Genomic DNA, 54,438 nt, shown 5'->3' on the forward strand with positions numbered 1-54,438 from the left:
GAACTGTCCGGCGGCATGAAGCGGCGCGTGATGATCGCCAAGGCGCTGTCTCATGAACCGCGGGTGCTGTTCCTGGACGAGCCGACCGCAGGCGTCGATGTCGAATTGCGCCGGGACATGTGGAAGCTGATCGGCGAACTGCGCCAGACCGGCGTCACCATCATCCTGACGACGCATTATATCGAGGAGGCCGAGGAAATGGCCGACCGGGTGGGCGTCATCAACAAGGGCGAACTGATGCTGGTCGAGGACAAGACCGCGCTGATGAAGAAGCTGGGCAAGAAGACGCTGACGGTCGTGCTGGCCGAACCGATCGACGTGGTGCCCGCGGACCTTGCCGAATGGGGCGTCACGCTGGGCGGGGAAGGCCATGAACTGGACTATATCTTCGACACCCAGGCGGAGCGGACCGGGGTGTCGTCGCTGCTGCGCAAGCTGGGCGACCTGGGCATCGGGTACAAGGATCTGAATACAAGGCAGAGCAGCCTGGAAGACATATTCGTCAGCCTCGTCCATCAGGAGAAGGCCGCATGAGCCTCCAGAATCTGCGCGCCATCGCGTCCATTTATGCGTTCGAGCTGCACCGTTTCCGTCGCACGCTGCTGACCGGTCTGCTGGTCCCGGTCATCACCACCTCGCTCTATTTCGTCGTGTTCGGCGGGGCGATCGGGTCGCGCATGACGGAGGTGGACGGCATCCCCTATGCCGCCTTCATCGTGCCCGGCCTCATCATGATGGCGATGTTCACCGAAAGCATCTTCAATGCCAGTTTCGGCATCTATATGCCAAAATTTACTGGCACCATCTACGAACTTCTGTCCGCGCCGGTGTCCGCGACGGAGACGGTCATCGCCTATGTCGGCGCGGCGGCGACCAAGTCGCTGATCGTGGGGAGCATCATCTTCCTGACCGCACATATGTTCGTGGACGTGCCGGTCGCGCATCCTTTCGCCATGGTCGGCTTCATGCTGCTGATCGCGGTCAGCTTCTGCCTGTTCGGTTTCATCCTGGGGGTCTGGGCGCAGAGTTTCGAACAGTTGCAGGTGATCCCGCTACTGCTCGTCATGCCGATGACCTTCCTGGGCGGCGCCTTCTATTCGGTCCATATGCTGGCCGAACCGTGGCGCACGATCACCCTGTTCAACCCGATCGTCTATCTAATCTCCGGCTTCCGCTGGACCTTCTTCGGCAAGGGCGACGTCGCGATCGGGCTGAGCCTGTTGTTCGTCGCGGGGATGCTGGTGGTCTGCATCAGCGTCATCGGATGGATGTTCCGTACCGGATATCGACTGAAGAAATGACGGCGGACGACGGCTTTGTGGCACCGATCTTCGGCTCGGCATTCGCCACGGAACTGGAGACGCTGCTGCATTGGCGCCGCGACGTACGCCATTTCGAGCGGCGAGCGGTGCGGGAAACCGACATGCGCGACCTGCTGCGCTGCGCCTGCCTGGCGCCGTCGGTCGGCAATGCGCAGCCCTGGCGGTTCATGCGCCTGCGTTCGGCCGCGATTCGCGCCACGTTGGCCGATCATATCGACGACGCCAGCGCCAGCGCTTCCGCCCGCTATGCCGATCCGGCGCAGCGCGACCGGTATCAATCCCTGAAGCTGCACGGGGTACGCGAAGCGCCCGAACTGATGGCGGTGTTCTGCGATGAAGCGCCGTCGGCCGGCCATGGCCTTGGCACCGCCACCATGCCCGAAATGTTGCGCTATTCGACGGTGCTGGCGATCCACAATCTGTGGTTGGCGGCGCGGGTGCGCGGGATCGGCGTGGGTTGGGTGTCGATATTGGAACCGCAGGCTGTCGCCGCCATGCTGGACGTCCCCGTCCACTGGTCGCTGATCGCCCTGCTTTGCATCGGCTATCCGGCCGAACAATGCTCGATACCAGAATTGGAGCGCCGCGGCTGGCAGGCGCGCGAGCCATGGCCGGACCGGCTGTTCGAACGCTAAAACCGACAGTCGCAGCGGCCGGATGCGAGGATCAGGCGGCGGCGCTTTCGGGCGCGACGGCGAACAGGGTCACACCCTTATATTTGTCGTCGCCGTCATTATAAAGGCCATACATCGCCTCGAACGGCTCATCGAGCACCTGTAGATCGGACAGACCGACCAGCTTGAATGTGCCGAGCTTCAACTCGCGCGGCGGGCGGCCGTCGCGGTCTGTCGTCACCGCGTCGATGAACAATTCGTCATGACGGGTGTAAAGGATGTGCGGGGCGAGGGTGACGACCATTTTATTATAGGTCACCTTCAGGCACTTCTGGAGCGCGATGGCTTCAAAAATCTCGGTCGGAGCTTGCATGATGTCGCTTCCCTGACCGATTTTGCCGATTCTTTCAATTGCTTTGTGCGCCGCACCATATCCTTTCCGTGCAATCAATACGATGGATCGTGTCAGGCCGGCGCCAATCTTAGCCGTTCGCGCAGCGTCCAGCGGCTGATGAGCAGTACGGCCACCACGCCCAGGCCGCTGGCGAGGCCCAGCCAGATGCCCAGCCCCTTCATGCCGAACGGGAAGGCGAGCAGAATGCCGACCCCGATGCCTACCACCCAATAGCCGATCAGCGCGAAGATCATCGGCACAGTCGTATCCTGCACCCCGCGCAGCACCCCTGCGCCCACCGCCTGCGCCGCATCGACCAGCTGGAACAGGGCGGCCACGGCCAGGAAACTGATGGCCAATGTCACGGTGCGCGCATTGGCGGGGTTGGACAGGTCGAGGAAAGCCGAAACCAGCGTGCGCGGCATGAAGATCAGCAGCGCGGCGGCGCAGACGGCAAAGCCGGTGCCGATCATCAGCGCCAGCCAGCCCGCCCGGCCGATGCCGGCGCGGTCCTGCCGACCATAGGCGATGCCGACCCGGATCGTCGCCGCCTGGCCGATGCCCATCGGCACCATGAAGACCAGCGCGGCAATCTGGATCGCGACGGCGTGGGCCGCGAGCGAATCGCGGTCGATCAGGCCCATCAGGAAAGCCGAGGCGTTGAACACGCTGGTTTCGAATCCCAGGGTGATCGCGATAGGCAGGCCCAGCGCCCAGACCTGCCGCTGCCGTTCGCGATCGCGGGTCCAGAAACGGCCCATCAGCCGATAGCGGCGGAATCGCCGGTCGATCAGGATGACGGCAAGCAGGCCGAAGAAGAGGAAGCAGGAAGACAGGGTGCTGGCCAGGCCCGCACCGAACAGGCCGAGCGACGGAAAGCCCAAATGGCCGAAAATCAGCGCCCAGCCCATCAAGACGTTGAAGGGAATGGCCCCCAGCATGACGATCAGGCCCCAAATCGGCCGTTCGAGCGCAGCGATGAAATTGCGCAATGTGGTGAAGCCCAAAAAGGGCAGCAGCGCCCATTGCAGGCCATGCATCAAATGCCCGGCCTCACGCGCCAGATCGGCGTCCTGCCCCATCGCCAGCAATATCGTTTCGCATTGCCACAGCAGCAGCCAGGCGGGAGCGACGAAGAAGAGCGCGGCACGCAGGGTCTGATGGACCGTGCGGCGCACGTCGCGCACGCTATGGCGGCGGCGGCCCCGTTCGCTCGCGATCAGGGGCGATGCGGCGGTGACCAGCCCCATGCCGAACAGCAGCAGCGCATGAAACAGGTTGATGGCCAGCGCCCCCGCGGCGACCGCTTCCGCTCCGATCCGGCCGAGCAACAGCAGATCGGTGGCCGCAATCGCCGACCAGGCGATATTGCCAGCGATCATCGGCAGCGCGAGCGCAATCAATGCGCCGGCCTCGATACGCCAGGGGGAGGGGTGGGTCACGTTTGCGGTGGGCTCAATGCTTCTTTGACGGCAACAGATGCAGCGCGCCAACAATGATCCCGCCGATCACCAGCCCGACGATCGCGCCGCCGATGGCGTTGACCAGCCAGTCGAGGAAGCCGCCGATCGCGGGCATGGCATGGGCCGCGCCCTCCGCGACATGATGGATCGCGCCGGGGATGAGGTCGAGGTGAAATTCATGCAGGCCATGGACGATCAATCCGCCGCCGACCCACAGCATCGCCGCGGTGCCGACCACAGACAGGATCGCCATCAGCACTGGCATCGCTTTCACCAGTGCGCGGCCCAGCGCCTGCGTGCCCGCGCCCTTTTTGGTGGCGAGATGCAGCCCGATATCGTCCATCTTCACGATAAGGCCGACGACGCCATAGACGCCTGCGGTGATGAGGATGGCGACGACCACCAGGATCAGCGCCTGTTCCCATACCGGCTCGGTCGCGACGGTGCCCAGCGAAATCGCCATGATTTCGCCGGACAGGATGAAGTCGGTGCGGATCGCGCTCGATACCTTCTGGTTTTCCAATTCGGCGGAACTGTGCGTCTCCACCACTTCCTGCGCAACATCATGGCCGCCCTGGACAGCCTCCAGCAGCTTTTCCACGGCCTCGAAACACAGGAACGCGCCGCCCAGCATCAGCAGCGGGGGCAGCAGCCAGGGCGCGACGGCGCTGATCAACAGTGCGGCAGGTAGCAGGAAGAGCAATTTGTTGCGCAGCGATCCCTTGGCGATCTTCCAAATGATCGGCAATTCGCGGTCGGGAGTCAGGCCCATTACATATTTGGGGGTGACGGCGGCATCGTCGATCACCACCCCCGCAGCCTTCGTTCCGGCGCGACCGGCCGCCGCCGCCACGTCGTCCAGCGACGTCGCCGTCAATTTGGCGATGCCCGCCACGTCATCGAGCAGCGCGATCAGACCCGAAGGCATAGATAATATATCCCCTGTTGCAGGCGGCGATGTCGCCCTTATGCCGCCTCATAAGGGGCGCGCGTCGGGGGAGCAATGGACTGCGTTCATGCTATAGGAGGGGGCCTCAGTAATTGCCGGGCGGGTCGCTGGCCGGGAAGGATCCGTCGGATTGTTCGTCCACCTTGTCCCATTCCCTGGACGATACGCCCTGTTGCGGCCCCGCATCGCGCACCACGCCCGATGAACCTACCGGGCCGCGATCGTCGGGCGCGGCGCCATCACCCATCCAGTCGCGCCATCCCTTGATTGCAAAGGCGCCAAGACCCGTGACGATGGCCAGTTTCAACAGCCCTTTCATATATCTTTCTCCTGCCCATGATGCAGATGAACCCAATCCGCGCGATCATGTCCCACCGCATCGGAAGTCAGCCTGATTTCGCCCTCTTCGTCCGATCCGCCGAATTCGTTCGGTTCGGCGGCAGGTTGCGCAATCGCCCAGCGCTCGCGTAGCGCGGCATCGATCATCGCGCCCCACATGCCCACATCGCCCGCTTCGCGCATCGCGGCATCCGGCTCCTTGAGGATCGCGAGGATGCTGGCGGCGTCCTCTATCCGGGCCTGCCATTCGCCGGGAGCCGCTGCGGCGAGGTGACGCGCCAGACGTTCGATGAGCGTGTGGTTTTCCATATCGATCGAACGCGCATCGGCGGTCGCCGTTCCGCTTGTTCGTGACGGTATCGCATCGATGTGAACCTGCATAGCGATGGCGTGTTGGAAGGGTGCGGGGACGACCAAGGAGATGGGTCATGCCTCAAGGGGACAAGAGCAGCTATACCGACAAGCAAAAGCGCAAGGCGCAACATATCGAGGAAGGTTATGAGGATCGCGGCGTGTCCAAGGACGAGGCCGAGCGCCGGGCCTGGGCCACAGTGAACAAGGAATCGGGCGGCGGCAACAAGTCCGGCTCCGGCCGGGGCAAGCCCGATACTCATGTCGCGTCGCGCAAGGGCGGCCGCAAGGGTGGAGCCGCATCGGCCGGACGACCTGCCACGGATCGTTCCGCTGCCGCAAAGAAAGGCTGGGAAACCCGGCGACGACGCGGCCATGGCTGATCTTTTGTGAGGCAAATGCGACGCTGTCGCAAAAAAGACGCGCAGATTGCTCAATCTGGCTCCAGATAATATTGCGAAACATTATTAATAACATTATTGCAACCCGTCACGGATGCCGTCGCGGCTTTGGAGTCTATCCATCGCTGAGGGCCGGCACCGCAAGATCGGGGGCTTTAGATGATTCGCAGATATTCTCTCTTCCTGACCGCGTCGCTGGCCGGCGTCGCCGTCATGCCGGCCACGGCGCAGGCGCAAGTGGCGGCCGACGCTGCGCCGCCGGAGGAGCAGATCATCGTCACCGGCGCATACACGCTGCCCGACAAGATCGACACCGCCACAGGGCTTGGCCTGACTGTTCGGGAAACGCCGCAGTCTGTAACCATCCTGACCGCTCAACGCATTATCGACCAAAATCTGGTCACCGCCGCCGATGTGTTGCGCAATGGCGTCGGCATATCGGTCAACAATCTCGACGATCTGCGCAACCAGTTTTATGCGCGCGGTTTTGAAATTCGCAATTTCCAATATGACGGCATTCCGCTGGCCTGGACCCTGGCGGGCGGCGCGGGCGAAACCAGCACGGACGTCTCCGTCTATGAACGGGTGGAGATCGTGCGCGGCGCAACCGGCCTGCTGACCGGCGCGGGCGACCCGTCGGCGTCGATCAACTTCGTGCGCAAACACGCCGACGCCACCGACCTGACCGGCTATGTCAACGCCAGCTATGGCAGTTGGGACCGCTGGCGCGTATCGGGCGATGTCAGCACGCCAATCACAGCCGACGGCCGGATCCGCGCGCGCGTGGTCGGCCGCTACGAGCAGGGCGACAGCTATATCGACCGATTCAGCGACAAGCGGATCATTCTCTATGGCGTCGTCGACGCTGATCTGACCGACAATACGCTGGTCCGCGCCGGGATCAGCCATCAGGACACCAATCGCGATTCGCCGTCCTGGGGCAACCTGCCGACCTTCTACGCCGATGGCACGCTCACCGACTGGTCACGTTCGAAGAGCACGACCGGGGACTGGACCTATTGGAACACGATCAACCAGAATATCTTCGCGACGATCCGCCAGGAGATCGGCGAACACTGGACGGTCACCGCCAATTATAATCGCCTGAAAAATGCCGAAAAGGCGCAACTCCTCTATTTGTCGGGGGCCGTCGATAAGGCGACCGGTACCATCCAATACGCCTTCCCCTACAAGGATCATGGCGAAAGCATCCAGAATGCCTATGATGTTCAGGTCAAGGGCAGCGTCAACCTGTTCGGCCGCGACCATGAAGTCGTACTGGGCGGGATGAAGAGCATCCAGAAACGCTTTACCGACAGCTTCAGCGCGCTGGCATTCCCCGCCGGGCCGAATTTCGTCGCGGAAACGGGGTCGGCCTATGAGAATCCGGGTTTTTCGACCACGGCGTTTCGCGCGGTCGAGGAAAAGATCACGCAGAGCGGCGTCTATGGCGCGGTCCGCCTGAACCTGGCCGACCAGTTCAAGCTGATCGGCGGCGGCCGCCTGGCGACGTGGAGGCAGAAAGGGCTGAGTTATGGCGTCACCAGCGATTATGGCGACAAGAATGTGTTCATTCCCTATGTCGGCGCGCTCTTCGACGTCACCCCCAGCCATCGCCTCTATGCCAGCTATACGAGGATATTCCAGCCGCAGAGCGCGCTCGACGCCAATCTGCGGCAACTCGATCCGCTGGAGGGCAACGCCTATGAAATCGGCTTGAAAAGCGCCTTTTTCGACGAGAAGCTGCAAACCTCGATCGCCCTGTTCCGTATCGAGCAGGACAATCTGGCCCAGGTCGATCTGACCGCGCCGCCGATCACGCCGCCCGGCGGCCTGCCGCAGCAACCCTCGATCGCGATCGACGGCACGCGGAGCGAGGGTTTCGAATTCGAACTCAATGGCAGCCCGCTGGAGAACTGGAACCTCAATTTCGGCTATAGTCAGTTCAAGGCGAAGGATTCCGATGGCGATGCCGTATCGGTCAATCAGCCGCGCAAATTGCTCAAGCTGTTCACCACTTACACCTTCCCGGACATCCTGTCGGGCTTCACTTTCGGCGGCGGCGTGAATTATCGCAGCAAGGCCTATTCGGCGGGCCTCAATACGGTCACCGGCGCTCCGTTCAACTTCCAGCAGGATGGCTATGCCCTGGTCAGCCTGATGGCGCGACTGGCCGTGAACGAACAGCTTTCGGTCCAGGCGAATCTGGAGAATCTGACCGACAAGACCTATTTCGCGCAGATCGGTTTCTACGATCAATATCGCTACGGTCCGCCGCGCAATGTCACGATCAGCGCAAATTATCGGTTCTGATCGACCGCGAATGACAGACATGGACGGCCGGGGGAGCGATCCTCCGGCTTTTTTGGTCATCGACCAAAGGTCGGGCGCGCATCCAATGCCGCGCTTGTCGACGGCTAACCCCTGCTAGAAGTTCTCGCCGCCACATCGCACGCGGCCGGTGCCGCGATTATCGACGGTGCAGGCGGCCTTGCCTGTGATGGTGACGTCGCCCGATCCTGACGTCGTCACCTTCGCGGTAACGTCGGCTGTCAGGGTGCTGCTGCCCGGTCCTTCATTGCTGACGCTGGCCTGGCGCGCGATCAGCGGCTCGGCCGCCAGCGCGCCGGGACCGTTGACGCGGATATTGGCGACGCCGGTGCGCCCGGTCATCGTCACCCGGCCGCCGCCCGACAGCGTTAGGTCGACCCGGTCCAATTCGACTTTCGCGACATTGATATCGCCATTGCCGCCGAGCACGATCTGCCCCAGCAATCCTTTCATGCGATCGATCGATATCGAGCCGCCGCCGGTCAACACGATCCGTTCGACCATGCCGGTGGACAGGCGCAGCGTGGCCGCGCCGCCGCTCTTTTCGCCCGGCCGCGCCCGGTCCATGCCAATGGTGAGCAGCCGGCCCGACACGTCGACCTTCAGCCGGTCGAGCGCGCTCTGGTCGCCCTCCGCCCGCGCCGATGCGCCTGCGCCGGTGGTCAGGATGACGGTGACGGGCGCATCCACGCGGATCGCGTCAAAGCTGGTGATGGTGTAGCCGCGTGTCGCGGCACTAGCGGGCGCGGCGAGGAACAGCGCGGTCGCCGTCAGGGTGCGCAACGCGCTTCGCCCGGTCCTACGCCGCTTGTCGTACATTGCGCCTTGCCCTTCACCTTCACGTCGCCCGGACCCATGATGCTGATAGCAACCTTGCCGTCGGAGGCAATGTCGATGTCGCCCGCGCCCAGGATCGACAGGTCCGCCGTGCCGACCTTCAGCGCTTCGGCGTTGATGTCACCCGCGCCGGTGATCGACATTTTCGCCGTGTCGGCGGCGCCCGCAATCTTCACCGATCCCGCGCCGGTGATGTCGGCGCTCAGCGTCTTGACCGCCACCGTGCCGATGCGGAAATCGCCCGCGCCGGTCAGGGACAGGTCCAGCCGGTCGCCCTGCGCCTTGTCCAGGTCGAAATCGCCTGCGCCTGTTAACGCGGCGGCGGCGATGGCGGGCATCGTCACATGAACCGTGGCCCCCTTGTCCCCATCCTTGCGGCCCCAGCTCCAGTCGCCCTTGGACTTCCGGCCGATCACCAGCTTGCCATCCTTGACCCGGATATCGAGGTCGGCGACCGCCCTGGCATCGCCGTCCGCCTTCACCGCAAAGCCGCTGCCGATGGTGACGGCGACATTGTCCGGGCCGGTCGCGTCGATTTCCGTGAAATCCCTGAGCGTCGCCCAATCTTGCGTGCTGCGGGCCACTTCGTCGGCAGCGGGCGATTCGTCGGTGCGCGAACAGGCGGTGGTGGACAGCGCAATGGCGGTCAAGGCCATGCCGGTCAGGGCCAGCGTCAACAGGGGCAAGGGGCGGGGCATCACAATCTCCTCATCGTGTGTTGCTTGAGCAATACACGTTGTCCGTGGCGGTTCCAAGCCCCTTGTTCGTCGAACGGGTTCAGGCATGATAGATGACTGAAATTACGGAGTGTCCCGTCCATGCGCCTTTCCCTTCTCGCTCTTCCCCTGCTCGCGATGATCGCCGCAACCCCCGTCAGCGCGGCGCCGGAGGGGGACGCCGGCGCGCGCTGGTGGGCGCATGTCCAGGCGCTGGCCAATGACGGCATGGAAGGGCGCGGCACCGGCACGCCGGGCTATGATCGCGCGGCCGACTATGTGATCGCCCAGTTCAAGGCATTGGGCCTGAAACCCGCGGGGATCGACGGCTACAAGCAGCCGGTCGCCTTTATCGAGCAGGTGATCCTGGCGGACCAGAGCCGCGCGTCGCTGGTCGGGCCGCAGGGCGAAACGGCGCTGGCGGTGCCGGGCGACCTGATCTTTTCCGGGAGCGGCGGCCCGGTGCCCGAAAGCATCGACGCGCCGATGGTGTTCGCCGGCTATGGCCTGCACCTGCCCGAAGCGGGGCATGACGATTTCGCCGGGCTGGACCTCAAGGGCAAGATCGTCGTCGTGCTGTCGGGCGGCCCGTCCACCATTTCCGGCGCGCTCAAGTCCCATGCCCGTTCCGAACGCGCGCATTGGCTGGCCGAGCAGGGCGCGCTGGGCCTCATCACGCTGGTCACGCCCAAACAGGTGGAGATTCCGTGGGTCCGCCGGGTGGCGCTGGCGGGCGCGCCCGCGCTCTATTATGCCGACGCGACCCTGCGCGAAACGCAGACGCCTTTCCTTGGCGCGCAGGTCGATCCAGCCAAGTCGGCGCAATTCTTCGCCGGGACGGACAAGGATTTCGCTGCGATCGCCGCCGCGGCCGACGCCTCCGCCGCGGTCGCCAGCTTCCCGCTCGCGCTGCGTTTCAAGGCGCAGGTGGCGGCCAAGCGCCGCGACCTGTCGTCGCCCAACCTGATCGCCGTGCTGCCGGGCAGCGACCCGAAATTGCGGCCGGAACATGTCGTGCTGTCGGCGCATCTGGATGGCTATGGTGTCGGCAAGCCGATCAAGGGCGATGCCATCTATAATGGCGCGTTCGACAATGCATCGGGCGTCGCCAGCCTGCTGGAGATCGCGAAGGCGCTCAAGGCCAGCAAGGTGAAGCCCAAGCGGTCGATCCTGTTCGCGATCGTCACTGCGGAGGAGAAAGGGCTGCTGGGCGCGCGCTATTTCGCGCGGCGGCCGACCGTGCCGCAGTCCAGCATCGTCGCCGACCTGAATTTCGACATGGCGCTGCCGATCTTCCCGCTGACCAGCGTGACGCCGATCGGCTATGACCAAAGCTCGCTCGGCCAGGATGCGGCGGCGGTGAGCGCGCAGATGAACCTGCCGATCACGCCCGATCCCTTCCCCGATCGCAACGTCTTCATCCGGTCCGACCAATATGCCTTCATCCGCGAAGGCATTCCGGCGCTCTTCTTCAAATATGGGTTCAAGGCCGGCACGCCGGAGGCAAACGCCGAAAAGGCATGGCGGGCGAACCTCTATCATTCGCCGTTCGACGATCTGAACCAGCCAGTCATGCCTGCCGAAAGCGCGAAGCTGAACGCCTATGTGACCGCGGTCACGCTGCGCGTCGCCAATGCCGATGCGCGTCCGGCGTGGAATGACGACAGTTTCTTCAAGCGGTTCGCGAAATAAGCCACCTGCTCCCTCGAAGGCGGGAGCACGTCAGCTTTTTACCTGCTCATAAAGTTCGAGCGGCAGACCGTCGGGGTCGGCGAAGAAGGTGAAGCGCTGGCCGGTATATTCGTCGATGCGGATCGGTTCGCATCGGACCCCTGCCGCGTCGAGCCGCGCCACCTCCGCGTCGATGTCCGCGACCGTGAAAGCCAGGTGGCGCAGCCCGCAGGCTTCCGGGCGGCTGGGCCGGGCTGGGGGCGCGGGGAAGGAGAAAAGCTCGATCTGCGCATTGCCCGCGTCGAGATCGCATTTCCACGATCGCCGCTCGGCGCGCCACACTTCGCGGATGACGGGCAGGCCCAATATGTCGCGATAGAAGGCGCGCGAACGGTCATAGTCGGAACAGATGAGGGCGATGTGATGGATGGCGCGCATCCATCGCTCATAGGCGATGGCTGTGCGGCGCGCCAGTTTCGATCGGTTCAGGCGACGCGGCGCTGCTGCCCGACGTCGAACAGCCAGGCTTCCGCTTCCTCCACCGAGGCGAATATCTCGGCGTCGTCGCGCACGCTATGGGCAATGTGCCCCGCTTGATCCCTTGGCTCACGCCGCCTACACCCGCGCCATGACCTACGCACCCTATCCGGCGCTGCGCCTGCGCCGCACCCGCGCCTCGGCCTGGAGCCGGGCGATGCACGCTGAAAACCGCCTGTCGCCCAGCGATTTCCTCTGGCCGCTGTTCGTCACCGAAGGGGCCGGGGTGGAAGAGCCAATCGCTGCGCTGCCCGGCGTGTCGCGCTGGTCGGTGGATCGGATGGTGGAACGGGCGAAGGAAGCGCGCGCCGCGGGCATCCCCTGCCTCGCCCTGTTCCCCAACACGCAAGCGCAGCGACGCAGCGACGACGGGGCCGAAGCGCTCAATCCCGACAATCTGATGTGCCGGGCGATCCGCGCGATCAAGGACGCGGTGCCTGATATCGGCGTGCTGACCGATGTGGCGCTAGACCCCTATACCGCCCATGGGCAGGACGGGTTGCTGGACGACACGGGCTATGTCCTGAACGACGCGACGATCGACGTGCTGATCGGCCAGTCGCTCAACCAGGCGGCGGCGGGCGCGGACATCATCGCGCCCAGCGACATGATGGACGGCCGCGTCGGCGCGATCCGCGCGGCGCTGGAACAGGACGGCCACCCCAATGTCCAGATCATGGCCTATGCCGCCAAATATGCGAGCGCCTTTTACGGTCCGTTCCGCGACGCGGTGGGATCGCGCGGGTTGCTGAAGGGCGACAAGAAAAATTACCAGATGGACCCGGCCAATGGCGAGGAAGCGTTGCGCGAAGTTGCGCTCGACCTGGCGGAGGGGGCGGACAGCGTGATGGTGAAGCCAGGCCTGCCCTATCTGGATATCGTCGCGCGGGTGCGCGATCGCTTCGCCGTGCCGGTCTTCGCCTATCAGGTGTCGGGCGAATATGCGATGATCGAACATGCCGCCGCTGCGGGAGCGGGAGACCGCGACGCGCTGATTTTAGAGACATTGCTGGCGTTCAAGCGGGCAGGATGCAGCGGCGTGCTGACCTATCACGCGCTCCACGCGGCCAGGCTGCTGGGGGCCTGATGCGGATCGGAACCCGCCCGCGCTTCGTCGTCACGATCTGCGCGGGCTCGTTTCTGCTCTTCCTGGTCCAGCCGATGATCGCCCGCATGGCGTTGCCGCGCCTGGGCGGCGCGCCGTCGGTGTGGAATTCGGCCATGTTGGTTTATCAGGCGCTGCTGCTGGGCGGCTATGCCTATGCCCATATGCTGGGGCGTTTTCCGGCGCGGCGGCAGGCGCTGATCCATTTGAGCCTTTTCCTGATCGCCGCCATCTTCCTGCCGATCGGCTTGATGGGCTGGCAACCGCCGCAGGATATGGAGCCGGCTCTTTGGGTGCTGTGGCTGCTGGGCGCATCGATCGGTCCGCTGTTCTTCGTCGTCGCCGCGCAAGCCCCGCTGCTGCAACGCTGGTTTGCGCTGTCGGAGGCGCGCGATCCCTATCCGCTCTATGCCGCGTCCAACCTCGGCAGTTTCGCGGGGCTGATCGCCTATCCGCTGCTGGTCGAGCCGTTGCTGACTTTGAAGGCGCAAAGCCTCCTCTGGTCGCTCTGCTACGGCGCGCTGTTCTTCCTGGTCTATGCCAGCGCCCGCCGCCTGCCGCCTGGCGGCGCGGGCGAAGTCACGGCGCAGGCGAGCGATGCGCCGCGGCCCGACGGGCGCAGGATGCTGCACTGGATGGCGCTGGCGGCCGTGCCGTCTGGCCTGATGATGTCGACCAGCCTCTACCTCACCACCGACATCGTCGCGATGCCGCTGCTCTGGGTGCTGCCGCTCGGCCTTTATCTGCTCAGCTTCACGGTCGCCTTTGCGGCGCGGCGCGGCGCAGCCGACTTCAGCATCCTGATCGCGCCGCTTATACTGCCCATCGGCGCGTGCATCGCCTTTACCGGCGGCATCCATTTCCCGGTTTTCATCGCGCTGGGCATTCTGGCGGTCCTGTTCGTCGTCGCCATCGCGCTCCATGCGCGCCTCTACGACCTGCGGCCCGAACCGGCCCATCTCACCCGCTTCTACCTGCTGATGTCAGTCGGGGGCATGGTCGGCGGGTTGTTCTGCGCGCTGCTGGCCCCGCTGATCTTCGACTGGACCTATGAATATCCGATCCTGCTGATCGCCGCGGCGCTGTTGCTGCCGGCGCGCGAAGCGACGCTGCGCCTGCCTCGGCTGCTGTGGGAAGATGCGCGTCGCCGCGTCTGGCTCGCGCCGCTCATGCTATTGCTTGGCCTGGCGCTGTCGATGGTGGGCGGCGGGCTGGCCTTGGGCGACGCCACGCCGCCGCTGGTCAAATCGCTCAGCTTCTGCGCGATCATCGCGATGGCGATCCTGACGTTGGGCCAGCGGTTCATGACCGCGGCGATGCTGGTCTATCTGATGCTGTGCCTGAGCGGCTGGGAAAAACTGTCCCAGTCGGCCAGCGGGATGCTGACGCGCAGCTATTTCGGCGTCTATGGCGTCGCTAACAAGAGCGCGACCGAACGTATCCTGTTCCACGGCACGACATTGCACGGCGTCCAGAATCTGGAGCCAGGCCGTGAACGCGACCCGACCAGCTATTATGCGCCCAAGTCCGGTGTCGGGCTGGCGCTGGGCCATGCGCCGGACCTGTTCGGGGGCAAAGCCCGGATCGACGTTGTCGGACTGGGGGCGGGGACGCTTGCCTGCTATGCGCGCCCCGGCCAAACTTGGCGTTTCTACGAAATTGATCCGGCCATTGTCGCGATCGCGCGCGATCCAGCCGATTTCAGCTTCCTGGCGCGGTGCCAGCCGCGCGCCGACATCGTTATCGGCGACGCGCGCATGACGCTGGTGCGTCAGCCGGCGGGCGGTGCGGACATAGTGGTGATCGACGCCTTCTCGTCCGATTCGATTCCGATGCATCTGCTGACGCGCGAAGCGATGGCGATCTATGGCCGCCGCCTCGCGCCGGGCGGGCTGCTGCTGATCCACATTTCCAACCGCTATCTCGACCTGCGGCCGGTTGTGGCGGGCGATGCGATGGCTGGCGGCTGGCACGCGCGTCTGCGCCATTACAAGCCCGCCAAGCGCGACGCCGCGCGTCGCTACGCCGCATCGATTTGGGTCGCCCTGTCGCGCGATCCGTCGCAACTGGACCGGCTGGCGCGTGTGTCGGATGGCGAAACATGGCGATGGCTTAATCCAACGCCCGGTTTTTCCGCCTGGACCGACGATCATGCCAGTATCCTGCCGGTATTGAAGATCAGACCATGAGAGGAGAGCCATAATGGCCGCTACCGAGTATCCAGATGTCAGCATCATCCCCTTCAACGGCAAGGCGCCGGTCATCCACCCCAGCGCATTCGTCGCGCCGGGATGCCGCATCATCGGCGATGTCGAGATCGGCGAGGACGCCAGCATCTGGTATAATTGCGTCATCCGCGGCGACGTGAACCGGGTGCGGATCGGCGCGCGGAGCAACGTCCAGGACGGCACCGTGATCCATTGCGACAACCCCGGCGACCGCGCCGATGGCCGTCCTGCCGACGGTTGGCCCGCGATCATCGGTGACGATGTGCTGATCGGCCATATGGCGATGATCCACGGCTGCGTGTTGCAGGATCGCGCCTTTGTCGGCCTGGGGGCTGTCGTGATGAGCGGCTGCACAGTCGAAAGCGACGCGATGCTGGCGGCGGGCGCCTTGCTGTCGCCTGGCAAGACGGTGCTGCACCGTCAGCTTTGGGCCGGCCGTCCCGCCAAATATATGCGTGACCTGTCCGATGCCGCGCTGATCGACATGCGCGAGGGCGTGGATCATTATGTCCATAGCGCCAAAGCGCATAAGGGCGCGGTCAGGGCGATCGGGAACGCATAGCGGCGGCGGTTACTGGCCCCCAACCGACCGTTGCCGGATGACGGCGCGTCACGCCGCGGGCAGGCGCAGCCGCACCAGCAATCCGCCCAGATCCTCGCTTTCCTCCAGCGCGACGGCGCCGCCATAGATTTCCGCGACGTCGCGGACGATGGCGAGGCCGAGGCCTGTGCCGGGCTTGCCGGAATCAAGGCGCACGCCGCGGTCGAAGATGCGGACCCGTTCGGTTTCGGGGATGCCCATGCCGTCATCCTCGACCAATATTTCCACCATGCCGCCCGCACGCGCGACGACGGTGGCGAAGACGCTGCCGCCGCCATATTTAGCCGCGTTTTCGATGAGGTTGCCGAGCATTTCGTCAAGATCCTGGCGTTCGACGCGGACCGCAGCGTCCTTGTCGCCGTCCATGTCGACACGGGCGTCGGGATAGAGACGCTGGACGGCGCGTTCCACGGCCGTCAGGCTGGGCCACACGTCCGCCCGGCTCTGCGCCGCGCCGCGCCGGCCGACGGCGCGGGCGCGGGCGAGATGATGATCGACCTGCCGCCGCATCGTTGTCGCTTCGCGGATCACCGCGTCGCCCAGGTCCGGCGCTTTGGCCGTGGCCGCGTTCATGATGACGGTCAGCGGCGTCTTGAGCGCATGGGCGAGATTGCCGGCATGGGTGCGCGCTTCCTCCGCTTGCCGCTCATTGTGGGCCAGCAGGGCGTTCAATTCCTCGACCATGGGCAACACTTCGGCGGGCATGGGTTCGGTGACGCGGCTTTTGTGGCCGTCGCGCATACGGATGATCTCCAGCCGCACCTTGCGCAGCGGGCGCAAGCCATAAATGGTCTGGAGCGTCGCCAGCATGAACAGGCCGAGCGCCAGCAACGCGAAGCTGTTGAACAGGGTGGAGCGCAACGTCTTGATCTGCGCGTCGAGCCCTTCGCGCGCCTGGCCGACCATGAACAGCCAGCGCGTGTCGGAGCCGGGGAGAACGACGGTGCGCTCCATCACGCGCAGATCCTCGCCGGGGAATTGCTTGCTGTCATAGGTGTGGAGGTGGCGGTCATGATGTTCCGCCGGCACCTTGAGCGCGCGGTCCCACAGCGAGCGAGAGCGCCAATCCTCATGCCCCTTGGCGCTGATCTGGTAATAGAGGCCGCTATTGGGTTCCAGGAAGCGCTGGTCGGCGAGTTCGCGGTTGAACAGGACTTCGCCATCCGGGCCGATTTCCGACGCTGCGATCATCGCGGTCAGGACATAGTTCATGCCGTCGTCGAAATTGCGTGTGATCGCGTCGCTCAGCACCCGGTCCAGCGCCACGCCGCCGCCCAGCAGCAGCACGCTGATCCACAGCGCGGCAATGCCGATCATCCGCCGGCTGATGGAGCCGGTGGAGCGGACGGGGGGCGGGGATGCGGGATCGGTCATATTTTCAGACTGTTCCCATATCCGTTCGCCCTGAGCTTGTCGAAGGGCCGTCCTTCTTAAGAAAGTGCTGGGCTTCGACAGCCTCAGTCCGAACGGCGTAGGGCGGAAGGCTGATTACCGCCCCGGCTCGTCCAGACTGTAGCCAAGACCGCGAATGGTGGTGATGACGTCGGCGCCCAATTTCTTGCGGATACGCGTCACGAACACTTCGATCGTATTGGAATCACGGTCGAAATCCTGATCGTAAATATGTTCGATCAATTCGGTGCGGCTGACCACCTTGCCCTTGTGATGGAGCAGATAGCTGAGCAGCTTATATTCCTGCGCGGTGAGCTTCACCGGGTCGCCCTTAAGCGTCACCTTGCCCGATCGCGTGTCGAGGCGAACGTCGCCGGCGGTGAGTTCGCTAGACGCATTGCCCGATGCGCGGCGGATGAGCGCACGCAGGCGGGCGATCAGTTCCTCGCTCTGAAAAGGCTTGGCGAGATAATCGTCGGCGCCCGCGTCAAGCCCGGCGACCTTGTCCGACCAGCTGTCGCGCGCGGTTAACACCAGCACCGGGAAGGCGCGGCCTTCCTTGCGCCAGCGGTCCAGCACCGTCAAACCGTCGATGGTCGGCAGGCCAAGGTCGAGCACGACCGCGTCATAGCTTTCGGTCGCGCCGAGGAAATGGCCATCCTCGCCATCGGTGGCGAGGTCCACGGCATAGCCTGCGCCCTCCAGCGTGTTCCTGAGCTGCTGGCCCAGATTTGGTTCATCCTCGACGATCAGCAGACGCATGAAAGGCCCTTTTCTTTTTTAGAGCGATTTCTAATCAGATGGAATCATCTGATGACTCGGAAATCGCGTAAAACCAATAATCTAGAGCGGTTGATCCGATGCAATCGGATCGCAAACCGCTCTAGAATTGCGGCATGGGCGGATGTTAGCGCGCCATGCCGATGATATCGCCCGTCCGGCCATCCGCATCAACCCACATCACCTTGCCGTCCTTCACATATTTCAGGCGGTAGCGGTTGGAGGACGGGTTGAATTCGCTGCCGACATAGGTTGCGCCGCCCATGGTGGCGTCGACCCGGCGCTTGATCATGGCGAAGGGCATGACCTGACCGTCGAGCATCGCCCGGCGCGCGGCGTCCTGTTCATCGCGGCGATTGCCCGCATCGGCGGCCGGGATGGCGACAAGAGCAAGCGCGGCGGCGATCGCAACGGTCAGAGAGCGGGGCAGGCTGTTCCACTTCATATTCATGGGCATGGCATAGGCGAAGGGCATTGAACAGGTGGTGAATGGCGCGCAGATGAACAGAAATGGCGGCGATGCCCAGGCGCCGCCGCCTTTTATCCGCGCTATGGGCGCTTATTTGTCCAGCGCATACTGGACCGTCAGCGTGACCGAGGCGCTGACCTGGCCGGGTTCGATCGGGGTCGAAGGGGCCGAATCCGCCTTGAAGCGGGCGCTCTGCATCATCGGCATGGGCGGCTGGCCGCCGCTGTTGCTTTCGCTGATCGACACGAGGCGCGCGGTGCGGTAGCCAGCAGCTTGGGCATAGAAATCGGCCTGGGCCTTGGCGCTTTTGAGCGCGGCGCCGCGGGCCTGCTGGATCAGCGGCGAGGGGTCTTCGATCGAAAAGGTCGGGCCGTTGATGTTGGTGGCGCCGGCCGCGACCATGGCGTCGAGCGAAGCGCCCACTTTCTTGATGTCGCGCAGCTTCACGGTCAACTGGTTGGACGCTTCATAGCCGATGAAGCGCGGGCCTTCGGGCTGGCCGTCGCGGTTGCTATAATCATATTGGGCGGACAGGTTTATGCCGCTGGTCTGGATATCTTTCTTGGCGATCCCGGCCTTGGCCAGCGCGGCGATCAGCTTTTCGGTCTTGGCGGCATTGTCCTGCATCGCGGCCTGCGCGGTCAGCGCACGGGTCTGGACGCCGGTGCCGACGGTCGCGACATTGGGCGCGGCTTCGACGCTTTCGGTGACGTTCAATGTCACGACCGGCGCCGTCTCGGCGATGGTGACGCTGGTCTGGGCAAGCGCCGCCACGGGAAGGGCGGCAACGCCGAGCGCCATCAGGGCGAGAGCGGATTTCATCGAATATTCTCCTCTGCGATTATGCGCCCCTTTTTGGCCGGGGTGCGATGAATGGACGCTGTCGCACGTTGAAAGCCGTCCGACAGCTTTCCGGTTCCGCTCTTGCTACGAGGCATGACAGGCTTTAGCTGCACCGCCATGGCAGCACCTATTCTCTCGTTCGAAAATCTTGGCCTTTCGCAAGGCTCTCACTGGTTGTTCCGCGGCCTCAATATCGCCGTGGGGGCGAAGGACCGGCTGGCGCTGATCGGCCGCAACGGCGTAGGCAAGACGACCCTGCTCAAATTGCTGGGCGGGCAGATCGAGGCGGACGAGGGCGTACGGTCGGTGCAGCCAGGCGCGCGGGTCATCACGCTGGAGCAGGATCCGGACGTCACGCCCTTCGCCACGCTGCATGATTTCGCGCTGGCGGGCGAATTTGCGCCGGCCCCGCATGAGGTGGAGGCGATCGCCGACCAACTGGGCATCGACTTGTCGCGCGAAGCCAGGACGGCAAGCGGGGGCGAGCGCCGACGCGCCGCCATCGCCCGCGCGCTGGCGAGCGGGCCGGACCTGCTGCTGCTGGACGAGCCGACCAACCATCTGGACATCGCCGCAATCGACTGGATCGAAAACTGGATGGCGCGGTACAATGGCGCCTTCATCGTCATCAGCCATGACCGCGCCTTCCTGACGCGGCTGACCCGCCAGACCTTGTGGCTGGATCGTGGGCAGATGCGCCGTAACGAGATCGGCTTTGGCGGGTTCGAACAGTGGATGGAGGCCGTCTATGCCGAAGAGGCGCGGGCGGCCGAGAAGCTGGACGCGAAGCTGAAGATCGAGGCGCACTGGCTGGAGCGCGGCGTCACCGCGCGGCGCAAGCGGAACCAGGGGCGGCTGGCCAAGCTGTGGGAAATGCGCGAGACGCGCGCCGCGATGAACGGGCCGCAGGGGATAGCGAAGATCGCCGTCGCCAGCGACGACAGCAAGACCAAGAGCGTCATCAAGGCCGAGCATGTCACGAAGAGTTTCGGAGAGCGCACGATCATCGACGACCTGTCGATCCGGGTGCAGCGCGGCGACCGGATCGGCATCGTCGGCGGCAATGGCGCGGGCAAATCGACGCTGCTCAAGCTGCTGACTGGCGAACTGGCGCCCGACAGCGGCAGCGTGACGCTGGCCAAGACGCTGGACATGATCTTCATCGACCAGCAGCGCAGCCTGATGCAGGGCGACAAGACCGTGCGCGACGTGTTGGCCGAGGGGGGCGACTGGATCGACGTGCGCGGCGTGCGCAAGCATATCCACGGCTATCTGAAGGACTTTCTGTTCGACCCGTCGCTGGCGGAAGCAAAGGTCGCGACATTGTCGGGCGGCGAGCGGTCGCGCCTGCTGTTCGCGCGGGAATTTGCGCGCGAATCTAACCTGCTGGTGCTGGACGAGCCGACCAACGATCTGGACCTGGAAACGCTCGACCTGTTGCAGGAAGTGATTGCCGACTATGACGGCACGGTCCTGATCGTGAGCCATGATCGCGATTTTCTGGACCGCACCGTTACCGTGACGCTGGGGCTGGACGGGACCGGCGTGGTCGATGTGATCGTCGGCGGCTATGCCGACTGGATCGCCAAGCGTGATCCGCGCAAGGCGGCCAGGATCGAGAAGAAGGCGGTGAGCGCTGCCCCGCCGCCCAAGCCGGTATCGACCAAGCTGACCTATAAGGATCAACGTGATCTGGAATTGCTGCCCAAAACCATCGAGCAGTTGGAAGCGACGATCGCAGGGCATGAGGAGGCGCTGGCCGACCCGGCGCTCTACACGCGCGATCGGAAACGGTTCGACATGTTGACGGGCGCGATCGAGAGGGCGCGGACGGAAAAGGACGCTGCCGAGATGCGCTGGCTGGAATTGGCGGAAAAGGCGGAAGGAATGGCGGGGTAGCATTTCCCGCCTTCCTTTCGACAGGCTCACGGCGCATGGATGCCGGGATAGGGGCCAGGCGAAGGGGTTGATCGATGGACGCGCAGACCGACACCGCAATCGACCAGCCCCATCATGCCGTTCATTATGTGAACCGCGTCGGCTGGTTGCGCGCGACCGTGCTGGGGGCCAATGACGGGATCGTGTCCACCGCCAGCCTGATGACCGGCGTCGCCGCGTCGGGGGCTGACAGCCAGACTATATTGCTGACCGGCATTGCGGCGCTGGTGGCGGGCGCGATGTCGATGGCGGCGGGCGAATATGTGTCCGTCAGCGCGCAATCCGATACTGAACGCGCCGACCTTGCCAAGGAGCGCAAGGCGCTGGCGACCCAGCCCCATGCCGAATGGGTGGAGTTGCGCAATATCTATGTCGAACGCGGCCTGACGCCCGATCTGGCGGGGCAGGTGGCGCAGCAGTTGATGGCGGCCGATGCGCTGGGCGCTCATGCGCGCGACGAATTGGGCATATCCGATCTGGCGACGGCGCGGCCGGTGCAGGCGGCGTTGGCGTCGGCCGGCAGCTTCGCCGCGGGCGCCGCGCCGCCGGTGCTGGCCGCCGCGCTGGCCCCGGCGGGCCATGCGATTGTCGTGATCGTCATCGTCTGTCTGCTCTGTCTTGTCCTGCTGGGGCATGTCGGGGCGCGGCTGGGCGGGGCGAAGCCGTCGCGGTCGATCGCGCGCACGCTGTTCTGGGGCGCATTGGCGATGGCGGTGACGGCGGTTGCAGGGCATCTGTTCGGCGCGGCGATTTAATGGCAGGTTCGCGCTAATTTCATCTAAGGAGACGATATATGACCGATATTCAGCAGATTGCGCTCAAGACCATCAAGGGCGCCGACGCCAGCCTGGCCGATTATGCGGGCAAGGTGGTGCTGGCGGTCAATGTCGCGTCCAAATGCGGACTGACCCCGCAATATGAGGGGCTGGAAAAGCTTTATGCCGATTATAGGGATAAGGGCCTGGTCGTCGCAGGCTTCCCCGCCAATGATTTCGGCGCGCAGGAACCGGGCAGCAATGACGAGATCGCAACCTTTTGCACCACCAATTTCGGCGTCGATTTCCCAATGTTCGAAAAGATCGTCGTTAGCGGGCCGGACAAGCATCCGCTTTATGCCGCGCTGACCAGCGCGCAGCCGGACGCGCAGGGCGAGGGCGACGCCTTCCGCGAAAAGCTCAAGGGCTATGGCATGACCCCCAATCCGGTGCCCGAAGTGCTGTGGAATTTCGAGAAGTTCCTGATCGCCAAGGACGGCAGCGTCGCCGCGCGTTTCGACCCCACGACTGCGCCCAATGACCCGGCGCTGGTCGCGGCGATCGAGGCGGAACTGGCCAAGTGAATCGACAAAAACTGATTCGGGCTTTGGTGACGGGCGCGCTGCTGATGGGCAGCGCGCCTATGGCCCATGCCGCGCTCAGCCCGGCGGAGCAGAAGATGGGCGCGACGGTCGATGCCGGCTATGAACCGTCCGTCGCGTTGCTGGAAAAGCTGGTCAACCAGAATAGCGGGTCGATGAATTTCCCCGGCGTGAAAGCGGTGGCCGACATGCTGCGCTCCGAATATGAGGCGCTGGGCTTTACCGTCACCTGGAAGCCGATGGATGCGGCCAAGCGGGCGGGGCATCTGATCGCGGTGCACAAGGGGAAGGCGGGCGGCGCCAAGATGCTGCTGATCGGCCATCTCGATACGGTGTTCGAGCCGGATTCGCCGTTCCAGACCTTCAAGCGCGATGGCGATTGGGCCACTGGTCCCGGCGTCGCCGACGACAAGGGCGGGGTCGTTACGATGCTGCTGGCGCTCAAGGCGATGCAGGCGGCCGGCACGCTGAAAAACGCGAACATCGAAGTGGTGCTGACCGGGGATGAGGAGGATTCGGGCGATCCGGTTTCGATCGCCCGCGCCGATCTGGTGGCCGCTGGCAAGCGCGCCGATGTCGCATTGGATTTCGAAGGCTTGTCGCAGGAAAATGGCAAGGATATGGGGTCGATCGCGCGGCGATCCTCCAACAGTTGGACGCTGACCGCGACGGGCAAGTCTGGCCATAGTTCGGGCATTTTTTCGGCCAGCGCGGGCGACGGAGCGGTTTATGAACTGGCGCGGATCATAGTCGCGTTTCGCAGGGAACTGCCCGAACCCAATCTGACCTTCAACGTCGGCCTGATCGGCGGCGGGCAGAGCGCGGATGTCGACAAGGACGGCGTGCGCATCGCCGTGACCGGCAAGACCAACATCATCCCGCCGGTCGCGGTGGCTAAGGGCGATTTCCGCACGCTGAGCGAAGAGCAGACGAAGCGGGTTCAGGCGAAGATGCAGGCGATCGTCGAGGCAGGGCATTTGACGGGCACATCGGCCAGCATCGCGTTCGACCTGGGCTATCCATCGATGGCGCCAACGCAGGGGAACAAGGCGCTGCTGGGCAAGCTGAACGGCGTCAATGCGGATCTGGGCCTGCCGGAAATGGCGGCGCTCGATCCGTTGAAGCGCGGGGCGGGCGACATCAGCTTCGTTGCGGCCGACACGGACGGACTGGTGGGCCTTGGCCTGGCGTCCAGCGGCGATCACAGCCCGGCGGAGAAGGCCGACCTTTCGACCATGAAGCGCCAGGCCAAGCGCGCCGCGATATTGATGAGCCGGCTGGCGGTGGAGAAGGGGCGGAAATAGGGGAGACTGCGTAGGATGGGATGGCAGAGGAGCGTATTCCCGCCTGCGCGGGAACACGCATTCTGGGCTTCAATCATGCCAGGAAAGGGGGTAGATCGCGCCATGCTCCCACCCACGCCCCTGCTCGCCACATCGATCGGCCCAGTGCTTGAAACATTGAGTATCGTTGGCACTTTCGTATTTGCCGCGTCCGGCGCGCTGGCGGCGGCGCGGTTGCGGCAGACGCTGGTCACCTTCGCCTTCTTCGCGCTAGTGACCGGGGTCGGTGGCGGCACGGTGCGCGACCTGCTGATCGACGCGCCGGTCTTCTGGGTGGTTGATCCGGTGCCGGCCATCGCCTGCATGGGCGCGGCGTTGCTGGTGTGGTTCACCCCGCGCAAATTCTGGAGCGAACGGGCGCTCGACTGGCTGGACGCGATCGGGCTGGCCGCCTTCGCCGTGTTCGGCGCGGCCAAGGCGATGAGTTTCGGCGTGCCGCCTTTCGTCGCGGGGATGATGGGCGTCGTCACCGGCTGCGTCGGCGGCATCATGCGCGACCTGCTGGCGGGCGAGCCGTCGATCCTGTTGCGGCCCGAACTTTACGTCACGGCGGCGGCCTTCGCATCGGGCCTGTTCGTCGCGTTGCGCTGGATCGGGCTGGACGTGCCGGTCGCCGGCGTCATCGCCGCGCTGCTGGGCTTCCTGCTGCGGGCGATGGCGATCCGGCGCGGGTTGGGCCTGCCGGTCTACCGGGATGAAGAGCGTCAGATTTTGTGACGACGTTATGCCACCGGAGGTCGGACCGATGTCGACCGCCCATAATCAAGGCTGCGGCAGCCGCCCCTTCATAGCGTCGATGCGATCATTCTGCTGGTCCACCAGCGCCAGCGCGGCGCTACGGGCCGCGTCGATATCTTCCAGCCCGCCCGCCGCCTTGCCATCGGCCACGGCGTTGCTGCGCTGGACATAGAGGGTGTCGAGGCTGGCGAGCGCCGACACGCTGTCGTTGCGCGCGGATTCGAGAGCGCTGATCGCGACCTGCGCCGCAACCCAGACATCGCTCGACACGCCTGCACCCTTCGCCGCGCCCACCGCCCGGTCGGCGCGCGCATAGGCGGCGTCGAAGGCGGCGGCGCCCTTGTCCGCCTGGGCGACATGGCGCGTGATTTCCGCCGACAGCGCCGCATCGGCCGGCACCGACGGGGCGGGCGGCGCGACCTGCGCCATCGGCGCACTTTCGATCGGCCGCTTGGCGAGCGAGGGGTAGCTTTGCGGCGCCCCCGCACAACCGGACAGGAACAGGGCCAGGGCGGTGAAGAGGCGGCGCGGTGTCATGACCTGCATCTAGGGCGGCGCGCGATCCGGCGCAATGGCGCGCGCGCCGTCTTTACCGCGGCAGCGCAGCGGCTTCGCGAGCCAGCGCTTCGATCTTCGCCGCGTCCACCGGCCCCTTGGGCACGACCCAGCTGCCGCCGACGCATTTGATGAAGGGCTGGGCCAGCCATTCGGGTGCGTTTTGCGGTGTGATGCCGCCGGTCGGGCAAAAGCGCGCGGTGTGGAGGGGCGCTGCCAAAGCCTTCAAGGCCGGCAGCCCGCCGGACGTTTCGGCCGGGAAGAATTTGAAATGGGTCAGCCCCATGTCCATGCCGCGCATGATGTCGCCAGCTGTGGCGGTGCCGGGCAGAAAGGGGATTTTCGCAGCGATCGCGGCCTTGCCCAGCGGCTTGGTGAGGCCGGGGCTGACGATGAAGCGGGCGCCCGCCTCCATCGCCGCATCCAGCTGCGCCGGGTTCAGCACCGTGCCCGCGCCGACGACCGCGCCCTCGACCTTCGCCATTTCGCGGATCACGTCCAGCGCGGCGGGGGTGCGCAGCGTCACTTCCAGCGCGGGCAGGCCGCCCGCGACCAGCGCGCGCGCGATCGTCAGCGCGTCTTCGACCCTGTCCACCACCAGCACCGGGATCACCGGGGCCAGTTCCATCACCTGTTCGACGGTCAACTTGCTCATCATCACTTCTCCCGGAATGCGGCGGCGGCCCCGAACAGGCCGATTTCATCATGGATGGCCATGCGGATCGGTACGGTCGCCATCAGGCTTTCGAACCGGCCCTTGGCCTTGAAACGAGTGTGGAAGCCGCTGTACGGAAGGAAATCGCGCATCCGCTGGGTCAGGCCTCCGGCCAGCACGACGCCGTGTGGTCCATGGGCCAGCGCCAGGTCGCCCGCGATCGATCCGTAGCAGAGACAAAAGCGCTCCAGCGCCGCTCGCGCGAAGGGATCGCCATCCTCCAGCGCGGCCTGCCACAATTCAGGGTCTTCCATCAGCACGACCCGGTCATGGCCGATCGTGGCCAAGGCCTTGTAGATATAGTTGAGGCCAGGTCCCGACACGATGCGCTCGGTCGATACGCGCAGGAACTTGTCGCGCAGATAGGAGAGGATTTTCTCCTCGATAGGATCGAGCGGGGCGAAGTCGAGATGGCCGCCCTCCGTCGCGATGACATGGGGATGGCCCTGGTCGTAGGCGATCAACGCGACGCCCAGGCCGGTGCCGGGGCCAAGGATGGTGACTCCGCCATCGGTGGGGAAGGGACGATCCTCGCCGAACAGCAACGGCAGATTCTCGGCCGGCAGGCGCGACACGGCATGAGCCACAGCCTCGAAATCATTGACGAGGCGGACGGTATCGACGCCGATGTCGTCGGCCAGCGTATCGGCGCGGATCACCCAATTGCTGTTGGTCAGCTTGATGACGTCCCGCCCGATGGCGGTGGCGAATGCGATCGAGGCGGCGCGGGGCAGGTCGCCATCGCCTGCCTTCTGCTCGTCTTCGGCGAACGCCGCCCAGCAGCTTTGCAGGCTGGGATAGTCGGCGACCTTATATTTGCGCACGGTGCCAAGTGTCGGCACGCCTTTGGCGTCCAGCGACGCGCGAGCGAAACGGGCGTTGGTTCCGCCGATGTCGGCGGCGATGATGTCGGTCATGTCACTCTCCATCCGTTCGCCCTGAGCTTGTCGAAGGGCAACTCTTCTTTGGAGAAGAGAAGGGCTTCGACAGGCCCTCCCGAATAAGTCGAGGGGCCGAACGGGTCTAAATCAAATCTCGCTTTCCATCGCCGCCAGGATCGGCGACGCGCCCTGCTCGGCGAGGTCGCTGTGATGGCGGAACAGGGCGAACAATTCGCGGCCGGTGTCGTAGGGCGGGGGCGGGGCGGGAGGAATGTCCCGCGCTTCCCATGTCGCCGCATCGACCAGCGCATCGACCGCGCCGGTCTGCGCGCAGACCCGCACCAGATCGCCGTCGCGCAGCTTGCCGATCGGACCGCCGCCCAGGGCTTCGGGCGACATGTGGATGGCGGCGGGCACCTTGCCGGAGGCGCCGGACATACGCCCGTCAGTCAGCAAGGCGACCTTGAACCCGCGATCCTGCAATACGCCCAGCGCCGGGGTCAGCTTGTGCAGTTCGGGCATCCCGTTGGCCTTCGGCCCCTGAAAGCGGACGACGACCACGACGTCGCGCTCCAGTTCGCCGTCCTTGAACGCGCGCAGCACATCGTCCTGATCGTGGAAGATCGCGGCAGGTGCCTCTATCGTCCACAGCGCCGGATCGACCGCACTGACCTTCATCACGCAACGGCCCAGATTGCCCGCCAGCAGCTTCATGCCGCCATCCGCGCTGAACGGATTGGCGACCGGGCGCAGCATCGCCTCATCGCGCGATGCCGGCACGTCGCGCCATTGCAGCGCTTCGTCCTCCAGCACCGGCTCCTTGCCATAATCGGTCAGGTCTTCGCGCGCGACCGTCATGACGTCACGATGCAGCAGGCCATTATCCAGCAATTCCCGGATGATATAAGCCATGCCACCCGCGGCGTGGAAATGGTTCACGTCGCCCGACCCGTTAGGATAGACCCGCGCCAGCAGCGGCACCACGTCGGAAATCTCGGCGAAATCGGTCCAGTCGACATGGATGCCCGCCGCCCGCGCGATGGCGGGAACATGGATCGCATGGTTGGTGGAGCCGCCCGTCGCCATCAGGCCGATGATGGCGTTGACGATCGCCTTTTCATCGACGCAGTGGCCCAGCGGGCGATAATCGTCGCCATCCCAGCCGATCGATGCAATGCGATGCGTCGCCGCCCGCGTCAGTTCGCTGCGCAGCTTCGTGCCCGGATTGACGAAGGCGGAGCCGGGCATATGCAAGCCCATCATCTCCATCATCATCTGGTTGCTGTTGGCCGTGCCGTAGAAGGTGCAGGTGCCCGCGCCATGATAGGAGGCGCTTTCGGATTCGAGCAGTTCGTCCCTGCCGACCTTGCCTTCGGCATAAAGCTGGCGGATGCGCACCTTTTCCTTATTGGCCAGGCCCGACGGCATCGGCCCGGCCGGGATCAGGATCGTGGGCAGATGCCCGAAACGCAGCGCGCCGATCAGCAGTCCCGGCACGATCTTGTCGCATATGCCCAGAAGCAACGTCCCCTCGAACATCGCATGGCTCAGCGACACGGCGGTCGACAGCGCAATGGTGTCGCGGCTGAACAGCGACAGGTCCATGCCCGCCTGTCCCTGCGTCACGCCGTCGCACATGGCGGGTACGCCGCCCGCGACCTGCGCCGTGGCGCCGACTTCGCGCGCCGCGATCTTGATCTGCTCAGGATAGCGGCCATAGGGCTGATGCGCGGACAGCATGTTGTTATACGACGTCACGATGCCGATATTCATCGCCCGGCCGGTGCGGATCACCGCCTTGTCCTCGCCGCTCGCGGCAAAGCCATGGGCCAGGTTGCCGCAGGACAGTTGATCGCGATTGGTGCCCGCGTCGCGTCCGCGCTCGATCAGGTCGAGATATTTCAGGCGCGACGCGGCGCTGCGCTGGACGATGCGCTCCGTCACCTTGGCGATTACGGGATGTAGGTCAGTCATGCCAGCTGGCTCCGTCACGTTCGATAAGGGCAATGGCCGAAGACGGACCCCAGTTCCCCGAAGAATAGGCGGCGGGCTTCACATTGGCCTCTCTCCACCCATCGATGATGCTATCGATCCAGGCCCATTGCGCCTCCACCTCGTCACGGCGCACGAACAGGGTCTGATCGCCCGCCAGCAGGTCCAGGATCAGCCGTTCATAGGCGATGCGGCGGCGCTGCCCGGCGAAGGCGGCGGTCAGCGACACGTCCAGCGTCACCTCCTCCAACTGCACTTGCCGCTCCAGCCCCGGCCGCTTGGTCATGATCTGCAGGCGGATATATTCTTCCGGCTGCAACCGGATGACCAATGTGTTCGGCTCCAACCCCGTGCCGCCGGCGCCATGCTGTCCGTCGCGGCCGAAGATGCTGTGCCGCACCGGCTTGAACTGAATGACGATTTCGGACTGGCGCGCGGGCATCCGCTTGCCGGTCCGCAGGTAGAAGGGCACGCCCTGCCAGCGCCAGTTGTCGATATAGGCTTTCAGCGCCACGAAGGTTTCGGTGTCGGACGGCTGGCCCAGTTCGTCGGCATAGCCGGTGACGATCTGGCCACCGACGGCGCCCGGCGTATATTGGCCGCGCACGCTTAGATGCTTGACCGTCTCGGCCGTCATCGGGCGGAGCGACCGCAGCGCCTTCACCTTCTCGTCGCGCACCGCGGTCGGGTCCATCCGCGCGGGCGGCTCCATCGCGATGATCGACAATATCTGGAGCATGTGATTCTGCACCATGTCGCGCAGCGCGCCGACCCCGTCATAGTAAGAGACGCGGCCTTCCAGCCCCACCGTCTCGCCGACCGTGATCTGCACATGGTCGATCGCCGTGGTGTTCCACAAGGGTTCGAACATGACATTGCCAAAGCGCAGCGCGAGCAGGTTCTGGACCGTTTCCTTGCCCAGATAATGGTCGACGCGGAAAATCTGTTCTTCGACGAACAGCGCGCCGATCCCGTCATTGACGATTTTGGAGGAGGCCAGATCCTTGCCGATCGGCTTTTCCATCGCGATCCGGGTGTGCGGCGTGATCAGGCCGGCCTCGCTAAGCCCCTGCGCGGTCGGGGCGAACAGCGATGGCGGTGTGGACAGGTACACGGACAGGCCGCGCTCCAGCCGGCCATCGATCCGTTCGGCCAGTTTTGCGAATTGATCGGCATTGCCGGCATCGACCGGCTGATAACCGATCAGGGCCACGAAGCGCGCTGCGACATCCCCGTCATAGCGGTCGGCAGGCAGGAATTGGCGCAGCGCGGCATCGACTTCCTTGCGGAAGGCCTCGTCGTCCATATCCGACCGGCCCGACGCCACGATCAGGAAGTCGTCGGGCAGCAACCCGTCCGACAGAAGATTATAGAGCGACGGAAATATCATCCGGCGGGCCAGGTCACCCGTGGCGCCAAATAGCAGGAACGTAGCAGACGGCTCGGTCAAAGGATGGTCCTTCTCCGTTTGAAGATTGTCTATGTCTGCACGAAGGCGCCCTTATAACGGCCGCGGATCGTTACGCAAGAAGGCTATCGTGCAAGTCGCCCTGCCGCAACAAGATGGCGCGACAAGGCGGAAAGCGGCGGGAACTTCCAGTGCCGTCATGCGATTGGAACGTGGACATGCCGAACGGGTCGATCACCCGGAAGCATGATCGCTGTATGAAGGGCAGGCTCCACGGTCTGCCTGAAATCCTATCATAATCGACAAAAATCAGGAGAATGTCTGATGGCCCAGGTCGCAACCCGCGATGGCGCGTCGCTGCACGTCAAGGATATGGGCAACGGCCCGCCGGTCGTGCTGATTCACGGCTGGCCGCTAACTGGCGATATGTGGGAATATCAGACGTTGGCGCTCCTGGAGGCTGGCTATCGAGTCATCACCTATGACCGGCGCGGCTTTGGTCATAGCAGCCATCCCGCCACCGGCTATGACTATGACATATTCGCCGACGATCTGGCGGACATACTCGACCATCTCGACCTGCGACAGGCCTCACTGGTCGGCTTCTCGATGGGCGGGGGCGAAATCGCCCGCTACCTTTCGCGCCATGGCGCCGGGCGGATCGCGCGCGTCGCACTGGTCGCATCGGTCGTGCCGTACCTTCTACAGGATGACAGCAACCCCAACGGCGTGGATATCGGCGTGTTGCAGGACATGAAGGACCAGGTTCGCACGGACCGCTTCGCTTTCCTCCAGAGCTTCGCCAAGACCTTTTATGGCGTCGGCTGGGTTAGCCGCCCGGTCAGCCAGGGCCTGCTCGACTGGAGCTTCCAGTTGGGCGTGATGGCCAGTCCCAAGGCGACGATCGATTGTATCGACGCCTTTGGACAGACCGATTTTCGCGGCGACCTTGCCGCCTTCACCGTGCCCACGCTCATCATCCATGGCGCCTCCGACAAGACCGTGCCGATTGATACCAGCGGCCGCGCGGCTGCGGCGGGCATCCCGCACGCCCGCTTCATCGAATATGATGGCGAACCGCATGGCCTGTTCGCCACCGCGCCCGACCGGCTCAACGCCGATCTCCTCGATTTTCTGGGAATCTGAGCCATGGCGATCACGGTGCAACCGCTCAACTGCACGTTGAAGCGCGATACGGGCGAGCCGAGTTCGACCGAAGCGATGATCGCCGTGCTGACGAAGGAATTCGAAGCGCTGGGCGTAGAGGTAGCGGACACGATTCGTGTCGCCTCTCGCAATGTGCTGGCCGGGGTGACATCGGACGAGGGGGAGGGCGATGATTGGCCCGCCATCCGCGCTCAGATTCTCGCCGCCGACATCCTCATCCTGGGTACGCCGATCTGGATGGGGCAGGCGGGCAGCGTCGCCAAGCGCGCGCTGGAGCGGATGGACGCCTTCCTCTCCGAAACGGACGATCAGGGGCGGATGCCCAGCTATGGCAAGGTTGCGGTCGCGGCGATCGTGGGCAATGAGGATGGCGCCCATGCCGCTTCGGCGCAGATATTCCAGGCGCTTAACGATGTCGGCTGGACGATTCCCGCCGTCGCCGCCTGCTATTGGGTGGGAGAGGCGATGGGATCGGTCGATTTCAAAGAGTTGAAGGACACGCCCAAGATGGTCGCCAAGACCGCAAAGATGGTGGCGGGCAATGCGGCGCATCTGGCGGCTTTGCTCAAGGCGAATCCCTTTCCCGGCGAAAAGCGCTAAGCCGGGCGGTATAGGGGAACCGGGGCTTCCAGTATCCGTTTTCCCATCGAAATGAAAATCCTGGCCCTTTGCTGCTTAAGCCTGCTGGTCGCGTGCGACGCCTTGCCGCGCGATCCGGCGGGCAGCAGCGATGCCATCGGCCATAACGGCGTGATGCGCGTCGGGCTGGTGAGGGGCGACGGCGATTTCGGACGAGCAGCCGCCGCGCGCCTGCTCGATCGTCTGTCGCGCCAGACCGGGGCGCACCCCGCGATCCGGCCCGGCGCCACCGAGCCTCTGTTTCAGGCGCTGGAGCGCGGCGACCTCGACCTCGTCCTTACGCCGCTGGATCGCAAGAGCCCTTGGATGACGCGCGTGTCGCTCAGCCCGCCGATCGCGACGCAGAGCTATAAGGACAATCGTCTTGATTATTACGCCGTCATGCGCAACGGCGAAAATCGCTGGATCATGACAGTCGAAAGCGCCGCCCGCGCCGCCGCCGATCCGGGTGCGGGGCGATGACCAGCGCCGACGACCTGCCCGACGATATCGTCAAGACGCTGCGTCAGGCGGAGCGGCTGGAATATAGGAATATCTTCTGGACCATCAGCGTCGTCGCCGTGATGGGCCTGACCATGGGACAGAGCCAGACGATGAAGACCGCCTGGATCGAGGATACGCTCGGTCTCGTCCCGCCGATAGCCTTCCTCGTCGCTGCGCGGATGGAACGGCGCGGCCATCGGTCCGCGCGCTTCCCCTTTGGTTTTGAGCGGGTCAACGGCCTAGGCTTTTTCCTCGCCGCGGTGGCGCTGGCGGCGACCGGCGCGCTGCTGCTGTGGGATTCGGTGATGACGCTGGCGCGCGCCGAACACGCCACGGTGGCGTCGGTTCGCCTGTTCGGCCGTGACATATGGCTCGGCTGGCTGATGCTGGGTGCGCAACTCTATTCGCTGATCCCGCCGCTCATCATCGGGCGCAAGGAATTGCCGCTGGCGGAAAAACTGTCCGACAAGCTGCTCCATACCGATGCGCTGATGAACAAGGCGAACTGGCTGACCGGTGCGGCGGGCATTGCGGGGGTGATCGGGCTGGGTCTGGGTTGGTGGTGGGCCGATTCGCTCGCTGCGGCTATCATCTCGCTCGACATCATCAGCGACGGTGTGAAGGCGCTGCGCTCCTCCACCGCCGAACTGATCGACGGCGCGCCGCGCGCCTTGTCCAGTCCCGCCCTGTCCCCGGACGCGCAGGCCTTGGGTCAGCGACTGGAAGCGCGCTATCCCGGCGCGACCGTGCGGCTGCGCGAAACCGGCAGGCTGATTCGCGCCGAAGTCCATGGTCATGCCGTGCCGCAGGAACCACTAGATCATGCCGATCATTGGCCGGCCGAGGAGGAACGGCTGTGGCGGCTGGCGCAACTCAGCTTTGTACCGCCCCGTCGCTAAAGGATCAGGCGTGCAACGGACCGCGTCCGCGCCGCCAATTGAGAATATGCGCGCCTGCCAACAGCGTGCTGCCAGCCACCGTCCAAGCGGCCTCTGCGATCGCACCCTTCGCCGCCAGCGCCCCCATCGCCATGAGCCCAAGTCCGGCGACGCCGAACGGCAGCAGGCTGCGCGCGCGATGTCGGCGCCAGCCTCGCGCCAGCGCGAACAGGCTGGTCGGCGCCGCCAGCGCCAGCATGACGAGGTGGAAGGATTCGCCCGGATCGACGCGGCTGGCGACGGCGGGGAGCAATGCGAACAGCAATGGCAGGGCCAGACAGTGCAAGGTGCAAAACGACGAGGCGCAGACCGCCAACCCATCGAGCAACGCTATCCGCCGGGGCAGGGATTGACCGATTTTCTGCCGATCTTCGCAAGAAGTCATAGCAATTTCCTAATGATATAACATAACATATATTTGTCGCATGTGCTCATGTCGGTTGGTGCTGTCAACCGGGACTGGAAGACTTTTCCGCCTGTTGCCGATTTTCGGCTGGACGCCCGCGCCGGATTTTGTCATCTGGCCGGAACCAGCCGTGCGGGCGTGGTGAAACTGGTAGACGCGCCGGACTCAAAATCCGGTTCCGCAAGGAGTGTCGGTTCGATTCCGACCGCCCGCACCACTGGCTCTCCCTATCATGGCGACGCGACTATCGCGGGCTGTGCGCGACCATGCTATGGTCGCTGCATGAAGGCTCGCCGCATCCTGCTGCCCTTGCTGTTCGGCGTGGCTGTCCTAATCGTCATCAGCGTGGGCGACGCCCTGTTCTGGAGCGTGTCCCACGCGCTCGAAAAGCTGCCGCCACGTCTGCTGACGGTCGCGGTTTTGACAAGCCTGTGGCTGGTGCATGTGTACAAGCGGACGGCACGCTGATCCTGCGGCACCGGCTAGGGTTGGGGATGGCCGCTAACGATCGGTGGCGGACCTTATTCCCCTCCCGATTACCGGAGGGGACACCCAAATCCGCCATGATTGCGGCCAATAAAAAAGCCGCCCGTTGCGGGGCGGCTTTCTTGTTCTTTCTGTCGGAAGACATCAGGCCTCTTCGGCCGGCTCTTCTTCGTCGTCGCTGGTGACCGAGGCGATTTCGCCCGGTTCCGCGTTGGGATCATAATCTTCGGTGAAGCCGCTCTCGTCCTTTTCGAACAGGTCGGCCATCACATCGACGCCCTGCGACTGAAGCTCTGCTTCTTCAGGCGAACGGGCGACGTTGACGGTGATCGTCACGGCGACTTCGGGGTGCAGCGCGACCTTGACGTCGAACACGCCCAGCGTCTTGATCGGGCGTTCCAGCACGACCATCGCCTTGGTGACATTGGTCACGCCATCGGCGTGCAGCGCGTCGACGATGTCGCGCACCGCGACCGAACCGTACAGCGCGCCGGCGTTGGACGACTGGCGGATCAGGATGATCTGCTTGCCGTTGACGCCATCGGCGGCGGCTTCGGCGTCCGTGCGACGTGCGGCGTTGTCGGCCTCGATCTTCGCGCGGTTGGCCTCAAAGACCTTCTTGTTGGCGTTATTGGACCGCAGCGCCTTCTTGTTGGGCAGCAGGAAGTTACGGGCGTAACCGTCCTTGACGGTCACGACGTCGCCGATTGCGCCCAGCTTCTCGATGCGTTCGAGCAGGATGATTTCCATGGGTTTCTACTCCCTTACTTCACGATGTAGGGCAGGAGGCCCAAGTGACGGGCGCGCTTGATGGCCTGGGCCAGTTCGCGCTGCTTCTTGGCCGAAACGGCCGTGATGCGGCTGGGGACGATCTTGCCGCGCTCGGACACGAAGCCCTGGAGCAGACGGACGTCCTTATAATCGATCTTCGGCGCATCCTTGGCGGCGAAGGGGCAGCTCTTGCGGCGGCGGAAAAACGGGCGTGCCATGTCTCAGATCTCCTTATTCAGCAGCCGGGGCGTCTTCGCGGTCGCGGCGCGGGCCACGATCTTCGCGGTCGCCACGGGGGCCACGGTCACCACGATCGCCGCGGGGACCACGGTCACCACGTTCGGGGCGGTCCTGCTTGCGCATCATCACCGACGGGCCGGTTTCCAGCTCGTCGACCTTGACGGTCATGTAGCGGATGATGTCTTCGTTGATCTGGGTCTGGCGCTCCAGTTCCGCGATCACGCCGCCTGGGGCGTCGATGTTCAGCATCACATAGTGCGCTTTGCGGTTCTTGGCGATCTTGTACGCGAGGCTACGCAGGCCCCAGGTCTCGACCTTGGTCACCTTGCCTTCATTTTCCTCGACGATCTTCGTGGCGGTTTCCGCCAGAGCGTCCACCTGCGCTTGTGCCAGATCCTGGCGCGCAAGGAACACATGCTCGTAAAGAGCCATGGGTATTACCTCATCTGTTGGCCGATCGCTGACGCCCACCCCATGTGGAACGCCCCTCCGGCTGTCGTCTTGCATAAGCGCAGTCCCGCCGAGTCACCCCGCCGTTCGTGCGAAGGCGCGCCTATGACGGAAAGGGATATGAAAGGCAAGAGGGCATCGGCGCGCAGCATCCGGGCAAAAAGCCCGTCGGCCTGAGCTTGTCGAAGGCTCTTACTTCTTTCTATTGTCGCAAGAAGAGGTAAGGCGCTTCGACAGGCTCAGTGCGAACGGGTGAGAGGGTTAGCTTATGGCAGTCGCGATCGCAGCATTATCGCTCATCCTGCTGATGATCGCCGCCTATCGGGGCATGAGCGTCATCGTCATGGCGCCGCTGCTGGCGATGCTGGCCGTGTTCCTGACCGATCCCGCCGCCGTCCCGGCCGCCTTTTCCGGCCTGTTCATGGAACGGGTGGCGAGCTTTCTCAAACTCTATTTCCCGGTTTTTCTGCTGGGCGCGCTGTTCGGCAAGCTGGTCGAGATTTCCGGCTTTTCCCGCGCGATCGTGACGGCGGTGATCGGCGTCATCGGCGCGGGCCGCGCGATTCCCGCGATCATGGCGGTGACGGCGCTGCTGACCTATGGCGGGGTGTCGGTGTTCGTCGCGGTCTTCGCCGTCTATCCCTTCGCCGCGGAGATGTTCCGCCGCGCCGACATTCCCAAGCGGTTGGCGCCCGCCACCATCGGGCTGGGCGCGCTGACCTTCACCATGGATGCGCTGCCGGGCACGCCGCAGATCCAGAACATCATCCCCACCAGCTTTTTTGGCACGACGACATGGGCGGCGCCGGTGCTGGGCCTGATTGGATCAGTCTTCATAGCGGCGACCGGCCTTGCTTATCTGGGCTGGCGGCGCCGGGCGATGCTGGCGGCGGGAGAGGGCTATGGCGCGCCCGAAACGCTCGTCAACGAACCGGAAGCGGTCGAGGAGGAAGCGTCTGTCCATCCGCTAATCGCGCTCTTGCCGCTGGTGGTGGTGGGCGTGGGTAATCTGCTGTTGACGCTGGCCATCCCGCGTTGGGTGGCGGGGGAAGAGGTGTCGCTGTCGCTGTCCGGCATGGCGGAACCAGTAACGGTAAAGGTGGCGCAGGTTTCCGCACTTTGGGCGGTCGAGGGCGCGCTGCTGCTGGGGATCGGCACCATCCTGCTGTTCGCATTCCGCACCGTGGCGAAGCGCTTTGCCGACGGGTCAAGGGCGGCGGTCGGCGGCGCGTTGCTGGCGGGCATGAACACGGCGGTCGAATATGGGTTCGGCGCGGTGATCGCCGCGCTGCCGGGCTTCCTGGTGGTCAAGGACGCGCTGCGGGCCATTCCCAATCCGCTGGTCAACGAAGCCATCACCGTGACCTCGCTCGCCGGCATCACCGGGTCGGCGTCGGGCGGGCTGTCGATCGCGCTCGCCGCAATGGCGGAACAGTTCGTAGCGGCGGGCGATGCGGCCGGCATACCGCGCGAAGTGCTGCACCGCGTCGCCTCCATGGCGTCGGGCGGCATGGACAGCCTGCCGCATAATGGCGCGGTCATCACGTTGCTCGCGGTGACCGGCCTCACCCATCGCCAGGCCTATAAGGACATCTTCGCGCTGACGCTCATCAAGACGGTGACGGTCTTCATCGTAATCACGGTCTATTATGTGACAGGGCTGGTATGAGGCTCAGGCCGCAGGACGGTGCAGGTCAGCCGATCCAATGAAATGCGCGCGGGTGGAAGGCCCGGCTTGCACCAGCAAGGCGGCGACCTTGTCCTTCAGATCGGCCGAAGGGCGCGCAGGATCATCATAAGCCATCGCCCATTCGCCAAATTCCCGCGCGTCGATCGGTCCCTCGCGCAGCTTGACGACGGCGCGGTGGCGCGGATCGGCGTGGATGCGGGTGAAGATGCGATCGACGGCATCCTTAGGCCCTTCCAGCACCTGCAAAAATCGTCGCGAATTGAACAGCAGCAGGCCCGTGACATCGTTCCGCCGATTGTTGATCGCGGACATTTGGGCCATGGCCGCGCATTGCTGCGACGTGACCGTGCCGACGACGGTGCTGATATACATGATCTGATATAAGGACATGGACATTCCCGACAGGCCCCCCGGCTCAGCCCATATGCGGCGAAATCCCTTAATATCGGGTATTTAACTTCGATCATGAGCGATGACGTGAAAATGCCCCAGGGGGGAGAGAGAACCCCTGGGACATTGCGCGCCTTCCGGGCTGCGAAAGTTACCGGATCACGCTGCCGACGACCGCGCCGATGAGGCCACTGGTGATCGCGATCAGCACCGCGTCATTGCCCGAACGAACCCAGTGATAGCCGCGCGGCGGGGCCGACAGGCGATAGTCGCGATAATTGTTCACGACGCGATAGTTGGTCGCATAGCGGCGATCGAAACGCTGACCCTTGGCCCAGCGGCGATGATTGTCCTTGCGCACGACGGTCTGTTTCTTGACGACGGTGCGACCATTGGCTTTATGCTTCACGACCTTGCGCGTCACTTCCTGGCGATGTTGCGGCGCAGCCTGCGCTTGGGCGGAGACGATGGGGCTGGCGACCAGGGTGGTGGTGGCCAGAGCCATGAGGATTTTCCTGAACATGATGAACTCCTTTGCCTTGTTACGGGCGCCATTCCGTGGCGTCGAAGACAGAGATAGGGGCCGCCTGTCGCGACGATGTGTCATGGGCAGGGTTAGATTGTCGGAAATTGTAACAATCTCAAATTTAAGCTGAACCGTCGTTCATCTGTGGCTGATTTCGGATGATTTGCGGCTGCGGACCATGCCGGGCCACACCCGCGACCGCTATTCGTGCCGCAGCGCGTCGATCGGGTTGAGCGCCGCCGCCCGCCGCGCCGGGAAATAGCCGAACACCACCCCGATCGCCGCCGAAAAGACGAAAGCGATAAAATTGACCTTGATGTCGAACAGGAAGGGCACCTGCATCAGCGGCGCGATGGCGGCGGTCGCGATCAACGCCAGGAACAAGCCTATCAGGCCGCCCAGGCAGGACAGCACGATCGCCTCCACCAGGAATTGCAGCAGCACTTCGCGGGCGACCGCGCCGATGGCCAAGCGAATGCCGATCTCCCGCGTGCGCTCCGTCACCGACACCAGCATGATGTTCATGATGCCGATGCCGCCCACAAGCAGCGAAATCGCCGCCACCGCGCCGACGATCTGGGTCAGGATCGTGGTGGTGCCGGTCAGCGTGTCGCTGATCTGCTTGGTGTCGAAGACGTTGAAATTATCCTGGTCGCCCGCCTTGACCTTGCGCCGTTCGCGCATGAGTTCCTCCAGGCTCGACTGGACGGTGCTGGTGTCATAGGCGTCGTCCACCGCGACCATGATCTGGCTGATGTCGCGATCGCCGGTGAAGCGACGCTGCACGAACTTGATCGGCATGACGACGACATCGTCCTGGTCGCCGAAACCGCCCTGGCCGCGCGTCGCCAGCACGCCGACGACCTGGCAGGACACGCCCTTGATCCGCATCCGCTTGCCGACCGGCTCCGTCCCCTGGAACAGGTTGGTGCGCACTGTATTGCCGATGATGCAGACGGATTTGCCCGCTTCCTCCTCATCCGGCAGGAACAGGCGGCCGTCGGCCACTTTCCATTGCTGCACCTCCGAATAGGCCGACGTCGTGCCATAGACGGTGGTGGACCAGTTATTGCCTTCATAGATGGCGGTGCCGCTCGACTGCACGACCGGCGCGACCGCGCGCACGCCGGTCAGCTGGTTTTCGATCGCGGTGAGATCGCGCTCCTTGAAATCGGGCGGGCGCGGCCCGCCGCCGCCGCGGCCGAAGCCCTGGCCGGGACGCAACTGGAGCACATTGGCGCCCAGCGAACTGATCTGTTCGCGCACGGCGGCCGTCGCGCCATTGCCTAGCGTTACCATGGTCACGACTGCGGCGACGCCGATGATGATCCCCAACGTGGTCAGGAACGACCGCAGCTTGTGCCGATTGATCGCGCGAAAGGCGAGCGTGATGGTGGTGCCTAGCATGGCAGATAAAATCCAAAACCCGTTCGGGCTGAGCCTGTCGAAGCCCTAAACCGAGCATAGCAAGATGTCTTCGCTCCGCTCAGACGAACCCTTCGACTTCGCTCAGGACGAACGGAAGTCCCGTTCATGTTCATGCCGCCACCTTCTGTTCCACCCGTTCGACCAGCCCGTCCTTGAAATGGACTATGGTGCGGGCGAAGGCGGCCATGTCGGGCTCGTGCGTCACCATCAGCACGGTAATGCCGCTGTTGCGGTTGAGGTCGGTCAGCAATTCCATGATCTCCACCGACCGTTCCGAATCAAGGTTGCCGGTCGGTTCGTCCGCCAGCAGCACGTCGGGATGGGTCACGATGGCGCGGGCGATGGCCACGCGCTGCTGCTGGCCGCCGGACAGTTCGGCCGGCGTATGGTCCCACCAGTCCTTGAGGCCCACCTTGTCGAGCGCGGCCATGCCCATGTCGTAGCGGGTCTTCTTGTCCTCGCCGCGATAGAGCAGGGGCAGTTCGACATTTTCCAGCGCGGTGGTGCGCGACAGCAGGTTGAAGCCCTGGAACACGAAGCCGAGATAGCGGCGGCGCAGCAGCGCGCGCTGGTCGCGGTCCAGCGTTTCGACATGGCGGCCCTTGAACAGAAACTCCCCGCCTGAGGGCACGTCCAGGCAGCCCAATATGTTCATCGTCGTCGACTTGCCGGATCCCGACGGCCCCATGACCGCGACGAAATCGCCCTGCGCTATGTCGATGTCGATGCCCTTAAGCGCCTGGAATGCGGTCGGGCCTTGCCCATAGACCTTGGTCACGCCGCGCATGGAGATGATCGGATCAGCGATCGACATGGCGCGTCAGTTTCCGCTCTGCCGGCCGGCGCCGCGCTCTTGTCGGGATGCGGCCTGGCCGTTGGCGGGCGCGACTGGCGCGGTTTCGGGCGCGGCGTCGCCTGAATTGCCCAGCTTGCCGACGCTGGCAGGGGTGCCGTCGGCCGACGGATTGCTCTGGCGGCGGTCTGGCGCCTTGGTGTCGCCGCCCGTATCGGCCTTCTGGTCCTCCGCCGGCGCTTCCTGCCCGGCTGCCAGTTGGCCGGTGATGACGCGCATCCCTGCCTTCAATGCGCCGCCGGTGACGGCGGTGCGCGACCCGTCGCTGGCGCCCACGGTCACCTGTAGCGCCTTGGGATTGCCGTCCTCGCCGACGATATAGACGGTCTGGCTGCTACCCGCGCCGAAATTGACCTGGCGCTTGGCCCCGCCGCGGCGCATCCGGCCCGGACCCGGCAGGACGCTGGTGATGCCGCCGCCCTGCGCCGTGGCGCTGGGCTTGAAGCGCAGCGCGCTGTTGGGGACGAGCAGGACGTTCTGCAACTCCTGCGTCACGATATCTGCGGTCGCGGTCATGCCGGGGCGCAGCGTCTCGTCGTCATTATCGACCGACAGCACGGCGGTATAGGCGACCACCGTGCCCGTCGTCGACGTGGTGGTGGTCGTGGAGGAGGATGAACTGCTGGCGCTGTTCGACCCGACATTGACCCGCGTGACCTTCGCCGGGAAGGTGCGGCCGGGGAAGGCGTCCACCGCGAAGGTGGCGCTCTGGCCTTCCTTCACCTGGCCGACATCGGCCTCGTCCACAGACACCTCGACCTCCATTTGCGTCAGGTCTTCGGCTAGGGTGAACAGCACCGGCGCGTTCAACGACGCGGCGACGGTCTGCCCCGGTTCGATGTCGCGCGACAGGACGACGCCGTTCACCGGCGACACGATCTGCGCGATCGACAGGTTGGTCTGCGCTGTCGAAAGCTGCGCGCGCGACACGTCCACCTGCGCCTGCTGCGATCGCAGCGTGGCCAGCGCCGACTGATAATCCGCTCGCGCGGCGTCGATTTCGGTCTTGGCCGGCACCTTCCCGCCGGACAGAGTGAAGACGTTCAATTGGCGATCCAGCGTGGCCTTCGTCAAGGCGACCTGCGCCTGCGCCTGCGCGACGCTGGCCTGCGACGACACGAGCTGCGCGCGATTCTGGTTGATCGTATCGACGAGGCGGCGCGTGTCCAGTTCTGCCAGCTTCTGCCCTTTGGTCACGCGATCGTTGACGTCCACATAGACGGCGGTGATCTTGCCCGACTGCTCGGACCCGACATCGACCTGGTTGATGGGCTTGAGGTTGCCGGTGGCCGATACGCTGACGGTCAGGTCGCCGGTGCGCACTTCGCGCGTCGCATAATCGGGCCTGTCGTCGCCGGAGAAACAACGCGCGAGCAGCAGGATAGCGACCAGTAGAACCACACCGATGCCGCCGCGGATCAACCATTTGCGCCACGGCTTTTCCGGCTTCGCGCCCAGAAAATCGTCCAGATCCTGATCCTTGGTCACATCATTGCTCATTTGGGCGGTTGTCCATGCTCTGCCAGCCGCCGCCCAGCGCATTATACAATTGGGCGATGGCCAGAACCTCGTCGGATTGCGCGGAAGCCAGGCTGTTGCGCGCGTTCAATAGGGCGGATTCGCTGGTCAGCAGCGTCTGGAAGTCGGTCAGGCCCGCCTGATACTGGCTGCGCGCCAGGATTGCGGCGTTGTTCGATGCGTCATAGGCGACGGCGAACTCCGCCTTGCGCGCGCGGGCGCTGGTGAGCTGCGCCATGGCGTTCTCGACATCCTCCAGCGCGGTGAGAACGCTCTGTTTATAGGCGGCGAAGGCGGCGTCGGTCGCGGCCTTCTGCGCCCGCACCTGCGATTGCAGCCGCCCGCCGTCGAAGATCGTCTGCGCCACATTGGCGAACACCCCGCCGGTGATCAGGCTGAACAGGTCGCTGAACGCATTGGAGGTGGTGCCGATATTGCCGCTGATGCCCAGCGAGGGGTAAAGCTGCGCCTGCGCCACGCCGATCCGCGCGGTGGCGGCGGCCAGCGCCCGTTCGGCGCTGCGTACATCGGGCCGCTGGCGCAGCGTGTCGGCCGGGATTCCGATCGCGATCTGCGTCGAGGCGACGGGAATGGGGGCTGGGGTTTCCAGCGCGCGGGTCGCGTCGCCCGGCGCTTGCCCCGTCAGCACCGCGATGCGGTTCAGGCTGCCCCTCAGGCCCGCCTCGATCTGCGGAATGGTCGCCTTGGTCTGGGCGAGTTGCGCCCTGGCCTGCTGCTCGTCCAGCGAGGAGACGAGGCCCGCCTGCAACCGCCAGTTGGCGATATTATAATTATCCTGCTGCACCGCCTGGCTTTCGCGCGCGATCCGCAACTGTTCCTGCGCCAGCCGCGCCTGGACATAGTTGGTGGCCAGTTCGGACAGGATCGTCATGCGGACATTGGCGAGGTCGTATCCCGACGCGGCCAGGTCCGCCCGCGCGGCTTCGGCGGTGCGGGACAGTTCGCCAAACAGGTCGATCTGCCAGCTCGCATTGGCGCCCAGCGAATAGGTGCTCGACCATTTGCTCGCCCCAGTGCTGATGACGTTGCCGCTGTCATCGACGCGGGTGCCGCCCGCCTGGCTGCGGTAATTCTTGCCGCCGCTGCTCGATCCGCTGATCTGCGGCAGGAAGCTGGCATTGGCCTGGCGCAGCGCTTCCCGCGCCTGCCGCAACCGCGCCTGCGCCTGGACGATGTCTAGATTATTGACGATTGCTTGGTCGATCAGGCTGGTGAGCGTCGGATCATTCAGCCGCGTCCACCAACTGGCAAGGTCGGCGTCGCTCGCCGGCGCTCCGCTGCCCTGGCTATAGGCTGCCGGCAGGCCCAGCGTAGCGCCCTGCGGCGCGCGATAGTCCGGCCCCGCCGCGCAGGCGGCCAAAAGCGCAGGCAGGAGCAGCGCCGTACCGCTGATCAAGCTTATGCGATATCGCACCTTTTCCTTGCACTCCGTCGTCGTTAAAGGGGCGGCCACGCTGCCCCGATCGCAAAAGGGGGTGAGACGTCCGGCCCCTGACTGCCGCAGGGGCATGTACGGCTCAATGACATTTATGTCTCAAAGTGTATCGTGGTTGAATTTGGGCGCTTTTTGCGCATTTTGTGGTCAGGGGATAATCGATGCGGGCATTTCTTTTTCCGGGGCAGGGCAGCCAGTCCGTCGGCATGGGCAAGGCGCTGGCCGATGCCAGCCCGGCGGCGCGCGAGTTGTTTCAGGAGGTCGATGACGCGCTGGCGCAGAATCTGTTCCGCATCATGGTGGAGGGGCCGGACAGCGACCTGACCCTGACCGAAAACGCGCAGCCCGCGATCATGGCCAACGCCATCGCCACGCTGCGCGTAATGCAGAAAGAAGGTGGCTTCACCCTAGCCGACAAGGGCGATTATGTCGCCGGCCACAGCCTGGGCGAATATAGTGCGCTCTGCGCGGTCGAAGCGTTCGACATCACCACCACCGCGCGCCTGCTCAAGCTGCGCGGCCAGGCGATGCAGGCGGCCGTGCCGGTCGGCGAAGGCGCGATGGCGGCCTTGCTCGGCGCGGACATCGACAAGGCGCAGGCGCTGGCCGATGCCGCGGCGCAGGGCGAAGTCTGCACCGTCGCCAACGACAATGACCCAAGCCAAGTGGTGATTTCCGGCCATCGCGGCGCGATCGAGCGGGCGATCGCCATGGTCAAGGATCATGGCATCAAGCGCGGCGTGCTGCTGCCGGTGTCGGCGCCGTTCCACTGTCCGCTGATGCAGCCCGCCGCCGACGCGATGGCGGAAGCCTTGGCCAGTGCGGCGATCAACGCGCCGCTGCTGCCGGTCTACGCCAATGTCCTGGCCGCGCCGATCGCCGACGGCGAAGAGATCAAGGCTCGCCTGGTCGAACAGGTCACCGGCCGCGTCCGCTGGCGCGAATCCATCGCCGCCATGTGGGACGCGGGCGTCACCGACTTCGTGGAAGTGGGTGGCAAGGTGCTCGGCCCCATGGTCAAGCGCATTGCGCCTGACGCGACCGTGCGCAGCATCGTGACGATGGACGATATTGAGGCGGCGCTGGCGGCTTTTTAACAGGACGGGAAATAAAGACATGTTCGACCTAACAGGCATGACCGCGCTGGTGACCGGCGCATCGGGGGGCATCGGCTCCGCCATCGCCAAGGCACTGGCCGCGCAGGGCGCGACCCTCGCGCTTTCGGGCAGCAATGAGGAGAAGCTCAAGGCCTTCGCCGCCGAACTAGGGGGCGATCACAAGACGATCGTCTGCAACCTGTCCGATCCCGCCTCCGTCGACGCGCTCGTGCCGCAGGCGGTCGAAGCGCTGGGCGGCCGGGTCGACATCCTCGTCAACAATGCTGGCATCACCCGCGACAACCTGATCCTGCGGATGAAGGATGAGGAATGGAGCCAGGTGATCCAGGTCAATCTGGAGGCCGCGTTCCGGCTGGTCCGCGCCGCCGCCAAGCCGATGATGAAGGCGCGCTTCGGCCGCATCATCTCCATCACCTCGGTCGTCGGCGTCACCGGCAATCCGGGCCAGTCCAACTATTGCGCGTCTAAGGCGGGCATCATCGGCATGTCCAAGTCGCTGGGCCAGGAACTCGCCAGCCGCGGCATCACCGTCAACTGCGTCGCGCCCGGCTTCATCCGATCGGCCATGACGGACGCGCTGAACGATGCGCAGAAGAGCGCTATCCTGACCAAGATTCCGGTCGGCGATCTGGGGGACGGCGACGATATCGGCGCGGCGGTCGTCTATCTGGCGAGCAAGGAGGCCGGTTATGTCAACGGCCAGACGCTGCATGTGAATGGCGGCATGGCGATGATCTGATCGTCACGCGCTTTGCGCAACGCTCACTTGGACCTTCATATGAATGCGCGGTCGCACGCGAATGTGGATGGTCCGGCTTGCCACGCACAGGCTGAGGCCCGCGATCACGGCGCCGGCGATCACGTCGCTGAAATAATGGGCGCCGTCCACGGGCGTCGCGATCAAGGTAAGCGTGGCGACCATCATGCCGCCATAGCGCGCGGTCATGATGGTCGCACGGGAAAAGCCCCAGCAGAAGATGACGGCGAGCGCGCCATGATAGCTGGGGAAGGTGATGATGCCTTCCATATGATCCAGGGAGAGCAGGCGCAGCGACCCGTCACGAAGTCCCGTGATATCGGCCATGTGGACGAATGCGGCGGCCGGGCGAAGATGGGGATAGTCGGCCGGATGAAGGCCGTAATGGACGTAGGCGGCGACCGCCGGCATCAGGCCTGATAGCAGGATGATCGCCAGTCCAGCTATCATGGCGGCCTGAATGGTCGTCCGTAACGCCGCCAGCCTGCCGCACAGTCCCAGTATGAGAATCAGGACAATCATCTGAGGGATGAGGGTGCGATAGGCAAGGTTGAGCGGTGTGGCGAGCAACGGATGGGAATCGAGCCATCGCATCCAGGCCAGCCAGTCCAGTCCCATGGCGCGGTCCCATCCGGCTAGGCGGGCATCCCATAGCGGGCCTGCTCGCGCTGCGATCATATAGGACAGGGACGCGCCTGCCGCACTGAACAACAGCATCAATTGCAGGGCGGTGACCATGGCGAAAATTTTCGCGTTGGTGCGAATCTGGAGGTAAAAAGTCGCTAGAGCGCCCAGCAAGAGGGCAAAGCCGAGCGGCGGAAGAAGGCCGGGAATCGACCAGGTGAACGGGTCGGACAATTGCAGCGGCGCCATGATCATGATCGTCAGGACCAGGCAAAGCCAGGCTGCATCGTCACATCCGTCTGAATGTTGATGGGTGATCACACGCGCCTGATCCATAAGGAGGCTCTAGGCGTTTCTCGCTAAAACAAGGTTAATGCGAGCGTCGCCAGCCTCATATCACCCGCGTTTCTATGGGGCGCCAGGACATCGCGGGGGGCCGAGCGAATCCATCGTTCCATGATTGGTGCGCAACAGGTGGAACGGGCCGATCACCTACGCTCCCAGCATCATTATCGCCGTCAGCGGGACGCGCGCGTGACGCAAGGGGCTGGAAAGGAGGGCGCTCCCCTTGCATAAGCGGCTGAATCTTGGCGAACGGACGGCTATCGATCGGCAATGAGCCTTTTTTGTTGCCGGATCGTCGTGTCAGGCAATGTGGGGGCTTGGCGACCTAGCCTCTTGCCTCTATCGGAGCTTGGCACTAGGGCTGCCTTAACGGTTGTTCAGACCACCAACGATACCAGTCAAGAAGGACCACTCATGAGTGAGACCGCGGATCGCGTAAAGAAAATCGTCGTCGAGCATCTGGGCGTTGAAGCCGAAAAGGTGACCGAGGATGCCAGCTTCATCGACGATCTGGGCGCGGACAGCCTGGATATCGTGGAACTGGTGATGGCGTTCGAAGAAGAATTCGGCGTCGAAATCCCCGACGATGCGGCTGAGAAGATTGCGACCGTCAAGGACGCGATCGACTATATCGACAGCAAGCAGTAAGGCGTCTTGTGGCCCGCGCCATGCGCGGCGGGCCGCTTTTCGCACAAGGAAATGGCTCCTCCTGTCCGGCCAAGCCGGGGCGTGGGGAGCTTTTTCGTATCTGGCGCGCCGTTCACAAGTCCGTTGCGACGGGTTAGGGATGGGCGGTGCGGACTAAATTGATATTTCGGAGCTAGGATATGCGTCGTGTCGTCGTAACCGGCCTTGGCATGGTCAGCCCGCTGGGCGGGGATGTCGAAACCACCTGGAAGAACATCATCGCGTCGAAATCCGGCGCGGCGACGATCACGCGGTTCGACCCGACCGACTATAAGTGCCGCATCGCCTGCGAAGTGAAGCCCAAGGACCATGAATATGGCTATGATCCGGGGCTGGACGTCGATCACAAGATCCAGCGCCAGGTCGACCTGTTCATCGTGTTCGGCATTTCCGCCGCCAGCCAGGCGCTGCGCGACGCGGGCCTCGACAATATGTCGGAGGAAGAACGGCTGCGCGCCGGTTGCTCCATCGGTTCGGGCATTGGCGGCCTGCCGGGCATCGAAAGCGAATCGCTGGTGCTGGCGAATAAGGGGCCGAGCCGGGTTTCCCCGCACTTCGTCCATGGCCGCCTCATCAACCTGATCTCCGGCCAGGTGTCGATCAAATATGGCCTGATGGGTCCGAACCATGCGGTCGTCACCGCCTGTTCGACCGGCGCCCATTCGATCGGCGACGCTGCGCGCATGATCGCGATGGACGATGCCGACGTGATGCTGGCGGGCGGCGCGGAAAGCGCGATCTGCCCGATCGGCATCGCCGGCTTCGCCCAGGCGCGCGCGCTCAGCACCAATTTCAACGACACGCCCGAAAAGGCCAGCCGCCCCTATGACGTCAACCGCGACGGCTTCGTCATGGGCGAAGGCGCGGGCGTGGTCGTGCTCGAAGAATATGAACATGCCAGGAAGCGCGGCGCGAAAATCTATGCCGAAGTGATCGGCTACGGCCTGTCGGGCGACGCCTATCACGTCACCGCCCCCCACCCGGAAGGCAGCGGCGGCTTCCGCTCGATGCAGATGGCGCTCAAAAAGTCGGGCTTGTCCCTGGATGACATCGACTATGTGAATGCCCACGGCACCTCGACCCCGCTGGGCGACGAGCTGGAACTGGGCGCGGTCAAGCGGCTGTTTGGCGATCACCTCAGCACTATGTCGATGTCGTCCACCAAGTCGGCGATCGGCCATCTGCTGGGCGGCGCGGGTGCGGTGGAGAGCATCTTCTGCATCCTCGCCATGCGCGACGGGATCGTGCCGCCGACGCTCAACCTCGACGAGCCGAGCGAGAGCTGCAAGGGCGTGGACCTGGTCCCGCACGTCGCCAAGGAGCGCAAGGTGCGCGCGGTGCTGAACAACAGCTTCGGCTTCGGCGGCACCAACGCTTCGCTTATCATGAAGGCGATCTGACTTTGATCTCAGGCTGACGGCTATGGCGAAACGATCAGGCAATCCCGCACGCCGCCTCGCCGGCATCGTCCTGCTGATCGGCCTGGCCGTCGCGGCCTTCATCGCCTTTCGCTTCGTCCATGGCTGGAGCGAGCAGGGACCAGCGGTCCAGGATGTCAGCATCACCGTGCCCGAAGGGGCGACCCTGTCCGACGCGGCGGTGCTGCTGAAACGGGCCGGCGCGGTGCGCTCGGCCGACGCTTTCCTGACGCGGGCCAAAGTGTTTGGCGCGGGCAAGTCGATCAAGGCGGGCGAATTCGTCATCCCCGCCGGCGCGAGCAACAGCGACATCCTGTCCATCCTGCAAGGCGGCAAAACGCTGACCCGGCTCATCACCATTCCCGAAGGCATGCCCTCGCTCCTGGTGCATGAACGGCTGATGGCGAACGACCAGTTGACCGGCAGCATCCCGGTGCCGGAGGAGGGCAGCGTGCTGCCCGACAGCTACGCCTTTGACAAAGGCGAGTCGCGCGCCGCCGTGCTCAAGCGGATGCAGGCGGCGATGGACAAGGCGCTGGCCCAGCTCTGGGCCGAGCGCGCACCCGAAACCGTCGCCAAATCGCCCAGGGAAGCGATCATTCTGGCCAGTATCGTCGAAAAGGAAACCGGCGTTCCGTCCGAACGGCCAATGGTCGCGGGCGTCTATGGTAACCGGCTGCGCACCAATATGATGCTACAGGCCGACCCGACGATCATCTACCCCATCACCCGCGGCAAGCCGCTCGGCCGCCGTATCCGCAAGTCGGAAATCGCGGCGGTCAACGATTACAACACCTATGCCATGGTCGGCCTGCCCAAGGGGCCGATCGCCAATCCGGGGCGGCTGTCGATCCTGGCGGTGCTGCACCCGGCGCAGACCAAGGCGCTCTATTTCGTCGCCGACGGCAAGGGCGGCCACATCTTCGCCGACACCTACCAGCAGCATAATGAAAATGTGCGTAAATGGTTCGAGATTCGCAGGGCGCGCGGGGAATTGTGAGAGCGCTATACCAGCATTTATGGCCGCTCGCCGCGGCGTTGCTGCCGTTCAACGCCGACGCCCAAACCCATGATCCGGCGATCCGTCATTCCGCGCGCTGCCTGATCGCGGTGGCCTCGCTGGCGTCGAGCGAGGATGCGACGCTGAAAATGTCCGGCCTGATGGGTTCGCTCTTCTTCGCCGGTCAGATTTTCGGCGCGGAGCCGGATATCGATCTTGCAAGACTGATGAAGCGCGAGGCGATCGATATCGACGAACGCCTGACCAAGGAACTGCTCGTCCAATGTGGCGGCGAACTGCAGCGGCGCGGCGGTCAGATCAGCGCGGCAGGGGAAGCCCTGAAGGCGATGAGCGGCAACGCGCGCTGATCCGGCGGCTTAACTCAGCGCAATATGCCCTTCGCCACCAGCGACCGGGCATAGAGCCATGCGAACAAAGCGACGGCGAAGATCAGGGCGGGGAAGGGGATGGTGACCGCCCAGCCCTTTTCCGCCAGCAGGTTCGTGCCGAGAAACGTATATCCGAACTGCGCAATCACGCAGACCAGCGAGATCAGGAACAGAAACGCCGCAATCGCCTTGTGCAGCAGCAGCGCGATCGCGCCCAGCGTGCCGGTCGCCACGGCGATGGCATAGACGATCCAGACCCAGGCAGGCATCAGCGCAAAGGCGCGCGCGCCCGCCGGGTCGGTCCGCGCCAGCGCATCAAGGTCCATTGTATATTGCATGGTGAAGACGGCTATGCCCATCAGCCCCCATAGCAACAGGATGATGCCGATGATCGTGACGCTGCGCGACGTGGCCATGATGTCCCCCTCCTTGCCTCGCGCCGCTGCGCCGTGCAGGACGCTAGGGGCCAATGATACACCCGATCGCGGCGGACAGGAAGACACATGACGATAGCGGAACATAGCGCCCCGATCATCGTCACCGCGCTGATGGGCGCGGCCGACTTCGCCTGGGCGGACGGGCTGCGCCGCGCCCATTTCCCGCCGGAGCGCAACTTGCTGTCGGCGCATGTCACACTGTTCCACCATCTGCCGCCCTCGTTGTTGCCAGAACTGGCGGATCGGCTGAAAGGGCTGTGCCGCGGTCCGGCCCCCGCCGCGACGCTCGCCGCCGTCATGGCGCTGGGGCAGGGGGTCGCCTATCGCATCGACAGTCCCGGCCTGATGGCGATGCGCGACGAATTGGCCGACGCCTTCACCGGCCTGCTGACGCCGCAGGACCAGGCCCGCCCGCGCCTCCACGTCACGGTCCAGAACAAGGTCAAGCCGGACGTGGCGAAAGCGCTGGCGACGCAGTTGGCGGCGGATTTCCGCCCGCGCCCCTTCACCATCGCCGGCCTCGCAGCCTGGCATTATCGCGGCGGGCCGTGGGATTTGGCGATGAAGGCGATGTTCAGGGGGTAGCGACCCTCGATAGGGCGACATCTCCCGTCAGGCCTTTTGAGGAATTACCATCGACGACCAGGGGAGACATGTTTCCATCCCGCTGGCGGGAGGAGGTTAGGGAGGTGGCAACACATCCCTGTCTCTCAATCCAATACGTTGGGCAGATCCTCGAAGCCCTTGCGCAGCGCGGCGCTCCAGCTTTGGGAGATCATCGCGAACTCCTCATTATCCGCCTCGATGCGGGTGCGGACGCGGAAGTCGAACGCATCCGTCGCAATCACCGTCAGGTCGAGCGGCATCCCGACCGAGAGGTTGGAGCGCAGCGTCGAATCCATCGACACCAGCACCGCCTTGGTCGCATCCTCCAGCGTGGTTTCGCGCTGGATGATGCGATCCAGGATCGGCTTGCCATATTTATGCTCACCGATCTGGAAGAAGGGCGTGTCTTCGGTTGCTTCGATGAAATTGCCGGCGGAATAGATGAGGTAGAGGCGCGGCTTGCCGCCCTTGCGCTGGCCCGCGATCATGATCGATGCGCCCGAACCCGATCCACCCATCTCGATATTCTCGCGATAGCGCTGTTGCATCTTCTGCATCGCGTCGCCCACGATCTGCGCCGCGCGGTGCATGGTGTCGCAATTCAGGATCGTTTCGACGTCGGGGTCGAGCTTCGATTCCTTGATCGCCTTGCTCAGCGTCGCCTTCACCCCCTGGGTAATCGACAGATTGCCCGAACACATCAGCGTGATCGCGCGTTCGCCCGGCACATGATAGGTGAAGCTCTTCCGGAAGCGCGCGATATTGTCCATGCCCGCATTGGTGCGGGTGTCGGACAGCATGACCAGTCCCTGATCGACGCGCACGGCCACACAATAAGTCACGGCCCGCTGGCCCCCTGTGTTCTGTCTGTCGCGATTCGCCCCATCATCGGATCCACCATATGACCTGCGATCGCGTCGATTAACCCGTCTGTTCGGGCGGCGGGACGCTTTGTTGTTGCTGCCGTTGCAGCTGTCGTTCCTCGACGCCGTCCTCCGCCTGCGCGATACGGACGTCCGCGTCAATCCAGATATCGCCCGCGACCGTGACGGAGCCACGGATCGGCGCGGCGTCATCGGCGTCCAGACCGCTGGCGAGGCGGAGATAGCGTTCGGTGACGCACACCCGGTTGGAAGGGTCAAATCCGATCCAGCCCAGGCCCGGCACATGGGCTTCGGCCCAGCCATGGGTTTCGTGCAGCGCGCTGCCATCGCCGGCGAGCAGATAGCCCGACACATAGCGGGCGGGCCTGCCGATCGCGCGGGCGGCCGCGATGAAGATATGGGCATGGTCCTGACACACGCCTGCGCCGAGCGCGAAGGCCTGCGCTGCGGTGGTGGCGGAGGTGGTAACGCCGGACCGATACTGCACCGCGTCGCTGACCGCTGCGGAGAGCGCGTGGAGCTGCGCCAGCGGGCTTTCGCCGGTCGGCGCCGCGCGGGCCATGGCGGCGATGCCGTCCGATGCTTGGGTGAGCGGCGTATCGCGCAGGAAATAGCGCAGGTCGACGCGGCTATCGGGAGAACCGACGACGCCATGGCTTTCGCGCGTGTCGACCAGCCCCTCCGCCACGATGACCGCATGGTCGAGCCGATCATGGCGGATCCAGATCGTCTCCATTTCGCCATAGCTGTTGCGCCGGAAGTTGGTGAGCGGCGCGTCATTGATGCTGACCTGCCAGTCGAGCACGGTCTGCGCGGGCGTATCGACCGGCATCAGCTTCAGCCGCATCGCCACACGGCCAGCGGTCGCGGCGTAGCGATAGACGGTCTGGTGGCGAACGAGCAATTTCATGAAGTCCCCCTTACCCAGTATGCGCCCCGGCCGTCCCTTCCCCGATCAGCCGAAATGATAGGCTTGGGCGATTTCCCCGCCCAGCCGGTTCGTCATCGACAGGCCGTGTTGCACCGTTTCGTGCAGGCCGAAGCGGAAGATTTCGCCGCTGTCCAACTTCTCCAGCGCAACGACCATGTCCTGCACCGTATCGTGGCAGGCGGCGCGCGCGTTGTGCCAGCCCGCCAAGCGATTGAGCCGATAGGCCAGTTGGTCGTAGCAATAGGCGACGCTGCGCGGGAACATGCGGTTGAGCATCAGGAAATCGGTGATCTGCCAGGGCGTGTAGGTGCCGCCATAGACATGATGATAGGCGCGGCTGCCCGACAGGGCGTGCAGTACCGAAGTCCATTGATAATGGTCGCGATTGCCGCCGATCACTTCGGTTTCGGGCAGCAGGACATAATATTTGACGTCCAGCAGGCGCAGCGTCATTTGCGCCCGCTCCAGCGCGGAGCCGCAGCGCAGGAAGTCGTGCCCCTCGTTACGCAACTGGCCCGAATGGGCTGCGCCGCGGAAGGTCATGACGCGGGTCTTGACCCAGTCGATCAGCGTGGGCAGTTGCTGCCGCGCTTCGCCGACATCATAGCTGTCCAGCTTGCGCCAGCCATCGTTGAGCGCTTCCCACATATCCTGCGTCAACATGGTTCGGGCGGACTTGGCGTTGGCGCGCGCCTTGAGCAGGCAGGAACGGATCGAACTGGGATTGTCTGCGTCCAGCATCAGGAAGGAGACGGCGTCGCTTTCGGTGACGATCGTGCCTTCGGGGAAGCGATGCTCCGCCCCGGTCGCGCGGACGACCGAGCGCCATTCGTCGCGATGATGCGCGCCGGGGAGGATCGCCATGCGCTGTCCCATGGTCAGCAGCCGCGCGGTGGCCTCCGCCCGCTCCATATAGCGCGCCATCCAGAAGAGATTTTCGGCGGTCCGGCTCAGCATGGGGTGATGCCCTGTCTTTGTGTGGGACTGGTGAAGAATATCGCCATCATCAATCCTGCAACACCCAGGTATCTTTCACCCCGCCGCCCTGGCTGGAATTGACCACCAGCGATCCTTCGGTCAGCGCGACGCGGGTGAGGCCGCCGGGAACAAGGCGAAGCTGCTTGCCGACCAGGCAATAGGGGCGGAAATCGGCGTGGCGGCCGACGACCGCCGCGGGACCGAGCGTCGGCACGGTCGACAGGTCGAGTGTGGGCTGGGCGATGAACTCGCCCGGATTGGCCTTGATCCGCGCAGCATAGGCGGCCACTTCGTCCTTGGTCGATTTGGGGCCGATCAACATGCCATATCCGCCCGATCCATGGACTTCCTTGCCCACCAGTTCGTGCAGATTCTCCAGCACATAGGCCATCTCGTCGGGCTTGCCGCACTGCCAGGTCTGGATATTGTCCAGGATCGGCTTTTCGCCCAGGTAGAAGCGGATCATTTCCGGCACGTAGATATAGACCGCCTTGTCGTCGGCGATCCCCGCGCCCGGCGCCGAGGCCAGCGTGACGCCGCCGTTGCGATAGAC

At 64.4% G+C, this 54,438-nt stretch carries 60 protein-coding genes and 1 tRNA gene (2 of these 61 only partly in view); 28 read left to right on the forward strand and 33 right to left on the reverse strand.

All coding sequences use genetic code 11. The features are described from left to right. The 3 genes in view from V473_RS04420 to bluB are tightly spaced (each overlapping or abutting the next) and all read left to right on the forward strand, a layout consistent with a single transcriptional unit that may run on beyond the window. On the forward strand, positions 1–534 hold the 3' portion of the coding sequence (locus V473_RS04420) for an ABC transporter ATP-binding protein (protein ID WP_066601000.1). It extends 399 nt beyond the left edge of the window; the window shows 534 of its 933 coding nt (coding positions 400–933); its start codon lies off the left edge, out of view; the stop codon is at positions 532–534. Then, positions 531–1,301, forward strand: a complete 771-nt coding sequence (locus tag V473_RS04425; RefSeq protein ID WP_066601002.1) for an ABC transporter permease — start codon at positions 531–533, stop codon at positions 1,299–1,301. Before V473_RS04420 ends, V473_RS04425 begins: the two co-directional genes overlap by 4 nt. Then, complete coding sequence (bluB, locus tag V473_RS04430) at positions 1,298–1,957, forward strand: 5,6-dimethylbenzimidazole synthase (RefSeq protein WP_066601004.1); 660 nt, start codon at positions 1,298–1,300, stop codon at positions 1,955–1,957. The genes V473_RS04425 and bluB overlap by 4 nt, the downstream gene beginning before the upstream one ends. Before the next feature lie 31 nt (positions 1,958–1,988). Here bluB and V473_RS04435 read toward each other — a convergent pair whose 3' ends face one another. From V473_RS04435 to V473_RS04455, 5 genes are all read right to left on the reverse strand, one after another. Beyond that, entirely contained in the window at positions 1,989–2,309 is a 321-nt protein-coding gene (locus V473_RS04435; RefSeq protein WP_066605019.1) for a hypothetical protein, read from the reverse strand. 92 nt (positions 2,310–2,401) lie between these two features. Next, entirely contained in the window at positions 2,402–3,712 is a 1,311-nt protein-coding gene (locus V473_RS04440; RefSeq protein ID WP_066605032.1) for an MATE family efflux transporter, read from the reverse strand. 73 nt (positions 3,713–3,785) lie between these two features. Further along, entirely contained in the window at positions 3,786–4,721 is a 936-nt protein-coding gene (locus V473_RS04445; RefSeq protein WP_066601005.1) for a DUF808 domain-containing protein, read from the reverse strand. 106 nt (positions 4,722–4,827) lie between these two features. After that, a complete protein-coding gene (locus V473_RS04450) occupies positions 4,828–5,061 on the reverse strand; it encodes a hypothetical protein (protein ID WP_066601007.1) in 234 nt (77 codons plus the stop codon). Beyond that, positions 5,058–5,390: a hypothetical protein gene (locus V473_RS04455; RefSeq protein ID WP_066605034.1), complete on the reverse strand. Its 333-nt coding sequence runs from the start codon at positions 5,388–5,390 to the stop codon at positions 5,058–5,060. Before V473_RS04455 ends, V473_RS04450 begins: the two co-directional genes overlap by 4 nt. Positions 5,391–5,509: 119 nt before the next feature. On the opposite strand from V473_RS04455, the gene V473_RS04460 reads away from it, so the two are divergent. Together V473_RS04460 and V473_RS04465 are read left to right on the forward strand one after the other, a co-directional pair. Next, entirely contained in the window at positions 5,510–5,815 is a 306-nt protein-coding gene (locus tag V473_RS04460; RefSeq protein ID WP_066601010.1) for a plasmid stabilization protein, read from the forward strand. 177 nt (positions 5,816–5,992) lie between these two features. Further along, positions 5,993–8,146, forward strand: a complete 2,154-nt coding sequence (locus V473_RS04465; protein ID WP_066601011.1) for a TonB-dependent siderophore receptor — start codon at positions 5,993–5,995, stop codon at positions 8,144–8,146. Positions 8,147–8,260: 114 nt separating this feature from the next. Here the strand turns inward: V473_RS04465 and V473_RS04470 are convergent, their stop codons facing one another. Both V473_RS04470 and V473_RS04475 read right to left on the reverse strand, forming a co-directional pair. After that, positions 8,261–8,983, reverse strand: coding sequence for a head GIN domain-containing protein (locus tag V473_RS04470; RefSeq protein ID WP_066601013.1), 723 nt, complete (start codon positions 8,981–8,983; stop codon positions 8,261–8,263). After that, complete coding sequence (locus V473_RS04475; RefSeq protein WP_066601015.1) at positions 8,935–9,699, reverse strand: head GIN domain-containing protein; 765 nt, start codon at positions 9,697–9,699, stop codon at positions 8,935–8,937. The genes V473_RS04470 and V473_RS04475 overlap by 49 nt, the downstream gene beginning before the upstream one ends. A gap of 120 nt (positions 9,700–9,819) precedes the next feature. On the opposite strand from V473_RS04475, the gene V473_RS04480 reads away from it, so the two are divergent. Continuing rightward, complete coding sequence (locus V473_RS04480; RefSeq protein ID WP_066601018.1) at positions 9,820–11,409, forward strand: M28 family metallopeptidase; 1,590 nt, start codon at positions 9,820–9,822, stop codon at positions 11,407–11,409. Between the two features lie 30 nt (positions 11,410–11,439). Here the strand turns inward: V473_RS04480 and gloA2 are convergent, their stop codons facing one another. Further along, positions 11,440–11,826: an SMU1112c/YaeR family gloxylase I-like metalloprotein gene (gene gloA2 / locus V473_RS04485; RefSeq protein ID WP_066601020.1), complete on the reverse strand. Its 387-nt coding sequence runs from the start codon at positions 11,824–11,826 to the stop codon at positions 11,440–11,442. Positions 11,827–12,016: 190 nt separating this feature from the next. On the opposite strand from gloA2, the gene hemB reads away from it, so the two are divergent. From hemB to V473_RS04500, 3 genes are read left to right on the forward strand one after another with little or no spacing between them, the layout of a single operon-like run. Further along, a complete protein-coding gene (gene hemB, locus V473_RS04490) occupies positions 12,017–13,012 on the forward strand; it encodes a porphobilinogen synthase (RefSeq protein WP_066601022.1) in 996 nt (331 codons plus the stop codon). Beyond that, a complete protein-coding gene (locus tag V473_RS04495) occupies positions 13,012–15,219 on the forward strand; it encodes a fused MFS/spermidine synthase (RefSeq protein ID WP_066601026.1) in 2,208 nt (735 codons plus the stop codon). The genes hemB and V473_RS04495 overlap by 1 nt, the downstream gene beginning before the upstream one ends. A gap of 13 nt (positions 15,220–15,232) precedes the next feature. Continuing rightward, entirely contained in the window at positions 15,233–15,820 is a 588-nt protein-coding gene (locus tag V473_RS04500) for a gamma carbonic anhydrase family protein (protein WP_066601028.1), read from the forward strand. A gap of 48 nt (positions 15,821–15,868) precedes the next feature. Here the strand turns inward: V473_RS04500 and V473_RS04505 are convergent, their stop codons facing one another. From V473_RS04505 to V473_RS04520, 4 genes are all read right to left on the reverse strand, one after another. Beyond that, positions 15,869–17,176 (reverse strand): sensor histidine kinase, encoded by a 1,308-nt coding sequence (locus V473_RS04505; RefSeq protein WP_148648379.1) that lies wholly within the window; start codon positions 17,174–17,176, stop codon positions 15,869–15,871. 171 nt (positions 17,177–17,347) lie between these two features. Next, the gene (locus V473_RS04510) at positions 17,348–18,013 is read right to left on the reverse strand and encodes a response regulator transcription factor (RefSeq protein WP_066601032.1); all 666 of its coding nucleotides are present in this window, start codon (positions 18,011–18,013) and stop codon (positions 17,348–17,350) included. A 145-nt stretch (positions 18,014–18,158) separates the two neighbouring features. Then, entirely contained in the window at positions 18,159–18,506 is a 348-nt protein-coding gene (locus V473_RS04515) for a hypothetical protein (protein WP_066601034.1), read from the reverse strand. Positions 18,507–18,590: 84 nt separating this feature from the next. After that, positions 18,591–19,322: an SIMPL domain-containing protein gene (locus V473_RS04520; RefSeq protein ID WP_066601036.1), complete on the reverse strand. Its 732-nt coding sequence runs from the start codon at positions 19,320–19,322 to the stop codon at positions 18,591–18,593. Between the two features lie 138 nt (positions 19,323–19,460). Between V473_RS04520 and V473_RS04525 the strand changes: the two genes are divergently transcribed. The 5 genes from V473_RS04525 to V473_RS04545 all read left to right on the forward strand — a co-directional run bounded on the left by V473_RS04525 (position 19,461) and on the right by V473_RS04545 (position 24,698). Beyond that, positions 19,461–21,242 (forward strand): ABC-F family ATP-binding cassette domain-containing protein, encoded by a 1,782-nt coding sequence (locus V473_RS04525; RefSeq protein ID WP_066601038.1) that lies wholly within the window; start codon positions 19,461–19,463, stop codon positions 21,240–21,242. 74 nt (positions 21,243–21,316) lie between these two features. Beyond that, on the forward strand, positions 21,317–22,036 hold the full coding sequence (locus tag V473_RS04530) for a VIT1/CCC1 transporter family protein (RefSeq protein ID WP_066601040.1): 720 nt from the start codon (positions 21,317–21,319) through the stop codon (positions 22,034–22,036). A gap of 38 nt (positions 22,037–22,074) precedes the next feature. Continuing rightward, complete coding sequence (locus V473_RS04535; RefSeq protein ID WP_066601041.1) at positions 22,075–22,620, forward strand: glutathione peroxidase; 546 nt, start codon at positions 22,075–22,077, stop codon at positions 22,618–22,620. Positions 22,621–22,679: 59 nt separating this feature from the next. After that, entirely contained in the window at positions 22,680–23,942 is a 1,263-nt protein-coding gene (locus V473_RS04540; RefSeq protein WP_408021503.1) for a M20/M25/M40 family metallo-hydrolase, read from the forward strand. Between the two features lie 102 nt (positions 23,943–24,044). Then, on the forward strand, positions 24,045–24,698 hold the full coding sequence (locus tag V473_RS04545) for a trimeric intracellular cation channel family protein (protein WP_066601044.1): 654 nt from the start codon (positions 24,045–24,047) through the stop codon (positions 24,696–24,698). A 45-nt stretch (positions 24,699–24,743) separates the two neighbouring features. On the opposite strand, the gene V473_RS04550 is transcribed toward V473_RS04545, so the two are convergent. From V473_RS04550 to zwf, 5 genes are all read right to left on the reverse strand, one after another. Then, complete coding sequence (locus V473_RS04550) at positions 24,744–25,256, reverse strand: hypothetical protein (RefSeq protein ID WP_066605038.1); 513 nt, start codon at positions 25,254–25,256, stop codon at positions 24,744–24,746. Positions 25,257–25,308: 52 nt separating this feature from the next. Next, positions 25,309–25,929, reverse strand: a complete 621-nt coding sequence (gene eda / locus V473_RS04555) for a bifunctional 4-hydroxy-2-oxoglutarate aldolase/2-dehydro-3-deoxy-phosphogluconate aldolase (RefSeq protein ID WP_066601046.1) — start codon at positions 25,927–25,929, stop codon at positions 25,309–25,311. 2 nt (positions 25,930–25,931) lie between these two features. After that, positions 25,932–26,906, reverse strand: coding sequence for a glucokinase (gene glk / locus V473_RS04560; protein WP_066601047.1), 975 nt, complete (start codon positions 26,904–26,906; stop codon positions 25,932–25,934). 111 nt (positions 26,907–27,017) lie between these two features. Beyond that, positions 27,018–28,844, reverse strand: coding sequence for a phosphogluconate dehydratase (gene edd, locus V473_RS04565; protein ID WP_066601049.1), 1,827 nt, complete (start codon positions 28,842–28,844; stop codon positions 27,018–27,020). Further along, on the reverse strand, positions 28,837–30,312 hold the full coding sequence (gene zwf / locus V473_RS04570; RefSeq protein ID WP_066601050.1) for a glucose-6-phosphate dehydrogenase: 1,476 nt from the start codon (positions 30,310–30,312) through the stop codon (positions 28,837–28,839). The genes edd and zwf overlap by 8 nt, the downstream gene beginning before the upstream one ends. Positions 30,313–30,594: 282 nt before the next feature. Between zwf and V473_RS04575 the strand changes: the two genes are divergently transcribed. From V473_RS04575 to V473_RS04590, 4 genes are read left to right on the forward strand one after another with little or no spacing between them, the layout of a single operon-like run. After that, positions 30,595–31,416, forward strand: a complete 822-nt coding sequence (locus V473_RS04575) for an alpha/beta fold hydrolase (RefSeq protein WP_066601051.1) — start codon at positions 30,595–30,597, stop codon at positions 31,414–31,416. Positions 31,417–31,419: 3 nt separating this feature from the next. Next, the gene (locus V473_RS04580) at positions 31,420–32,037 is read left to right on the forward strand and encodes a flavodoxin family protein (protein WP_066601053.1); all 618 of its coding nucleotides are present in this window, start codon (positions 31,420–31,422) and stop codon (positions 32,035–32,037) included. Positions 32,038–32,088: 51 nt separating this feature from the next. Continuing rightward, positions 32,089–32,538 carry a hypothetical protein gene (locus tag V473_RS04585; protein ID WP_066601054.1) on the forward strand — a complete coding sequence of 150 codons (450 nt, stop codon included), beginning with the start codon at positions 32,089–32,091 and terminating at the stop codon, positions 32,536–32,538. Further along, positions 32,535–33,458, forward strand: a complete 924-nt coding sequence (locus V473_RS04590; protein ID WP_066601055.1) for a cation efflux transmembrane domain-containing protein — start codon at positions 32,535–32,537, stop codon at positions 33,456–33,458. Before V473_RS04585 ends, V473_RS04590 begins: the two co-directional genes overlap by 4 nt. 4 nt (positions 33,459–33,462) lie before the next feature. Here the strand turns inward: V473_RS04590 and V473_RS04595 are convergent, their stop codons facing one another. Then, positions 33,463–33,882, reverse strand: a complete 420-nt coding sequence (locus V473_RS04595) for a MerC domain-containing protein (RefSeq protein ID WP_066601056.1) — start codon at positions 33,880–33,882, stop codon at positions 33,463–33,465. A 153-nt stretch (positions 33,883–34,035) separates the two neighbouring features. Between V473_RS04595 and V473_RS04600 the strand changes: the two genes are divergently transcribed. Together V473_RS04600 and V473_RS04605 are read left to right on the forward strand one after the other, a co-directional pair. Next, positions 34,036–34,120, forward strand: a tRNA-Leu gene (locus tag V473_RS04600). A gap of 65 nt (positions 34,121–34,185) precedes the next feature. Beyond that, complete coding sequence (locus V473_RS04605; RefSeq protein ID WP_066601061.1) at positions 34,186–34,371, forward strand: hypothetical protein; 186 nt, start codon at positions 34,186–34,188, stop codon at positions 34,369–34,371. Between the two features lie 162 nt (positions 34,372–34,533). Here the strand turns inward: V473_RS04605 and rplI are convergent, their stop codons facing one another. From rplI to rpsF, 3 genes are read right to left on the reverse strand one after another with little or no spacing between them, the layout of a single operon-like run. Then, positions 34,534–35,139 (reverse strand): 50S ribosomal protein L9, encoded by a 606-nt coding sequence (rplI, locus tag V473_RS04610; protein WP_066601062.1) that lies wholly within the window; start codon positions 35,137–35,139, stop codon positions 34,534–34,536. 14 nt (positions 35,140–35,153) lie between these two features. Continuing rightward, positions 35,154–35,378 carry a 30S ribosomal protein S18 gene (rpsR, locus tag V473_RS04615; protein WP_004212076.1) on the reverse strand — a complete coding sequence of 75 codons (225 nt, stop codon included), beginning with the start codon at positions 35,376–35,378 and terminating at the stop codon, positions 35,154–35,156. 13 nt (positions 35,379–35,391) lie between these two features. Continuing rightward, on the reverse strand, positions 35,392–35,832 hold the full coding sequence (rpsF, locus tag V473_RS04620; protein ID WP_066601064.1) for a 30S ribosomal protein S6: 441 nt from the start codon (positions 35,830–35,832) through the stop codon (positions 35,392–35,394). Positions 35,833–36,118: 286 nt separating this feature from the next. Here rpsF and V473_RS04625 point away from each other — a divergent pair, with 286 nt between their 5' ends. After that, positions 36,119–37,519: a GntP family permease gene (locus tag V473_RS04625; RefSeq protein WP_066601066.1), complete on the forward strand. Its 1,401-nt coding sequence runs from the start codon at positions 36,119–36,121 to the stop codon at positions 37,517–37,519. Positions 37,520–37,522: 3 nt separating this feature from the next. Here the strand turns inward: V473_RS04625 and V473_RS04630 are convergent, their stop codons facing one another. The 6 genes from V473_RS04630 to V473_RS04655 form a co-directional block, all read right to left on the reverse strand. Further along, positions 37,523–37,930, reverse strand: a complete 408-nt coding sequence (locus V473_RS04630; protein ID WP_242495914.1) for a BLUF domain-containing protein — start codon at positions 37,928–37,930, stop codon at positions 37,523–37,525. A gap of 151 nt (positions 37,931–38,081) precedes the next feature. Continuing rightward, entirely contained in the window at positions 38,082–38,453 is a 372-nt protein-coding gene (locus V473_RS04635) for an RcnB family protein (RefSeq protein ID WP_066601068.1), read from the reverse strand. Between the two features lie 204 nt (positions 38,454–38,657). Then, positions 38,658–39,863: an ABC transporter permease gene (locus tag V473_RS04640; RefSeq protein WP_066601070.1), complete on the reverse strand. Its 1,206-nt coding sequence runs from the start codon at positions 39,861–39,863 to the stop codon at positions 38,658–38,660. A 130-nt stretch (positions 39,864–39,993) separates the two neighbouring features. Beyond that, positions 39,994–40,698: an ABC transporter ATP-binding protein gene (locus V473_RS04645; RefSeq protein WP_066601071.1), complete on the reverse strand. Its 705-nt coding sequence runs from the start codon at positions 40,696–40,698 to the stop codon at positions 39,994–39,996. Between the two features lie 6 nt (positions 40,699–40,704). Then, positions 40,705–42,237, reverse strand: coding sequence for an efflux RND transporter periplasmic adaptor subunit (locus V473_RS04650; RefSeq protein WP_066601073.1), 1,533 nt, complete (start codon positions 42,235–42,237; stop codon positions 40,705–40,707). Next, complete coding sequence (locus V473_RS04655) at positions 42,227–43,690, reverse strand: efflux transporter outer membrane subunit (RefSeq protein ID WP_066601075.1); 1,464 nt, start codon at positions 43,688–43,690, stop codon at positions 42,227–42,229. The genes V473_RS04650 and V473_RS04655 overlap by 11 nt, the downstream gene beginning before the upstream one ends. A 182-nt stretch (positions 43,691–43,872) precedes the next feature. Here V473_RS04655 and fabD point away from each other — a divergent pair, with 182 nt between their 5' ends. Continuing rightward, a complete protein-coding gene (gene fabD / locus V473_RS04660; protein WP_066601077.1) occupies positions 43,873–44,808 on the forward strand; it encodes an ACP S-malonyltransferase in 936 nt (311 codons plus the stop codon). Positions 44,809–44,827: 19 nt separating this feature from the next. Beyond that, positions 44,828–45,568, forward strand: coding sequence for a 3-oxoacyl-[acyl-carrier-protein] reductase (gene fabG, locus V473_RS04665; protein WP_066601078.1), 741 nt, complete (start codon positions 44,828–44,830; stop codon positions 45,566–45,568). A gap of 3 nt (positions 45,569–45,571) precedes the next feature. On the opposite strand, the gene V473_RS04670 is transcribed toward fabG, so the two are convergent. Next, the gene (locus V473_RS04670; RefSeq protein ID WP_165363554.1) at positions 45,572–46,465 is read right to left on the reverse strand and encodes a phosphatase PAP2 family protein; all 894 of its coding nucleotides are present in this window, start codon (positions 46,463–46,465) and stop codon (positions 45,572–45,574) included. A 504-nt stretch (positions 46,466–46,969) separates the two neighbouring features. Between V473_RS04670 and V473_RS04675 the strand changes: the two genes are divergently transcribed. The 4 genes from V473_RS04675 (at position 46,970) to V473_RS04690 (ending at position 50,028) form a co-directional block, all read left to right on the forward strand. Next, positions 46,970–47,203: an acyl carrier protein gene (locus tag V473_RS04675; protein WP_007689016.1), complete on the forward strand. Its 234-nt coding sequence runs from the start codon at positions 46,970–46,972 to the stop codon at positions 47,201–47,203. Between the two features lie 179 nt (positions 47,204–47,382). After that, complete coding sequence (fabF, locus tag V473_RS04680) at positions 47,383–48,642, forward strand: beta-ketoacyl-ACP synthase II (protein WP_066601081.1); 1,260 nt, start codon at positions 47,383–47,385, stop codon at positions 48,640–48,642. A gap of 22 nt (positions 48,643–48,664) precedes the next feature. Further along, positions 48,665–49,660: an endolytic transglycosylase MltG gene (mltG, locus tag V473_RS04685; RefSeq protein ID WP_066601083.1), complete on the forward strand. Its 996-nt coding sequence runs from the start codon at positions 48,665–48,667 to the stop codon at positions 49,658–49,660. Beyond that, positions 49,657–50,028 carry a hypothetical protein gene (locus V473_RS04690; RefSeq protein WP_129925432.1) on the forward strand — a complete coding sequence of 124 codons (372 nt, stop codon included), beginning with the start codon at positions 49,657–49,659 and terminating at the stop codon, positions 50,026–50,028. Before mltG ends, V473_RS04690 begins: the two co-directional genes overlap by 4 nt. 14 nt (positions 50,029–50,042) lie before the next feature. On the opposite strand, the gene V473_RS04695 is transcribed toward V473_RS04690, so the two are convergent. Next, positions 50,043–50,465, reverse strand: a complete 423-nt coding sequence (locus V473_RS04695; RefSeq protein ID WP_066605043.1) for a sugar transporter — start codon at positions 50,463–50,465, stop codon at positions 50,043–50,045. An 87-nt stretch (positions 50,466–50,552) separates the two neighbouring features. On the opposite strand from V473_RS04695, the gene V473_RS04700 reads away from it, so the two are divergent. Beyond that, complete coding sequence (locus tag V473_RS04700; protein WP_066601086.1) at positions 50,553–51,071, forward strand: 2'-5' RNA ligase family protein; 519 nt, start codon at positions 50,553–50,555, stop codon at positions 51,069–51,071. A 125-nt stretch (positions 51,072–51,196) separates the two neighbouring features. On the opposite strand, the gene V473_RS04705 is transcribed toward V473_RS04700, so the two are convergent. The 4 genes from V473_RS04705 to V473_RS04720 form a co-directional block, all read right to left on the reverse strand. Beyond that, on the reverse strand, positions 51,197–51,934 hold the full coding sequence (locus V473_RS04705) for a proteasome-type protease (protein WP_066601087.1): 738 nt from the start codon (positions 51,932–51,934) through the stop codon (positions 51,197–51,199). A 79-nt stretch (positions 51,935–52,013) separates the two neighbouring features. Beyond that, positions 52,014–52,886, reverse strand: coding sequence for a transglutaminase family protein (locus V473_RS04710; protein ID WP_066601088.1), 873 nt, complete (start codon positions 52,884–52,886; stop codon positions 52,014–52,016). 45 nt (positions 52,887–52,931) lie between these two features. After that, positions 52,932–53,864 carry an alpha-E domain-containing protein gene (locus V473_RS04715; protein ID WP_066601090.1) on the reverse strand — a complete coding sequence of 311 codons (933 nt, stop codon included), beginning with the start codon at positions 53,862–53,864 and terminating at the stop codon, positions 52,932–52,934. Between the two features lie 49 nt (positions 53,865–53,913). Then, positions 53,914–54,438: the 3' end of a circularly permuted type 2 ATP-grasp protein gene (locus V473_RS04720; RefSeq protein ID WP_066601093.1), read on the reverse strand. 885 nt of this gene lie beyond the right edge of the window; 525 of the gene's 1,410 nt are visible here — the last part of the coding sequence; its start codon lies off the right edge, out of view — the gene reads right to left on this strand; its stop codon occupies positions 53,914–53,916.

Origin of the sequence: Sphingobium cupriresistens LL01, from assembly GCF_001046645.1 — a bacterium.
GTDB lineage: Bacteria > Pseudomonadota > Alphaproteobacteria > Sphingomonadales > Sphingomonadaceae > Sphingobium > Sphingobium cupriresistens.

What these genes read in the sequence shown, in the direction of transcription:
- V473_RS04425 (WP_066601002.1), top strand. Translation starts at nt 531, where the DNA reads ATGAGCCTCCAGAATCTGCGCGCCATCGCGTCCATTTATGCGTTCGAG.
- bluB (WP_066601004.1), top strand. Translation starts at nt 1,298, where the DNA reads ATGACGGCGGACGACGGCTTTGTGGCACCGATCTTCGGCTCGGCATTC.
- V473_RS04435 (WP_066605019.1), bottom strand. Translation starts at nt 2,309, where the DNA reads ATGCAAGCTCCGACCGAGATTTTTGAAGCCATCGCGCTCCAGAAGTGC.
- V473_RS04440 (WP_066605032.1), bottom strand. Translation starts at nt 3,712, where the DNA reads ATGATCGCTGGCAATATCGCCTGGTCGGCGATTGCGGCCACCGATCTG.
- V473_RS04445 (WP_066601005.1), bottom strand. Translation starts at nt 4,721, where the DNA reads ATGCCTTCGGGTCTGATCGCGCTGCTCGATGACGTGGCGGGCATCGCC.
- V473_RS04450 (WP_066601007.1), bottom strand. Translation starts at nt 5,061, where the DNA reads ATGAAAGGGCTGTTGAAACTGGCCATCGTCACGGGTCTTGGCGCCTTT.
- V473_RS04455 (WP_066605034.1), bottom strand. Translation starts at nt 5,390, where the DNA reads ATGGAAAACCACACGCTCATCGAACGTCTGGCGCGTCACCTCGCCGCA.
- V473_RS04460 (WP_066601010.1), top strand. Translation starts at nt 5,510, where the DNA reads ATGCCTCAAGGGGACAAGAGCAGCTATACCGACAAGCAAAAGCGCAAG.
- V473_RS04465 (WP_066601011.1), top strand. Translation starts at nt 5,993, where the DNA reads ATGATTCGCAGATATTCTCTCTTCCTGACCGCGTCGCTGGCCGGCGTC.
- V473_RS04470 (WP_066601013.1), bottom strand. Translation starts at nt 8,983, where the DNA reads ATGTACGACAAGCGGCGTAGGACCGGGCGAAGCGCGTTGCGCACCCTG.
- V473_RS04475 (WP_066601015.1), bottom strand. Translation starts at nt 9,699, where the DNA reads ATGCCCCGCCCCTTGCCCCTGTTGACGCTGGCCCTGACCGGCATGGCC.
- V473_RS04480 (WP_066601018.1), top strand. Translation starts at nt 9,820, where the DNA reads ATGCGCCTTTCCCTTCTCGCTCTTCCCCTGCTCGCGATGATCGCCGCA.
- gloA2 (WP_066601020.1), bottom strand. Translation starts at nt 11,826, where the DNA reads ATGCGCGCCATCCATCACATCGCCCTCATCTGTTCCGACTATGACCGT.
- hemB (WP_066601022.1), top strand. Translation starts at nt 12,017, where the DNA reads ATGACCTACGCACCCTATCCGGCGCTGCGCCTGCGCCGCACCCGCGCC.
- V473_RS04495 (WP_066601026.1), top strand. Translation starts at nt 13,012, where the DNA reads ATGCGGATCGGAACCCGCCCGCGCTTCGTCGTCACGATCTGCGCGGGC.
- V473_RS04500 (WP_066601028.1), top strand. Translation starts at nt 15,233, where the DNA reads ATGGCCGCTACCGAGTATCCAGATGTCAGCATCATCCCCTTCAACGGC.
- V473_RS04505 (WP_148648379.1), bottom strand. Translation starts at nt 17,176, where the DNA reads ATGATCGGCATTGCCGCGCTGTGGATCAGCGTGCTGCTGCTGGGCGGC.
- V473_RS04510 (WP_066601032.1), bottom strand. Translation starts at nt 18,013, where the DNA reads ATGCGTCTGCTGATCGTCGAGGATGAACCAAATCTGGGCCAGCAGCTC.
- V473_RS04515 (WP_066601034.1), bottom strand. Translation starts at nt 18,506, where the DNA reads ATGCCCTTCGCCTATGCCATGCCCATGAATATGAAGTGGAACAGCCTG.
- V473_RS04520 (WP_066601036.1), bottom strand. Translation starts at nt 19,322, where the DNA reads ATGAAATCCGCTCTCGCCCTGATGGCGCTCGGCGTTGCCGCCCTTCCC.
- V473_RS04525 (WP_066601038.1), top strand. Translation starts at nt 19,461, where the DNA reads ATGGCAGCACCTATTCTCTCGTTCGAAAATCTTGGCCTTTCGCAAGGC.
- V473_RS04530 (WP_066601040.1), top strand. Translation starts at nt 21,317, where the DNA reads ATGGACGCGCAGACCGACACCGCAATCGACCAGCCCCATCATGCCGTT.
- V473_RS04535 (WP_066601041.1), top strand. Translation starts at nt 22,075, where the DNA reads ATGACCGATATTCAGCAGATTGCGCTCAAGACCATCAAGGGCGCCGAC.
- V473_RS04540 (WP_408021503.1), top strand. Translation starts at nt 22,680, where the DNA reads ATGGCCCATGCCGCGCTCAGCCCGGCGGAGCAGAAGATGGGCGCGACG.
- V473_RS04545 (WP_066601044.1), top strand. Translation starts at nt 24,045, where the DNA reads ATGCTCCCACCCACGCCCCTGCTCGCCACATCGATCGGCCCAGTGCTT.
- V473_RS04550 (WP_066605038.1), bottom strand. Translation starts at nt 25,256, where the DNA reads ATGACACCGCGCCGCCTCTTCACCGCCCTGGCCCTGTTCCTGTCCGGT.
- eda (WP_066601046.1), bottom strand. Translation starts at nt 25,929, where the DNA reads ATGAGCAAGTTGACCGTCGAACAGGTGATGGAACTGGCCCCGGTGATC.
- glk (WP_066601047.1), bottom strand. Translation starts at nt 26,906, where the DNA reads ATGACCGACATCATCGCCGCCGACATCGGCGGAACCAACGCCCGTTTC.
- edd (WP_066601049.1), bottom strand. Translation starts at nt 28,844, where the DNA reads ATGACTGACCTACATCCCGTAATCGCCAAGGTGACGGAGCGCATCGTC.
- V473_RS04575 (WP_066601051.1), top strand. Translation starts at nt 30,595, where the DNA reads ATGGCCCAGGTCGCAACCCGCGATGGCGCGTCGCTGCACGTCAAGGAT.
- V473_RS04580 (WP_066601053.1), top strand. Translation starts at nt 31,420, where the DNA reads ATGGCGATCACGGTGCAACCGCTCAACTGCACGTTGAAGCGCGATACG.
- V473_RS04585 (WP_066601054.1), top strand. Translation starts at nt 32,089, where the DNA reads ATGAAAATCCTGGCCCTTTGCTGCTTAAGCCTGCTGGTCGCGTGCGAC.
- V473_RS04590 (WP_066601055.1), top strand. Translation starts at nt 32,535, where the DNA reads ATGACCAGCGCCGACGACCTGCCCGACGATATCGTCAAGACGCTGCGT.
- V473_RS04595 (WP_066601056.1), bottom strand. Translation starts at nt 33,882, where the DNA reads ATGACTTCTTGCGAAGATCGGCAGAAAATCGGTCAATCCCTGCCCCGG.
- V473_RS04605 (WP_066601061.1), top strand. Translation starts at nt 34,186, where the DNA reads ATGAAGGCTCGCCGCATCCTGCTGCCCTTGCTGTTCGGCGTGGCTGTC.
- rplI (WP_066601062.1), bottom strand. Translation starts at nt 35,139, where the DNA reads ATGGAAATCATCCTGCTCGAACGCATCGAGAAGCTGGGCGCAATCGGC.
- rpsR (WP_004212076.1), bottom strand. Translation starts at nt 35,378, where the DNA reads ATGGCACGCCCGTTTTTCCGCCGCCGCAAGAGCTGCCCCTTCGCCGCC.
- rpsF (WP_066601064.1), bottom strand. Translation starts at nt 35,832, where the DNA reads ATGGCTCTTTACGAGCATGTGTTCCTTGCGCGCCAGGATCTGGCACAA.
- V473_RS04625 (WP_066601066.1), top strand. Translation starts at nt 36,119, where the DNA reads ATGGCAGTCGCGATCGCAGCATTATCGCTCATCCTGCTGATGATCGCC.
- V473_RS04630 (WP_242495914.1), bottom strand. Translation starts at nt 37,930, where the DNA reads ATGTCCTTATATCAGATCATGTATATCAGCACCGTCGTCGGCACGGTC.
- V473_RS04635 (WP_066601068.1), bottom strand. Translation starts at nt 38,453, where the DNA reads ATGTTCAGGAAAATCCTCATGGCTCTGGCCACCACCACCCTGGTCGCC.
- V473_RS04640 (WP_066601070.1), bottom strand. Translation starts at nt 39,863, where the DNA reads ATGCTAGGCACCACCATCACGCTCGCCTTTCGCGCGATCAATCGGCAC.
- V473_RS04645 (WP_066601071.1), bottom strand. Translation starts at nt 40,698, where the DNA reads ATGTCGATCGCTGATCCGATCATCTCCATGCGCGGCGTGACCAAGGTC.
- V473_RS04650 (WP_066601073.1), bottom strand. Translation starts at nt 42,237, where the DNA reads ATGAGCAATGATGTGACCAAGGATCAGGATCTGGACGATTTTCTGGGC.
- fabD (WP_066601077.1), top strand. Translation starts at nt 43,873, where the DNA reads ATGCGGGCATTTCTTTTTCCGGGGCAGGGCAGCCAGTCCGTCGGCATG.
- fabG (WP_066601078.1), top strand. Translation starts at nt 44,828, where the DNA reads ATGTTCGACCTAACAGGCATGACCGCGCTGGTGACCGGCGCATCGGGG.
- V473_RS04670 (WP_165363554.1), bottom strand. Translation starts at nt 46,465, where the DNA reads ATGATCATGGCGCCGCTGCAATTGTCCGACCCGTTCACCTGGTCGATT.
- V473_RS04675 (WP_007689016.1), top strand. Translation starts at nt 46,970, where the DNA reads ATGAGTGAGACCGCGGATCGCGTAAAGAAAATCGTCGTCGAGCATCTG.
- fabF (WP_066601081.1), top strand. Translation starts at nt 47,383, where the DNA reads ATGCGTCGTGTCGTCGTAACCGGCCTTGGCATGGTCAGCCCGCTGGGC.
- mltG (WP_066601083.1), top strand. Translation starts at nt 48,665, where the DNA reads ATGGCGAAACGATCAGGCAATCCCGCACGCCGCCTCGCCGGCATCGTC.
- V473_RS04695 (WP_066605043.1), bottom strand. Translation starts at nt 50,465, where the DNA reads ATGGCCACGTCGCGCAGCGTCACGATCATCGGCATCATCCTGTTGCTA.
- V473_RS04700 (WP_066601086.1), top strand. Translation starts at nt 50,553, where the DNA reads ATGACGATAGCGGAACATAGCGCCCCGATCATCGTCACCGCGCTGATG.
- V473_RS04710 (WP_066601088.1), bottom strand. Translation starts at nt 52,886, where the DNA reads ATGAAATTGCTCGTTCGCCACCAGACCGTCTATCGCTACGCCGCGACC.
- V473_RS04715 (WP_066601090.1), bottom strand. Translation starts at nt 53,864, where the DNA reads ATGCTGAGCCGGACCGCCGAAAATCTCTTCTGGATGGCGCGCTATATG.